General features: G+C 45.0%; 62 protein-coding genes and 1 other annotated feature (2 of these 63 cut by a window edge). Of the genes, 14 read left to right on the top strand and 48 right to left on the bottom strand.

What is annotated here, in order from left to right:
* Window positions 1-823: the 5' portion of an erythromycin esterase family protein gene (locus tag MHZ92_RS05740; protein ID WP_239430625.1), read on the bottom strand. 431 nt of this gene lie to the left of the window's left edge; only the first 823 of its 1,254 coding nucleotides appear in the window; its start codon is at window positions 821-823; the stop codon falls past the left edge of the window.
* A gap of 277 nt (window positions 824-1,100) precedes the next feature.
* Window positions 1,101-2,249, bottom strand: a complete 1,149-nt coding sequence (locus tag MHZ92_RS05745) for a DUF3221 domain-containing protein (protein ID WP_239430626.1) — start codon at window positions 2,247-2,249, stop codon at window positions 1,101-1,103.
* A gap of 96 nt (window positions 2,250-2,345) precedes the next feature.
* Window positions 2,346-2,561: a binding site (T-box leader), on the top strand.
* A 46-nt stretch (window positions 2,562-2,607) separates the two neighbouring features.
* Here MHZ92_RS05745 and argS point away from each other — a divergent pair.
* Window positions 2,608-4,272 carry an arginine--tRNA ligase gene (argS, locus tag MHZ92_RS05750; protein ID WP_239430627.1) on the top strand — a complete coding sequence of 555 codons (1,665 nt, stop codon included), beginning with the start codon at window positions 2,608-2,610 and terminating at the stop codon, window positions 4,270-4,272.
* 178 nt (window positions 4,273-4,450) lie between these two features.
* On the opposite strand, the gene MHZ92_RS05755 is transcribed toward argS, so the two are convergent.
* From MHZ92_RS05755 to MHZ92_RS05790, 8 genes are all read right to left on the bottom strand, one after another.
* Window positions 4,451-6,391 (bottom strand): FtsX-like permease family protein, encoded by a 1,941-nt coding sequence (locus tag MHZ92_RS05755; RefSeq protein WP_239430628.1) that lies wholly within the window; start codon window positions 6,389-6,391, stop codon window positions 4,451-4,453.
* Complete coding sequence (locus MHZ92_RS05760) at window positions 6,369-7,145, bottom strand: ABC transporter ATP-binding protein (RefSeq protein ID WP_239430629.1); 777 nt, start codon at window positions 7,143-7,145, stop codon at window positions 6,369-6,371. The genes MHZ92_RS05755 and MHZ92_RS05760 overlap by 23 nt, the downstream gene beginning before the upstream one ends.
* 101 nt (window positions 7,146-7,246) lie before the next feature.
* A complete protein-coding gene (locus MHZ92_RS05765) occupies window positions 7,247-8,269 on the bottom strand; it encodes a sensor histidine kinase (protein ID WP_239430630.1) in 1,023 nt (340 codons plus the stop codon).
* Window positions 8,270-8,279: 10 nt separating this feature from the next.
* Window positions 8,280-8,963 (bottom strand): response regulator transcription factor, encoded by a 684-nt coding sequence (locus tag MHZ92_RS05770; RefSeq protein ID WP_304649569.1) that lies wholly within the window; start codon window positions 8,961-8,963, stop codon window positions 8,280-8,282.
* Between the two features lie 671 nt (window positions 8,964-9,634).
* Window positions 9,635-10,576: a nuclease-related domain-containing protein gene (locus MHZ92_RS05775; protein WP_239430631.1), complete on the bottom strand. Its 942-nt coding sequence runs from the start codon at window positions 10,574-10,576 to the stop codon at window positions 9,635-9,637.
* 103 nt (window positions 10,577-10,679) lie between these two features.
* Entirely contained in the window at window positions 10,680-11,030 is a 351-nt protein-coding gene (locus MHZ92_RS05780; RefSeq protein WP_239430632.1) for a VOC family protein, read from the bottom strand.
* Window positions 11,027-11,818 (bottom strand): nucleotidyltransferase domain-containing protein, encoded by a 792-nt coding sequence (locus MHZ92_RS05785; RefSeq protein ID WP_239430633.1) that lies wholly within the window; start codon window positions 11,816-11,818, stop codon window positions 11,027-11,029. Before MHZ92_RS05785 ends, MHZ92_RS05780 begins: the two co-directional genes overlap by 4 nt.
* Window positions 11,819-11,829: 11 nt before the next feature.
* Window positions 11,830-12,357, bottom strand: a complete 528-nt coding sequence (locus tag MHZ92_RS05790) for a cysteine hydrolase family protein (RefSeq protein WP_239430634.1) — start codon at window positions 12,355-12,357, stop codon at window positions 11,830-11,832.
* Between the two features lie 152 nt (window positions 12,358-12,509).
* Here MHZ92_RS05790 and MHZ92_RS05795 point away from each other — a divergent pair, with 152 nt between their 5' ends.
* Together MHZ92_RS05795 and MHZ92_RS05800 are read left to right on the top strand one after the other, a co-directional pair.
* Complete coding sequence (locus MHZ92_RS05795) at window positions 12,510-13,226, top strand: hypothetical protein (RefSeq protein WP_239430635.1); 717 nt, start codon at window positions 12,510-12,512, stop codon at window positions 13,224-13,226.
* Window positions 13,227-13,338: 112 nt separating this feature from the next.
* Window positions 13,339-13,911 (top strand): uracil-DNA glycosylase, encoded by a 573-nt coding sequence (locus tag MHZ92_RS05800; RefSeq protein ID WP_239430636.1) that lies wholly within the window; start codon window positions 13,339-13,341, stop codon window positions 13,909-13,911.
* Between the two features lie 133 nt (window positions 13,912-14,044).
* Here the strand turns inward: MHZ92_RS05800 and MHZ92_RS05805 are convergent, their stop codons facing one another.
* The 6 genes from MHZ92_RS05805 to MHZ92_RS05830 form a co-directional block, all read right to left on the bottom strand.
* The gene (locus MHZ92_RS05805; RefSeq protein WP_239430637.1) at window positions 14,045-14,269 is read right to left on the bottom strand and encodes a hypothetical protein; all 225 of its coding nucleotides are present in this window, start codon (window positions 14,267-14,269) and stop codon (window positions 14,045-14,047) included.
* Between the two features lie 17 nt (window positions 14,270-14,286).
* Entirely contained in the window at window positions 14,287-15,744 is a 1,458-nt protein-coding gene (locus MHZ92_RS05810) for an NCS1 family transporter (RefSeq protein ID WP_239430638.1), read from the bottom strand.
* Between the two features lie 73 nt (window positions 15,745-15,817).
* Window positions 15,818-17,080, bottom strand: a complete 1,263-nt coding sequence (gene preA / locus MHZ92_RS05815; RefSeq protein WP_239430639.1) for an NAD-dependent dihydropyrimidine dehydrogenase subunit PreA — start codon at window positions 17,078-17,080, stop codon at window positions 15,818-15,820.
* Window positions 17,081-17,092: 12 nt separating this feature from the next.
* Complete coding sequence (locus MHZ92_RS05820; protein ID WP_239430640.1) at window positions 17,093-18,436, bottom strand: NAD(P)-dependent oxidoreductase; 1,344 nt, start codon at window positions 18,434-18,436, stop codon at window positions 17,093-17,095.
* Between the two features lie 29 nt (window positions 18,437-18,465).
* Entirely contained in the window at window positions 18,466-19,869 is a 1,404-nt protein-coding gene (gene hydA, locus MHZ92_RS05825) for a dihydropyrimidinase (RefSeq protein WP_239430641.1), read from the bottom strand.
* A gap of 82 nt (window positions 19,870-19,951) precedes the next feature.
* Window positions 19,952-21,199, bottom strand: a complete 1,248-nt coding sequence (locus tag MHZ92_RS05830; RefSeq protein WP_239430642.1) for a Zn-dependent hydrolase — start codon at window positions 21,197-21,199, stop codon at window positions 19,952-19,954.
* Between the two features lie 223 nt (window positions 21,200-21,422).
* Between MHZ92_RS05830 and MHZ92_RS05835 the strand changes: the two genes are divergently transcribed.
* From MHZ92_RS05835 to MHZ92_RS05850, 4 genes are all read left to right on the top strand, one after another.
* A complete protein-coding gene (locus MHZ92_RS05835; RefSeq protein ID WP_239430643.1) occupies window positions 21,423-22,793 on the top strand; it encodes an aspartate aminotransferase family protein in 1,371 nt (456 codons plus the stop codon).
* Window positions 22,794-24,314, top strand: a complete 1,521-nt coding sequence (locus MHZ92_RS05840) for a CoA-acylating methylmalonate-semialdehyde dehydrogenase (protein ID WP_239430644.1) — start codon at window positions 22,794-22,796, stop codon at window positions 24,312-24,314. It begins immediately after the preceding gene.
* 191 nt (window positions 24,315-24,505) lie between these two features.
* Window positions 24,506-24,988, top strand: coding sequence for an SRPBCC family protein (locus MHZ92_RS05845; RefSeq protein ID WP_239430645.1), 483 nt, complete (start codon window positions 24,506-24,508; stop codon window positions 24,986-24,988).
* Window positions 24,989-25,005: 17 nt separating this feature from the next.
* The gene (locus tag MHZ92_RS05850) at window positions 25,006-25,182 is read left to right on the top strand and encodes a hypothetical protein (RefSeq protein WP_239430646.1); all 177 of its coding nucleotides are present in this window, start codon (window positions 25,006-25,008) and stop codon (window positions 25,180-25,182) included.
* Between the two features lie 43 nt (window positions 25,183-25,225).
* Here MHZ92_RS05850 and MHZ92_RS05855 read toward each other — a convergent pair whose 3' ends face one another.
* From MHZ92_RS05855 to MHZ92_RS05905, 11 genes are all read right to left on the bottom strand, one after another.
* The gene (locus tag MHZ92_RS05855; RefSeq protein ID WP_239430647.1) at window positions 25,226-25,987 is read right to left on the bottom strand and encodes a class I SAM-dependent methyltransferase; all 762 of its coding nucleotides are present in this window, start codon (window positions 25,985-25,987) and stop codon (window positions 25,226-25,228) included.
* Between the two features lie 96 nt (window positions 25,988-26,083).
* The gene (locus MHZ92_RS05860; RefSeq protein WP_239430648.1) at window positions 26,084-26,968 is read right to left on the bottom strand and encodes a serine/threonine protein kinase; all 885 of its coding nucleotides are present in this window, start codon (window positions 26,966-26,968) and stop codon (window positions 26,084-26,086) included.
* 166 nt (window positions 26,969-27,134) lie between these two features.
* Complete coding sequence (locus MHZ92_RS05865) at window positions 27,135-27,479, bottom strand: DUF6176 family protein (protein ID WP_239430649.1); 345 nt, start codon at window positions 27,477-27,479, stop codon at window positions 27,135-27,137.
* Window positions 27,479-27,994, bottom strand: coding sequence for a hypothetical protein (locus MHZ92_RS05870; RefSeq protein WP_239430650.1), 516 nt, complete (start codon window positions 27,992-27,994; stop codon window positions 27,479-27,481). Before MHZ92_RS05870 ends, MHZ92_RS05865 begins: the two co-directional genes overlap by 1 nt.
* Entirely contained in the window at window positions 27,994-29,274 is a 1,281-nt protein-coding gene (locus MHZ92_RS05875) for an acyl-CoA thioesterase/bile acid-CoA:amino acid N-acyltransferase family protein (protein ID WP_239430651.1), read from the bottom strand. Before MHZ92_RS05875 ends, MHZ92_RS05870 begins: the two co-directional genes overlap by 1 nt.
* Window positions 29,264-29,824, bottom strand: coding sequence for a GrpB family protein (locus MHZ92_RS05880; protein WP_239430652.1), 561 nt, complete (start codon window positions 29,822-29,824; stop codon window positions 29,264-29,266). Before MHZ92_RS05880 ends, MHZ92_RS05875 begins: the two co-directional genes overlap by 11 nt.
* Window positions 29,825-29,896: 72 nt before the next feature.
* Window positions 29,897-30,430 carry a DinB family protein gene (locus MHZ92_RS05885; RefSeq protein WP_239430653.1) on the bottom strand — a complete coding sequence of 178 codons (534 nt, stop codon included), beginning with the start codon at window positions 30,428-30,430 and terminating at the stop codon, window positions 29,897-29,899.
* Window positions 30,430-31,410 (bottom strand): phosphotransferase enzyme family protein, encoded by a 981-nt coding sequence (locus tag MHZ92_RS05890; protein ID WP_239430654.1) that lies wholly within the window; start codon window positions 31,408-31,410, stop codon window positions 30,430-30,432. Before MHZ92_RS05890 ends, MHZ92_RS05885 begins: the two co-directional genes overlap by 1 nt.
* A 290-nt stretch (window positions 31,411-31,700) precedes the next feature.
* A complete protein-coding gene (locus MHZ92_RS05895) occupies window positions 31,701-32,210 on the bottom strand; it encodes a phosphoribosylanthranilate isomerase (RefSeq protein ID WP_239430655.1) in 510 nt (169 codons plus the stop codon).
* Window positions 32,207-33,073, bottom strand: a complete 867-nt coding sequence (locus MHZ92_RS05900; protein WP_239430656.1) for a phosphotransferase — start codon at window positions 33,071-33,073, stop codon at window positions 32,207-32,209. Before MHZ92_RS05900 ends, MHZ92_RS05895 begins: the two co-directional genes overlap by 4 nt.
* Window positions 33,074-33,580 (bottom strand): GNAT family N-acetyltransferase, encoded by a 507-nt coding sequence (locus MHZ92_RS05905; RefSeq protein ID WP_239430657.1) that lies wholly within the window; start codon window positions 33,578-33,580, stop codon window positions 33,074-33,076.
* A gap of 127 nt (window positions 33,581-33,707) precedes the next feature.
* Between MHZ92_RS05905 and MHZ92_RS05910 the strand changes: the two genes are divergently transcribed.
* The 5 genes from MHZ92_RS05910 to MHZ92_RS05930 all read left to right on the top strand — a co-directional run bounded on the left by MHZ92_RS05910 (window position 33,708) and on the right by MHZ92_RS05930 (window position 36,583).
* Complete coding sequence (locus tag MHZ92_RS05910) at window positions 33,708-34,079, top strand: hypothetical protein (protein ID WP_239430658.1); 372 nt, start codon at window positions 33,708-33,710, stop codon at window positions 34,077-34,079.
* A 164-nt stretch (window positions 34,080-34,243) separates the two neighbouring features.
* Complete coding sequence (locus tag MHZ92_RS05915) at window positions 34,244-34,993, top strand: class I SAM-dependent methyltransferase (protein ID WP_239430659.1); 750 nt, start codon at window positions 34,244-34,246, stop codon at window positions 34,991-34,993.
* A gap of 51 nt (window positions 34,994-35,044) precedes the next feature.
* Window positions 35,045-35,698, top strand: a complete 654-nt coding sequence (locus MHZ92_RS05920) for an RNA polymerase sigma factor (protein ID WP_239430660.1) — start codon at window positions 35,045-35,047, stop codon at window positions 35,696-35,698.
* Window positions 35,699-35,754: 56 nt separating this feature from the next.
* A complete protein-coding gene (locus MHZ92_RS05925; protein ID WP_239430661.1) occupies window positions 35,755-36,117 on the top strand; it encodes a VOC family protein in 363 nt (120 codons plus the stop codon).
* Between the two features lie 49 nt (window positions 36,118-36,166).
* Window positions 36,167-36,583 carry a VOC family protein gene (locus MHZ92_RS05930; protein ID WP_239430662.1) on the top strand — a complete coding sequence of 139 codons (417 nt, stop codon included), beginning with the start codon at window positions 36,167-36,169 and terminating at the stop codon, window positions 36,581-36,583.
* 129 nt (window positions 36,584-36,712) lie between these two features.
* On the opposite strand, the gene MHZ92_RS05935 is transcribed toward MHZ92_RS05930, so the two are convergent.
* From MHZ92_RS05935 to MHZ92_RS06000, 14 genes are all read right to left on the bottom strand, one after another.
* Entirely contained in the window at window positions 36,713-37,240 is a 528-nt protein-coding gene (locus MHZ92_RS05935) for an HAD-IIIA family hydrolase (protein ID WP_239430663.1), read from the bottom strand.
* 29 nt (window positions 37,241-37,269) lie between these two features.
* Entirely contained in the window at window positions 37,270-37,968 is a 699-nt protein-coding gene (locus MHZ92_RS05940; protein WP_239430664.1) for an SRPBCC domain-containing protein, read from the bottom strand.
* Entirely contained in the window at window positions 37,952-38,275 is a 324-nt protein-coding gene (locus MHZ92_RS05945; RefSeq protein WP_239430665.1) for an ArsR/SmtB family transcription factor, read from the bottom strand. Before MHZ92_RS05945 ends, MHZ92_RS05940 begins: the two co-directional genes overlap by 17 nt.
* 82 nt (window positions 38,276-38,357) lie before the next feature.
* Window positions 38,358-38,648 carry a YciI family protein gene (locus MHZ92_RS05950; RefSeq protein ID WP_239430666.1) on the bottom strand — a complete coding sequence of 97 codons (291 nt, stop codon included), beginning with the start codon at window positions 38,646-38,648 and terminating at the stop codon, window positions 38,358-38,360.
* 445 nt (window positions 38,649-39,093) lie between these two features.
* Window positions 39,094-39,885, bottom strand: coding sequence for a dioxygenase family protein (locus MHZ92_RS05955; protein WP_239430667.1), 792 nt, complete (start codon window positions 39,883-39,885; stop codon window positions 39,094-39,096).
* A gap of 23 nt (window positions 39,886-39,908) precedes the next feature.
* On the bottom strand, window positions 39,909-41,024 hold the full coding sequence (locus MHZ92_RS05960; RefSeq protein WP_239430668.1) for a muconate cycloisomerase family protein: 1,116 nt from the start codon (window positions 41,022-41,024) through the stop codon (window positions 39,909-39,911).
* A complete protein-coding gene (locus MHZ92_RS05965; protein ID WP_239430669.1) occupies window positions 41,021-41,644 on the bottom strand; it encodes a 3-oxoacid CoA-transferase subunit B in 624 nt (207 codons plus the stop codon). The genes MHZ92_RS05960 and MHZ92_RS05965 overlap by 4 nt, the downstream gene beginning before the upstream one ends.
* A complete protein-coding gene (locus MHZ92_RS05970; protein ID WP_239430670.1) occupies window positions 41,610-42,335 on the bottom strand; it encodes a CoA transferase subunit A in 726 nt (241 codons plus the stop codon). Before MHZ92_RS05970 ends, MHZ92_RS05965 begins: the two co-directional genes overlap by 35 nt.
* A 1-nt stretch (window position 42,336) precedes the next feature.
* A complete protein-coding gene (locus tag MHZ92_RS05975; RefSeq protein WP_239430671.1) occupies window positions 42,337-43,044 on the bottom strand; it encodes a carboxymuconolactone decarboxylase family protein in 708 nt (235 codons plus the stop codon).
* A complete protein-coding gene (locus MHZ92_RS05980; protein ID WP_239430672.1) occupies window positions 43,037-43,888 on the bottom strand; it encodes an alpha/beta fold hydrolase in 852 nt (283 codons plus the stop codon). Before MHZ92_RS05980 ends, MHZ92_RS05975 begins: the two co-directional genes overlap by 8 nt.
* Entirely contained in the window at window positions 43,885-45,432 is a 1,548-nt protein-coding gene (locus MHZ92_RS05985; RefSeq protein ID WP_239430673.1) for a 4-hydroxyphenylacetate 3-hydroxylase family protein, read from the bottom strand. Before MHZ92_RS05985 ends, MHZ92_RS05980 begins: the two co-directional genes overlap by 4 nt.
* Window positions 45,433-45,569: 137 nt before the next feature.
* On the bottom strand, window positions 45,570-46,028 hold the full coding sequence (locus MHZ92_RS05990) for a flavin reductase family protein (RefSeq protein ID WP_370644633.1): 459 nt from the start codon (window positions 46,026-46,028) through the stop codon (window positions 45,570-45,572).
* Between the two features lie 402 nt (window positions 46,029-46,430).
* Complete coding sequence (locus MHZ92_RS05995; RefSeq protein ID WP_239430674.1) at window positions 46,431-47,777, bottom strand: GntP family permease; 1,347 nt, start codon at window positions 47,775-47,777, stop codon at window positions 46,431-46,433.
* Between the two features lie 17 nt (window positions 47,778-47,794).
* On the bottom strand, window positions 47,795-48,919 hold the full coding sequence (locus tag MHZ92_RS06000) for a glycerate kinase (protein ID WP_239430675.1): 1,125 nt from the start codon (window positions 48,917-48,919) through the stop codon (window positions 47,795-47,797).
* Between the two features lie 184 nt (window positions 48,920-49,103).
* On the opposite strand from MHZ92_RS06000, the gene MHZ92_RS06005 reads away from it, so the two are divergent.
* Both MHZ92_RS06005 and MHZ92_RS06010 read left to right on the top strand, forming a co-directional pair.
* A complete protein-coding gene (locus MHZ92_RS06005) occupies window positions 49,104-50,186 on the top strand; it encodes a CdaR family transcriptional regulator (RefSeq protein ID WP_239430676.1) in 1,083 nt (360 codons plus the stop codon).
* 259 nt (window positions 50,187-50,445) lie between these two features.
* A complete protein-coding gene (locus tag MHZ92_RS06010; protein ID WP_239430677.1) occupies window positions 50,446-51,180 on the top strand; it encodes an MBL fold metallo-hydrolase in 735 nt (244 codons plus the stop codon).
* Between the two features lie 62 nt (window positions 51,181-51,242).
* Here MHZ92_RS06010 and MHZ92_RS06015 read toward each other — a convergent pair whose 3' ends face one another.
* The 7 genes from MHZ92_RS06015 to MHZ92_RS06045 form a co-directional block, all read right to left on the bottom strand.
* On the bottom strand, window positions 51,243-52,067 hold the full coding sequence (locus tag MHZ92_RS06015; RefSeq protein WP_239430678.1) for a PepSY domain-containing protein: 825 nt from the start codon (window positions 52,065-52,067) through the stop codon (window positions 51,243-51,245).
* A gap of 108 nt (window positions 52,068-52,175) precedes the next feature.
* Window positions 52,176-52,898 (bottom strand): PepSY domain-containing protein, encoded by a 723-nt coding sequence (locus tag MHZ92_RS06020; RefSeq protein WP_239430679.1) that lies wholly within the window; start codon window positions 52,896-52,898, stop codon window positions 52,176-52,178.
* A gap of 46 nt (window positions 52,899-52,944) precedes the next feature.
* On the bottom strand, window positions 52,945-54,303 hold the full coding sequence (locus MHZ92_RS06025; protein WP_239430680.1) for a HAMP domain-containing sensor histidine kinase: 1,359 nt from the start codon (window positions 54,301-54,303) through the stop codon (window positions 52,945-52,947).
* Window positions 54,293-54,994, bottom strand: coding sequence for a response regulator transcription factor (locus tag MHZ92_RS06030; protein WP_239430681.1), 702 nt, complete (start codon window positions 54,992-54,994; stop codon window positions 54,293-54,295). Before MHZ92_RS06030 ends, MHZ92_RS06025 begins: the two co-directional genes overlap by 11 nt.
* Window positions 54,995-55,079: 85 nt before the next feature.
* On the bottom strand, window positions 55,080-55,907 hold the full coding sequence (locus MHZ92_RS06035; protein ID WP_239430682.1) for an undecaprenyl-diphosphate phosphatase: 828 nt from the start codon (window positions 55,905-55,907) through the stop codon (window positions 55,080-55,082).
* Window positions 55,908-55,910: 3 nt separating this feature from the next.
* On the bottom strand, window positions 55,911-56,522 hold the full coding sequence (locus MHZ92_RS06040; RefSeq protein ID WP_239430683.1) for a DedA family protein: 612 nt from the start codon (window positions 56,520-56,522) through the stop codon (window positions 55,911-55,913).
* A gap of 289 nt (window positions 56,523-56,811) precedes the next feature.
* A protein-coding gene (locus MHZ92_RS06045) for a DUF4139 domain-containing protein (RefSeq protein WP_239430684.1) crosses the window boundary here: on the bottom strand, window positions 56,812-57,671 show its 3' portion. The gene runs 424 nt beyond the window's last position; only the last 860 of its 1,284 coding nucleotides appear in the window; the start codon falls outside the window, past its right edge — the gene reads right to left on this strand; it ends in the stop codon at window positions 56,812-56,814.

The raw sequence follows: 57,671 nt of genomic DNA on the forward strand, positions 1-57,671 counted from the left end.
AAATAATGATCTTAGCGTTCTCCCCGTGATAACTCAGTATCTCATCGACTGCCTCCACCATATGCATATCTCGCATATTCCAGGAGATTGCATCGTCTTGCATCATCGCCCGGTAATACGATTCCGCGTTTTTCGCGACCAATGCATTCATCGTAATATTCAAGTCCTTTTCCTGCTCGTTTGAATAAAGATCTTCATGACTACGAATCGTTGTCAGCAAATTGGTCACTTCACGAATGCACTCATCTGAGAAATGGGCAGCCGACAGCGCATAATGCTCCGGCATTCGGTTATATGGTTCAAAACAGGAGAATGCCTTCTTTGCTAGTTCTAAATCAGCCTTGTATTGTGGATTCTCCTGGAGAAAGTGAAGCACTTCATCAACGGATTCATAAAGGCTATACATGTCGATACCATAAAATCCCGTTTTTTCTCCTGCAGCCTTTCCATCATTATTCGACTTCAACCAATCGACAAGCTCTTCGACCTCTTCATTCGCCCACATCCATGTCGGCCAGCGATTGAACGATTGCGTCAACACTTCCCTAGCAGATCTCCCCTCTCCATCAAACCCTTTCACAAATCGGTTCACCGCCTGAGCAGATGGCCAATCGCCTTCTACTGCAATGATGGTGAATCCTTTTTCTTGGATGAGCCGCCTGGATAACGCCGCGCGAATTTTGTAAAACTCCGATGTTCCGTGCGATGCTTCCCCGAGCATGACGATTCTTGAATCCCCAATTGCGTCCATTACTGTATCAAGCGCTTCATCATTCAACGGGAAAGCGTTCTCCTGAATAGCAGACAATAGTTTTTTCGACAAATCAATCCTCTCCTCTGCTGCTAGCATACCCATGGGGCTTTATTGGAAACCGGGAGAGGGAAAAATTGAGGGGGGAAGTGGTTATCACCGGTCAAACAAGGTTTATCACCACTCAGGCGACTGTTATCACCTCTTAGACAGGGTTTATCACCACTCAGCCAGCCGTTATCACCACTCAGAAGGGGTTTATCACCACTTAAGCGGAATTCATCGCCTTTCAACTTATCTTCCCCATAAAAAAGCAACCGTTCCATCAAAAGAACGGTTGTCTTCCTCATTATTCATCCACAACTTCCAACGCCGGCTCCCCATCATCCGGTACAAGCTTAAATTTCCACTTCTTTTCTTTCTCGTCAAAAATAACTTCATCGATGACGATAAAGCCATTGGACAGCCTCTCACCCGCTATTTCTAATGCCTTCGCGACAGCTTGTGACTCGGAAAGCTTTGCATTCGCCGGCTTATAGTCCGGCAGGATCTCTACAAACTTCGCAGTCCCCTGTCCAGGATACGATTCTAAGATTGGCCCTGACCGCTCCACATTTACACGTTGACCAGCTTTCAGCTTGTCGGCTTCTGGGAATTTATAATATACAACGCTTTCAGTTCCGCCCGCTACGAATATTGTCCCTTCGCCTGCAGACAAAATGAATCCGCCTTCTGTCACAGGAGTATCCGTATATATTTGCTCAGGAGTAATGATTCTTGTTTCCCCCGGCTCCGTAATCATCCTTCCATCTTGCTCGAAATTGAGCGTATGGTCGGCGAACATCTTCCGCAGCTCCTCTTGTTGCTCCGGTTTCAGAAAATCATGTGTGATTTCAATATCGCCAGTGATGACATTGGCGTATAGACCGAATGATCCCCTTTCCGATTGCATCCCCTTTAATGCTTCCGCAACTTCTTCCTGTAAATCGTAAAGCTCCTTTTCCGTATGAGGACTGCGGAAGATATAAATCGCTTCCGCTAGGATTTCGCCTGCATCTACTTGTGGCTGCAATAGATCAAGTAATTGTTGAACACGTTCATCCGGCTCCTTGATTCCGATCCACACGCCGGATTGCTCAGCACCTCCCGTCTGATATTCGATGAAGATAACGCCTTCATAATAAAGCCCACCCTCGCCGTAAACTTTTTCCACCGCCTGGAAGACAGCAGGCCCTTCAATTGCTTTGACATTCAAATCCTCCATCGTTTCTTTCGAAGGCTCCTCAAACTCAGGGGGCGTTTCAAATGTGGCCCTCTCGTCCCGCTTAGGCGTCTCTTCAACGGTTTGCTTCAGTTCGGCAATGATCTCGCGTCCACTCACTTTTTTTAACGTTGGCCATCCGCTATCTTCAACAGAGCTATTTTGCGGGGACGCATCCGTTTCACATCCTCCAAATAACAAAGCAGCACCCAATAGTATTGATACGCTATATTTCATTCCAAAACCTCCCATTACTATGTTAGACGGATTATTAGTTTAAAAGTTACGACAAAAACCCATTGACACCCTTTCCATGATTTGATACATTCAACTACAATATCGATGACGAAGAGAGTAATGATTCATCACTTCTGTAGCGAACCGGGGTTGGTGGGAGCCTGGCGGAGTAGATTCATGAAGCGCACTTCGGAGATGCTTTTCTGAATGAAGTAGGAGAAAGCCGGTGTCTCGCCGTTAGGAGAAAGGGGCCTCTATACATAAAACAGGGGCAATTTGAGTGGTACCGCGGAACAAGCTTTCGTCTCATTTATTGAGATGAAGGCTTTTTATTTTACCTACAAAGGGGTTCGTGTGAATGAAAAAGGATATTTTGCAAGCGTTACAGACAGTCAGCCCAATCCAGTTGGAGGAGCATATGCTGGAACGTCCAGCAAATTCAAAATTGGGCGATTTTGCATTACCTTGTTTTCCGTTTGCGAAAGTGCTACGGAAATCGCCCGCTCTCATAGCGGAAGAAATTGCGGCGTCCATCAACCATCCATTAATTCGTAAAGCTGAAGCAGTAAATGGATACGTTAATCTTTTCATGAACCGGGAAGTCATTGCTAATTCGCTTCTTCAATCAATTTTGCAGCAATCAATGGCATTCGGTTCGTCCAATGAAGGCAACGGCGGTGTGGTGACAATTGATTTATCCTCTCCGAACATTGCAAAGCCATTCTCAATGGGACACCTCCGCTCCACTGTTATCGGAAATTCCATCGCTTTATTGCTCGAAAAGAATGGCTTTAAACCGGTAAAAATCAATTACATCGGAGATTGGGGTACACAATTCGGGAAGCTGCTCACGGCGTACCGAAAATGGGGCAATGAAGAAGATGTCCGTCAGGCACCCATCGAGACATTGCTGAAGCTGTACATCCGTTTCCATGAAGAAGCGGAGGCGGATCCTTCCCTGAATGCTGAAGGTCGGGCGGCATTCAAAGCGTTGGAGGACGGAGATTCCGATGCACTTGCCCTTTGGAATTGGTTCAAAACCGAGTCGTTGAAGGAATTTCAACGGATTTATGAACTGCTTGGAGTAACATTCGATTCCTATAATGGTGAAGCGTATTACAACGATAAAATGGATCCAGTCGTAGAAGAACTTGAAGAGAAAGGCTTATTGGTCGAATCGGACGGCGCTATGGTTGTCGAACTCGGAGAAGGAATGCCCCCAAGTCTAATTAAGAAATCGGACGGAGCAACATTGTATGCGACACGGGATTTGGCAGCCGCCATCGATCGGAAAAAGACGTATGATTTCGTGAAATCCCTTTATGTCGTCGGGAATGAACAAAGCTTGCACTTTACACAACTGAAGCAAGTGCTCGGCAAAATGGGATATGACTGGGCAAACGACATCCAACACGTGCCGTTCGGACTTATCTTGCAAGGCGGCAAGAAGATGTCGACGCGTAAAGGGAAGATTGTCTTACTCGAGAAAGTGTTGCAGGAAGCAATTGAACTCGCTCAGAAAAACATCAAGGAAAAAAATCCAACACTTGCCAATCAAGCCGAAGTCGCTGAAGCGGTTGGTGTCGGTGCGATTCTTTTCAGCGACCTTAAACAGCATCGGAAACATGACATCGAATTCAATTTAGAAGCGATGCTGCAAGTCGAAGGCGAAACCGGTCCGTACGTCCAATACGCCAACGCGCGAGCTCACTCCATTTTGCGTAAAGCTGGCGGTTTGAATTCATTTGACGTAAACGAAGTGAACGACCATGAATGGGAAACGATCAAGCTGCTCGAACAATTCCCGCAAGTTGTCAAACGAGCAAGCGATGACTTGGACCCATCCATTATCGCAAAATACGCGATCGACCTCGCTCAAGCATTCAATTCGTTTTACGGGAACGTGCAAGTTTTGGCCGATCCTGCAAACTTGCCTTATCGTACCGCGCTCATCAAAAGTTTCACGATTGTCTTGACGGAATCATTACGGTTGTTAGGAATGAAAGCGCCCGAGGAAATGTAAAAAAAGCAATCGTTCCACCTAGAAGGCGGGACGATTGCTTCTTCAATCAACTTTTATCACCACTCAGAACGAGGTTATCACCACTTACAACGGTTTTATCACCACTCAAAGCGACTTTATCACCACTTAGAGCCCAGTTATCACCACTCAGCAAATTTCACCATCGAAAACATTTCCATCAAAGCGCAGCCTTCACCGTTTTCCGATAATATCCGACCGTCAAGAACGCAAAGACTAGATAAATGAGAGCGTAAAAGCCCATTGCGATTGATGCAGGCAACGTAATATCGGACATGAATATGAAGGATGCTGCTTTTATCGCAAAAATCGAATGCAACAAGCCAATCAGCAATGGCAAGCCGAAGACGAAAACCTGCTTACGGACAATGCCACGCATAATATCCTGCACAGTGAAGCCCAATTGGCGCAATGTTGCGTAGCTGCTTTTCTCCTGTTCCGCTTCCGTCATTTGCTTGAAGTATAAGATGCTGCCTGTTGAAATAAGGAACACGAGGCCTAAGAAGCCAGATATGAAGATGAGTAGTCCATAGTTTTCCATACCGAAGACGTATTGTGAATAGTAATCATATCCGAACTGGTCATTTTCTTCATTGATGCGATGAAAGATCGCAGATGCATCGGCTAGCTGATCCCGATCTGGTACATTGATCGTATTAGTGATTGTAATATGTGAACCGCTTTTATCATTCAGAAAGAGCTCTTTTAATTCCTGATAAAATGCATCTTTCACAACCAACTGAGTACCCCCTGAAGGATTCAACGCATTTCCTTCGTTTACCTTCGCAACCTCTAACTGCAACTCTTTTTCAGTATTCGATAACTTGACATCGAATGGGACTTCCATTGTTTTTAATAGCCAGTAAATCCCGGCGTCATAAAGGTACGCTGTATCAGAATTAGGAATTTCAATATCAACGCCCGCCTGTTGCAATTGTTCTTCACTTATAATACTTGCCCCAAAGTAATCGGATAACAATGCAGACACACTGCCCTCTTCAAATTGGCCGTCCACTTTCAAGGTCTCAATTGTCGAATACGTGTACTCAATATTTTGCTTATCCAGTTCGCTGACAAATTTCGCGGAAGCATCTTGGCCATCCTCGTACCAGAAATCATCAAATGTAAAGTCAAACGGATAGACGAGGCGTGTTTCTTTTTCAGTCGAATAATAAAGAGAGTAGACTCCTGCCAACATGGTCAGCGTCATTGCAGACAACACGGTTATGATCGTCAATGAGTTTGCATTGCCTTTCATCCGGTGCATGAGCGGCGCAAGAGACAAACTATTGTAAAGTCCAAGATGACCTTGCTTCCGTTTCCTGATTTGGTAAAGCAACCAACTGATCGCGACTCGGAACAATAAATAAGTGCCGAGAATTGTTGTTGTCAAAACGGCGATCATGTTAATGAACAGCAATGCATTCAACATCCGACCGGATAACCAGTATCCAAATGCGATGAGTGCCATTCCTAAAATGGCAAGAAACGCTGACCGGAAGGCTTTTGGTTTTTTCGGATGTTCGCCAGTCTTCTCAGCATTGAATAATCCGAGCAAGGTGTTTCGGTAGACAGCGACGAGCATTTGAATCGATGTGAGAATGATGATTCCCAGGAATACAATCACCGTCTGTACGACGGCAGCCACCGAAAATGTTACTTCGATAAACCCTTCAAACCCAATGAGCTTCATTAACAACAATAAGAATACGCGTGACACAAGAATTCCTGCACCAATTCCTATCGCCAAAGCCCCTGCGCTCAACAACGTATTTTCGATAATCAACAGACGCGAGACAGAACCTTTCGTAAGGCCGATCAATTGATACAACCCGATTTCACGGCTTCTTCTTCTCAAGAAAATCGCATTGGCATAGACGACGAAAATTCCTGCAATGAACAATAATAGAATTCCTGCCACTGTGAATGCCGATCCCATGCTGCCGCCTGATTGTGCAACTACTGCAGGATCATGCTGCAACGTCGCGAAGACGAAATAAAGGACGACACTGAAAATGAGCGCGAAAAAGTATAGATAATAATGCTTAATGTTTTTCCGCATGCTGCGAATAACGAGGTCAAAGAGCGTCAACGCTGTCACCCCCGAGGACACCTTGAACTTTCAGGATTTCCTGGAAGAAGGCTTGTCTCGTTTTATCGCCACGGTACAGCTCTGAGTAAATATTGCCGTCTTTAAGGAAGACAACTCGGCTGCAATAGCTCGATGCGACCGGGTCGTGCGTCACCATCATGATCGTGACCCCACGTTGTTTATTGACATCCTCCAACGTTCCAAGCAGCGATGACGCCGACTTCGAGTCAAGCGCTCCTGTCGGTTCATCCGCAAATACCATGGATGGCTTATTGATGAGGGCACGAGCTGCTGACGTACGTTGTTTTTGCCCGCCAGATATTTCGTGTGGATATTTATCCGCCAACTCTTTAATTCCTAAAATATCGGCAATCGACTTGAAATGATCTTCTGCTACCCGTTTTTTCATTTTGCCAAGTGACACTGGCAGCAGGATATTTTCTTTTACCGTCAGTGTATCGAGCAGATTGTAGTCTTGAAAGATGAATCCTAATTTATCACGACGGAATTCGGATAGTTCACGGTCCTTCATCTTCGAAATATCTGAGTCGCCTATTAATATCGACCCTTCCGTCGTACGATCAATCGTCGCAAGGACATTCAAAAGTGTCGTCTTCCCGGCACCTGATGCTCCCATGATGCCGACAAATTCCCCTTCCAGCACCCGTAGGTCGATTCCTTTCAATACTTGCTGCACATTGCCTCGCGATCCGTATGATTTCCGGATATTTTGAGCGTGTAAAACGGTTTTATGTTGATCCATCATTGATCCCTCCCTGTTTGCTATACCCTTATTTTATAGGGGGAATTTGGCATGGTCGTGCGATTTAGATGACAAACAGGTCAGTCAATGTGACATTGTTGTCACGTTCGTGTAGCATCGAACTCATTTTCAGTGGAAAACGTCATGTTCATCGTCGTTCCTTTATTCATTTCTGATTGCACGGATAGCGAAATCCCGATTTTCGATGCCACTTGTTGGGCAAGATACAATCCGAGTCCGGTCGCCGCATTATGAAGCCTTCCTGTGCCCCCGGTGAACCCTTTGTCGAAAATACGGGGAAGATCGTGAGCCGGGATTCCCGGACCTTCGTCTTTGATTGATAAAACTGCATTTCCCTCCGGCAATCGATCGGTTTTAATGCAGATGACGCCTCCATCCGGGCTGTATTTTACGGCATTCGTCAACAATTGACGGATGATGAATCGGCACCATTTGCTGTCCGTCGTCACTTCCAAATTGTCGCCTTCAATTTCCACGGCGATATTCTTTTCGATGCACCAAGAACGAAGCTCGCGCACTTCAGGGGTAACCAATTGCTGTATGCCGGTTTTCTCCAACACATAGTCCGTTCCGAGTGTTGGTAATCGCGATATGTAAAGCTGGCGGTCAATGAGCAGGTGAACCCGCAGCCATTCCGCCTCGATTTTCCGGATGGCAGGATCTTGCCGATTTGCATCAATCGTCATTTTCATTGCGGTCAGCGGGGCCTTCACTTCATGCACCCATGCCGCGGTATAATCGCTTTCCATTAGGTTTGCAGCCTTCACTTCCGAGAGCTTCTTCAACTGATCATTCGCCACTTGCCGCAACAGTTCATTGATCGTTTCGTCACGTGCGAAAAGCGGTTCCGGAAGCCCTTCCTGCCAATCAAGCGAACGGTCTTCAGCTATATTTAGAAGTCCCCTCGTGTATTGCGTCTCCTTTTTATAACGCCAAATGAAAAATAATATGAAAATAGCAATGAGCAACAGATTGAGGTAAATGAGGGAGCTCACTCTCATTGAAATTCCTTTATCTACCCACACTAAGACGTCTGCTACTGCAAGAGATGCGACGAACAGCAGTATCCAGCTTTTCATATCCTTCAAATATGCAATGAACATCGTATCCCCCTCACAAGCTGACCGCCATATAACCCATTCCTTTTTTGGTGACAATCGCGTCACCAAGTCCGATGTCCCCAAGCTTTTGGCGCAGTCGCGTCACATTGACCGTCAACGTATTGTCGTTCACAAACCGCTCATCATCCCAAAGCTTACGGATCAACTCTTCACGCGACACGATTTCATCCTTTGAACCAACAAGGACCGTTAAGATGAAAAACTCATTTTTCGTCAATTCCACTTCATTTCCGTCGAGCCGGATAACGCCTCGCTTCATATCGATGATCGCGCCATTCCACTCGAACACATCTACAGGCTCTTCCGTATACGCATATGTCCGGCGTAGTGTTGCTTGTACCTTCGCAAGCAGCACATCCGTATGGAAAGGCTTTTGAATATAATCATCCGCCCCCATATTCATCGCCATCACCATATCCATCGGATGATCTCGCGACGACAGAAAGATGATCGGCACCTTCGAAACCGCTCGGATCTCCCGGCACCAATGAAACCCATCATACGCGGGAAGTTGTATGTCAAGTATGACAAGATGCGGTTTTGTTTGAATAAAAGACTTCATCACATCATGAAAATCCTCCGGCCCCGACACATGAAGCGACCACTGCCCAAGCCGCTCTTTCAGGGAATTGTAGATTGCCTGATCATCCTCCACAATGAAAATATTCATATCCATCCGATGCACTCCCTTTCTTCCTTCATTATAATGGTGTGAAGCGGGGTTGGAAAAGATTATCACCACTTGGGGCGGCGTTATCACCACTTAGAACAAGGTTATCACCACTTAGAGTGGCTTTATCACCACTCAGAGGGATGTTATCACCACTCGGAACGCTCTTATCACCACTCAGCAATTTCCAACAGAAAAACCTATCCCAGCGGAGACAACAAAGAGAGTTTCTAGACAACTTTCAACTTATCACCACTTAGATAGAGGTTATCACCACTCAGAAAGGTGTTATCACCACTCGGAACGCTTTTATCACCACTCAGCAATTTCCAACAGAAAAACCTCATCCCAGCGGAGATAACAAAGAGATTTTCTAGACTACTTTCAACTTATCACCACTTAGATTGAGGTTATCACCACTTAAACGGAGGTTATCACCACTTAAACGGAGTTTATCACCACTCAGAAGGGTGTTTTCACCACTCGGAAGGCTTTTATCACCACTCAGCAATTTCCAACAGAAAAACCTCTTCCCAGCGGAGACAACAAAGAGAGTTTCTAGACAACTTTCAACTTATCACCACTTAGATAGAGGTTATCACCACTTAAACGGAGTTTATCACCACTCGGAACGCTTTTATCACCACTCAGCAATTCCCGAACAAAAAAGCGCACGATTATGTGCGCTTTTTGTGGTTTGCTGGTAGCCACATCGTGTAGGTTCGATTACGATTTGCTCCCTCGGTATGTAAATCCATATCTCGAAGTAGTCGATTCGCATTTTGCTGTCTTTCTAGATGGAGAAACTCCCTGCAATCCTTATTCGTCATTTTTCCGCCAAACAATAAAAACCAGTCACGAATCGCTTGTATGTGTGCTTCACTACATCGGAAGCCACAATTCATGCATTCCCATTTCCGTTTATGCCAAGTCATCCCCAATGTCTTGCATTCCGAACAAATCACGCCCGTTCGAATGTCACTACGACGAATGGAATACGTCTCACAAATAGGAGAAGGAATGAATTCGCGATGGCTGCTGCTGAGCTGCGATACAAGGTCGGTGAAAGTGTCGTCATCCAACAATGGGGAGGTTGTTGGGAGTTTGCGGATAAATGTGGGGACCGCGCTTGGGAATAAAACAGGGATGTTCGTGTCGAATACTTCGATGCGTTGCCTCGCATACGCGAGGACGACGGCGCCGTATACCGGCAATGAAATATTTCGGCTGTACAGCCAGTCTTGAAACAGTTCACAGTTGCTTTCCAACTGGGCAATCGGGCTTTTGAACCCGCTCACCTCACCCGAATCCAGCACGCGGATCAGTTGTGGAGGATTTTCCGTCACCGTCAATTCACCCGCGATGTTCTTCACTTCAAATAAAACTGCATACCATGGGGTGATGAACAGCGTGTTAACTTGAAAGTATGTACTGGAGGCAAGTGATAGATCGTGAAAAATACCATGCTTCATTGAAAAAGCATAGCTCTCAAACACCTTGTCCAACTCCTGCTCACCGCCAAATCCGGCTTGCACCGCTACATGCTTTGAACGCAAAACAGGAATTGCTTCATGGTAACTCGGCAGCCGTCTCATCGCTGCCTCCAGCCCTTCTAACAATAGGGGTGCCTTTCGAAATTTATGGATGAATATGAGTCAACTCCTCTTATAGTATTCCGCTATTTGTAAGTTTAGCATATTCATCCATTTAAATTCTAACAATTCAATCAAACTGCAAATACTCCCACACATTCCCGAACGGGTCACGGAAACTGATATATTTCCCCGGTGGGCAAGGGGCCGGCTCCCCTATAATGAACTCAACATCATGTTCCTTTAAAGCTCCAACTGTTTCATAGATGTCGTCTGTTTTCAGCGTTAACACAATCCCCGAAGCCTCTTCATTTGAAACACTCTCCGACTCCTCCACAACAATCGGCAATCCCTCGTGCACAAGTGTTACAATCTTCGGCCCGTACTCCTTGTTCACTTCAAACCCTAAGACCTCCGTATAAAAATCAATGGCCTTCTTCATCTCCGGTACATGAATACTAATCACACAAACTTGTGTCATACCTCTTCCCCCATCCTTTCCCCCACATAGTTATCAATCATTCTTCGTACAAACTTCATCTGTTCACTTTCTTCATTCCAATGCAACCGGATCCATTCATACTCTCGATGCATCAATTGGCCAATCCGCGTAACTGCCTGCGCATGTTTCCCAGGTGTAATGAACTCCATGATTTCCGTTAACTCCGCTACAACCGACTCCGGCAATGACCGCTCCATCGTCTTCAACCCTAACTTCGCGCGTTCGGGCGCGTACCGCTGGATCAACACCCTCCCTAGATGATGCACGACATTCGTCAGCATTCGCACCGACCAAATGTCATTTCCCCTAGCTGCAGATTTCGAGTATTGAAATAAAAACCAACCTACATCCAAGACATCATCTCGAAATTCATCTTCCGTCAGCGCCAGTCCTTGCATCTCCATAAAACCATCCATCAAATCATGCGGATCATACAGCACCTTGAAATGGTCGCCACTAGCAAACGATTCCTTCGTCACCGTGAATAAATCAATATGCAGCAAATCATCAAACACGGCGATAATCTGAGGGGCAACAATGAAAATATCTTCCATTAGAATGATGTCGCGGTACGCCTGCAAATGCTCCACTCGGTTTGCGAGAAATTCTTTCTTATCCTCCTCGCTCACCAAACAATACAAATCGATGTCCGAATGTGCATCATGCTCCCCTCTTCCCATTGAACCTTTCAGAAAGATTGCTTGTACAAGAGGGTCCCCCTTCAAGCTACCGCAAATTTTCTCAACAGCTAATTCCTGTGGTAACATGGTTGCCCCCCTTACTTGTACACTTCCACATACTCCTCATAATCCAATACTTCAATCACATCCGACCAATGCAACACTGTACCTACAAAATCTCGAATATCCAGTCCCGGCATATCGTACGATTCGGCTGTGCTTGCAGTCCCGGTCGCGTCCTCAATAAATGTCACCTTGTATCCGCGATCGAATGCCGAAATTGCCGTAAACATACAGCAGAATTCAGTATTGAAGCCGGTTATGAATACATGTTGGACCCCGAATTTCTCCAACAAACCTGCCAGCTCCGTTTCAAAAAATGCACTCGGCGTCCATTTTTCAACAACATGCTCCGCATAATCCTTTAAAAATGGATGCAGTTCAGAACCTGCTGAATCCTTGAAAAGTGGACTTTCCTCCTCTTTATCGAAATGCCTCACAAAAATGACCGGTTTTCCCTTACTCTTAAAATCCTCAATGACATGCTTCATCAAATTCAACTCATTCGTGAAATCACCGAATTCAACGATTCCATTCTGCACGTCAATAACTAATAAAGCCTCCACACACTCACCTCCCCTTTCTAAATGAATAATTCGCTATCGAAGGCATGTTCTCCTTTTTAAAAACTAAGCTATTTTCGCTCATTTCTAATTAATGAAACTTATCGTTTCTTAACAACGTATCAATATTTAGGATTTTAGAGAGGATGAAGTAGATGGATAAAATTAAAAATAATATTGTAATAGAGTACAATGACGAAGGTTATTTAATGTACTCTGAAAGCTTTCCTGGAGCGTATACAAGAGGGAAAGACCAGAATGAAGCGCTTTCTAAATTCCCCAATGAGATTAAAAGATATTGCAAATGGGCTGGCATTGATTATTCGGAAACGGATATAGTTGAATCTGTCATTGTTCAATATAATAAAAGTAGCTTACGTATTCATGAAGCTGATTCAGACGTAATTTTCTTGTCTGAGCAAGCTCCTCTTTCAGAGCAAGAATATGAATTAATTAAAAATCGTGTATTAAAATCTGCCAATGATTTTCAGATGCTCTACGACTCGATTCCAAATAAAAATTTCACTCCTCTAAAGGAAAGAATGTCATTCTACGGGGCTGTTCCGCGGACTTCCAAGGAGATGTACGTGCACACAAACAATGTAACCAATTACTATGTAGGAGAAATTGGGGTGAAGCTTAGTAATTTGGCTAACATCCATGAAAATAGAGTCCAAGCTATTAAAGCAATAGAAAATATAGATCGTTTTTTGGAGAATAAAACGTTTAATGGAAGCTACGGGGAACAGTGGTCGCTTCTAAAAGTATTAAGAAGATTTATTTGGCATGACCATATTCACGCAAAAGCAATGTATCGTATTGCATTAAAAGAATGGGAAGAAGATCGTATTCAAAATCCATTTTACTTTTAAATACAAGTTAAAACTTAAGGTTTTTGGCCAATAATGATTTGTATTTCGGGGATAGCAAACCGCATGAAACAGCTAAGTACGGGTACGCTAACATGTTAGGAGGGTGATAAAAATGAAGCCTTTTTGTCCTGAAATTTGGCCAGAAGATCCGACGCCCGAATGTCAGATCAATTGCCAGGAATGCGGACTCTTTGAACAAGGTACGCGAATGGTATGGGGAGAGGGAAATCCACAAGCTCCGATTATGGTGATTCTCGATAATCCGGGCGCTCGGGAGGACCGTGAAGGAAAAACGATGGTGTGCGGCACGCGGCAAACATTGCAGCAAGCCGTTCATGAAGCTGGTTTGAATAAAGAACTTATCTATATAACCTACATATTAAAAAGAAGGCCTATCCGAAAATACGATAAAGAACGGACCCGGGAAATCTGCATGCATCGCCATCTGGATGAACAGGTCAAACTGCAGAAACCTGAACTTATTATTTGCATGGGCAATGTGGCCGTGCAATCCTTTTTCGAAAATGCGGAAGTCGATGTAAAAGGGTTGCGGGGCAGCTGGCATGATGTGAAGGGCTATCGGGCAACTGTCGCCTACCACCCGCTTGCCGTTAGGCGCCGACCTAATTTGTATGGGTTATTAGTGGATGATTTAGCGCTCGTAAAGGCTGCAATTCAATACTAATTATCCGGGGATCCGCTTATTGCGGTGTTGCCAAGAGAGAAGGAGAAAACGTGTATATGGCCGCTCAAGCTTCATATTCATAGCTAAGACTCTATTCTAGTACGTACGAGAATAGAGTCTTCACCACTTCCTATTAAATTGGCGTATCTTCTTGCTTCAACGTTTGTTCCAGAAGCTTTGCCGCAAAATATTTTCGTGCTTCGGCAGTCGTAATCTGTAAACAAACTTCTTCTTCCTGCTGTTTAAACTCCACGAACGTGCCACTTAAGTTTTCACGTACGGAATGGATCTTAAAGCCACTGGCTATATAGTCATCAACTTGTTTCATTTCATCCAAACTTAACAAATGATCAGACATACAAACACCCCGCTTTTCTAGTTAGAACCTTTACCATCAATCTCCTGCATGACGATATCGTCCCAGTCGTGACCAACTGTAAGCCCTAAGTACTCCGCATCACTCGGATTATCCAGTTCAGCTTGCGGGTACTTCTTAAACCACCAATATTTTGCCAACACATAGTAGACAATCGCCCCAACGAAAAAGCCAACCAATGAAGAATACGTCGGGTACATATTCGCTATCGCTCCACCAATCACCCAAGCAAATAGCCCCGCTAAGTTAAAGCCGCGCATATACTTGTATTGGCCGTCTAATTCGTACAGATCTTTTACATTCACACGACGTTTACGGATTAAATAATAATCGGCGAACAAAATCCCCACAATTGCTGTTAATATACCGCCAATGATTAATAGCACGTTGACCAACACGTCAAACAGATTCCAGGGCTGTGCTACAACCCCAATTATCCCCGCGATGATGACAGCAGCCCAGAATGGCACTTTCGGTCCACCGATGTTCGAGAAAATCGTTGCTGCAGGGATAACGTTTGCAGAAGTGTTTGTTGACCATTGCGCCAACACAATCATCAGCAATAAAACCCCCAGCACAATTCCACTTGCACTATTCATCAAGGCATTTATCGGATCAGCTGAGGCCGTTGCCATGTAAGCCACTGCCCCTATCGTTACGATAAATGTATTGGTGAGCGGCATCACGATCAATGAGCCGACTAACTGTGTTTTATTGCGCTTAAACCAATTGCGTTCATTTTTTGGTGCTTTAAAGAAACGTGACAGTGTCGGCATATCAGCTGCCAATGTCGCCCAGAACCCCATGTTCGCCATCATCACAACCATGAAAGCTGTAAAAGCCGCTATCCCTGTTGTCGGAGATTCCACCCAAGCCCATACATCTTTCCCTTGAACCGTCGCTTGATCGGCAAGCGTAATGTACATCCAGCACGATATTAAAATAATAACCGGCGCTGCAAAATCGGCAAAACGCTCAATGGATTTAATGCCAAGCGCTGTGTTGAACAACTGTAATGCCGCAAATACAAGGAAACATAGATACCAATTATTGAAGTCGAATAATAAATTCAATATCCCGTTGATGGCCATCGCGCCAAAATAGGTGTTAAGGCCGAACCAACAAGCTGCTGTCACTCCGCGGACAAGCGAAGGTACATGCGTGCCGATTGTACCAAACGGGGCTCGCATATACACCGGGAAGGACAAGCCGTGCTCAACGCCAATATCACCGATTAATGTCATGAATACGCCGATTAATACGGAACCTGCTAAAGTCGCTAAAATCACCATCGGCAATGACAGACTCATAATAGCCGAGCCTCCAATTGCAAAGGCGGCTAAAACAATTGCCATTCCTACCCAGATAACAGCAAAACCAAATGTGCCAACGATTCTTTTTTGATGTGTCACTGGAAGCAAGTCTGGGGATTTTAAATAATCTCCACCATTCGCCATTCTCGTCTCTCCTAAAATTGAATTTCCAGTTAATGCACAACCAATTATTTAGGGCCAAAATTCAAGCTGTTGATCATCGGGTAAAATTGCTGATAAGTGCTTGTCGTTCGTTCCAGGTCATCGGGGGAATCGTAGACTTTCTTTCAATCATCGAAATTGCACCGTCTACCGGACATACAATTGCGCATAAGTTACAGCCAACACAATCCTCTTCGCGTACCTTCAACATTGGACGACCACTCTCTGTGTACAGGTCAATACATTGATGTGACGTATCTTCACATGCAATATGGCACTTATTGCAGTTGATGCAGACATCATTATTGATTTGAGCAACAATATTGTAATTCAGATCCAAGTCGCCCCAGTCAGAATAGCGCTTCACGGACTGACCGAGCAAGTCCATCACCCTGGCAATGCCCTTCCCGTCCAAATAATTGTTTAGCCCATCTATCATATCTTCGACAATACTGAATCCGTGGTGCATCGCCGCTGTACAAACTTGTACGCCCGTTGCACCCATCAGCAAGTATTCTGCAGCATCCTGCCAGTTTGAAATTCCGCCGATTCCTGATATGGGAACATTGACGAGTGGATTCCGCGCGCATTCGGCGACCATGTTTAGCGCAATCGGCTTGACTGCAGGTCCGCAGTATCCGCCATGCGCCCCTTTCCCGCCAACATGCGGCACCGTATTCCATGTATCCAGATCGACACCTGCTAAGCTGTTGATCGTATTTATCATACTGACAGCATCTGCCCCGCCGCGCACTGCTGCTTCTGCAGTCACCGTAATATCGGTTATATTCGGCGTCAGCTTGACGATTACAGGTGTGCGTGCAACTTCCTTCACCCAATAGGTCTGCTTTTCAACCAATTCAGGGACTTGACCAGAGGCAGATCCCATTCCCCGTTCCGCCATTCCATGCGGACAACCGAAATTCAGCTCTAGCCCATCAACTCCGACAGCTTCTACTTTCTTGACAATTTCATGCCACTTTTCCTGCTGTGGCTCGACCATTAAGGATGCGATAATGGCGTGATTGGGAAACCTTTTTTTCGTCTCAAGAATTTCTTTCAGATTAACCTCTAATGGACGGTCTGTAATCAGTTCAATATTATTGAAGCCGGCTACTCTTTGTCCATTGAAGCTGACAGCAGCAAAGCGCGATGAAACATTCAATATTGGTTCGCCTAGCGTCTTCCATACTGCTCCGCCCCAGCCCGCTTCAAATGCCCGTTGCACTTGATAGCCCGAATTAGTCGGTGGTGCTGATGCTAGCCAAAATGGATTCGGTGATTTAATCCCCGCTAAGTCAATTCGTAAGTCTGCCATATAGTATCCCCCCTATGCGATCTCGCGCGGTTTTCTTAAACGCTCATGAATGATCGTCGCAGCATCTTTTCCTTGCTGTGCAGCTGTTACAACCATCGCTTCACCTTGGCCGTTGCCGAAGACAACATCTCCACAGGCAAACACTTTCTCATTAGACGTTTGCATAGTCTTTTCATCAATGTCTACGACTCCGTTCGTATGCTGCAATCCGAACGCTTCAATAAGCGGGACTAAACGCGTTTGTCCAATGGCTTTGATGACTGCGTCCACCTGTATGATAAACTCAGATCCCTTGATTTCTTCTGGTCGTTGCCTGCCATCTGCTCCTGCTTCTCCAAGCTTCATCTTCACGCACTCAAGGCCCACTACTTTCCCTGCCTCATCACCAATAATTCGCTTCGGCGCTGTCAGCCACTTGAATCCAACGCCATCCTGCTTAGCAAATTCATATTCATATTGGTAGGCAGTCATCTCTTTTTCCGTTCTTCTATAAAGAATGTCAACTTGCTCAGCACCTAGCCGCACAGCACAAGTCGCCCCGTCTATCGCTGTATTTCCAGCACCGATGACCGCAACACGTTTTCCGATTAAGTCCTCTGTCAGCACACCCATTTTCGTACGCTTTACAAACTCAATAGCATCATGGACGCCTTCCAGTTCCTCACCTTCAATGCCAAGGTTAGGTACGGACCCCATCCCAACCGCTAAAATAACGCTGTCAAATTGCGTTAAAATTTCCTCGGCAGAAATATCCACGCCTACTCTTGTGTTTGTTTTAATGTCCACACCAAGCTTTGCAACTTGGGCCACTTCCCAATCCGCTACTTCATTCGGCAATCTGAAAGACACGATGCCATACGTGTTCAAGCCACCTGCCTTTGCCTCCGCTTCGAAAATCGTGACACTATAACCGAATCGACTAAGCTCTCGCGCCGCTGACAAGCCCGCCGGACCAGAGCCCACAATCGCTACCTTATATCCATTTGGTTCACCTTTTTTAAATAGTTCTACGCCTGTTTCCATTGCCCAGTCTGTTGCATAACGTTGCAGTTGTCCTATTTTGATAGGCTTGGTTGAAGAATTCAGCACACAAGCCCCTTCACATAATATCTCGGTTGGGCATACCCGCGCACAGCTTGCACCAATTGGATTGGCGTCCATTATCGTCTTAGCCGAACCTTTCATATTTCCGGAAGCAATTTTTTTGATGAAATTCGGAACTTGAATACTTGTTGGGCAAGCTGTTATACAAGGTGCGTCGTAACAGTACAGACAGCGATTAGCTTCTTCCATCGCTTCATTTTTCGTCATCCTGCCCGTCATTTCCACAAAATTACGTTCGAGTTGAGAACTCATTAAACCATTCCCCCCTAATGGATTGAGATTTAGACGTTGATCCGTTCAGCAGCCGCCTTCTGTAAGGCACGCTTAATATAACGGCCACTGCCTAATGCGCCTACGAATTGTCTGTTTTTAATAACGTATTCACCACGTACAAGAACACTGATTGGCTCCCCTGTAACTTCCCATCCTTCATATGGATTGTAATCGACATTCATATGGTGGGTTTCTGCAGAGATTTTGCGTTTTTTGTCAGGATCAAAAATTACGATATCTGCGTCAGATCCTATAGCAATCGTTCCTTTTTGCGGGTATAAACCGAAGATCTTTGCAGCACTTGTCGAAATCATATCAACGAAGTCGTGTATGGAAATCCGTCCTTTCGCCACGCCTTCAGAATATAAAATGCTGAAACGGTCTTCGATAAACGGCCCACCATTTGGAATTTTGGAGAAGTCATTCAGCCCTAATCTCTTTTTACCGTTAAAGCTAAAAGAACATTGGTCAGAGCCGATTGTTTGCAATTGCTTGGCTTTTAACGCATTCCATAAATGCTCTTGATGGTATTTCGGACGAAGTGGCGGTGACCAAACATATTTAGCTCCTTCGAAGCCTGGCTGTGCTAACGCTGACTGATCGAGCGTTAAATAGGGTGGACATGTTTCCCCATACACGTCATAGCCCTTTTCACGCGCTGAAATAATTTCATCCAATGCCTCTTTACACGTCACATGGACAACGTATAGTTTTGCACCTGCAATATGCGCCAGTTCAATGGCCCGTTTCGTCGCCTCACCTTCTACTTCTGCGGGACGTGTCAGTGCGTGATAGATTGGCGCTGTCTGTCCGGCTTGCCTCGCCTCCTCTACTAATTCGTCAATGACTGAGCCATTTTCACAGTGCACCATCACTACAGCACCTACGTCTTTTGCAATTTTAAAGGCTTTGAACAGCGTACGATCAGACGCCTGGAATTCTTTCGCATACGCCATGAACACTTTGACAGAAGTAATCCCTTCACGCTCTAACAACAAAGGCAACTCAGCCTCTGTTTCCGGCGTTAAATCACTAATCATTAAATGGAAGCCGTAGTCAACGGCAGAATTTCCCTTTGCTTTTTCATGCCACTTCTCCACAGCCGTTGCAAGTTTCTTTTCACCCGCAGATAAGCAGAAATCTAAGATGGTAGTCGTCCCACCAAAGGCAGCTGCAATTGTACCCGACTTCCAATCATCATCTGTTACCGTGTTGTTGAACGGCATATCCAAATGCGTATGTGGATCAATTCCGCCTGGCATCACATATTTGCCTGTTGCATCTACAACTTCCGCTCCGTCAGCTGATAGGTTTTTTCCGATTTGTACAATCTTGCCGTTTTCAACTAAGATATCTGCCTCATACAAATCTGAAGCTGTCGCGATGATTCCGCCTGTAATGATTTTTTTCATACTATCCTCACCTTTCGATTAATGACTGTAAGTTTTTAGATTTGCCAGTACTCGAGTTCATTCCAACGAAGCACCCCATACATCATTGGCTTAGTGTATATCTATCGCCCATGCTGAGCTTCGTTTGTAGTGCCAACACGGTTTCCAATAACACGTCTGCTCCCTTTGCACAGTCTTCAAATGTTGTTTCTTCTTCCTCGCAATGACTTTTCCCGCCGATGCTTGGCACAAAAATCATTGCAGAAGGGATGAAACTCGCAATATATTGCGCATCATGTCCCGCCCCGCTAAACATCCTGTGAAAGGAATAACCATAGTCAGCGCACGATTTTTCCACTTCATTGCAAATAGCTTCATCAAAGAATACTGTCTCTCGCCCCCATAGCTTAACCGGTCGAATGAGGCAACCGTCTTCCTCTGAGGCTACTCCTGTTAATACTTTCTCAACTTGACTCATCACCTCTGGAGATTGATGACGCGAATCAATGGTAAAAACTACTTTGTTCGGAATGACTGTATGGATATTTGGCATAACATGCATACGCCCAAAAGTGAACACAAGCTCTTCGTCGATTTTGCTCAACTGCTCGTGCAAGGACGAAATTAAACGGGATGCCACAATCATCGGGTCCTTGCGCATCGACATAGGCGTAGTGCCAGCATGATTTGATTCACCTGTAACGGTAACTTCATAGCACACCATGCCTAAAACGCCTTCTACCACCCCAATATCACATTGCTTAGCAGCTAACACCGGACCTTGTTCAATATGCAACTCAATATAAGCAAGGGCTTCTGTCAAACGATTTTCCTGCTCCCCCTCATACCCACTCGCCTGTAAGGCTTCTTGAAAAGTAATGCCGTTTTTGTCGGTAGAGCTCAGCATCTTTTCTCTACTGAACTTAGACGCAATGACCCCGGAACTCATCATCGCCGGATCGAAGCGAGCCCCTTCTTCATTTGTAAAATTTACAAGCATTAATGGAATGTCGAGCTCAATGTCGTTATCCTTTAATGTCCGTATGGCCTCTATTCCTGTTAAAATGCCTAACACACCATCAAACCTGCCGCCTTTTTCAACGGAATCCAGATGCGATCCGATTACAATTGGCGGACAATCTTTCTTCCCCGGCAGTGTCGCATAGATATTGGCCATATCATCTGTTTGAATATCCATTCCAAGCTCTTTACATATTTCAATAAAGCAGTCTCTGGCCAAAATATCCTCTTTTGACAAGGACAGACGAGTTACGCCTCCGTTTGCCGTGGCGCCAAACTGACTGAACCGTTCAACTAATGACTGCAATCGACTTCTATTGCATGGATACATATGCACGTCCTCTCTTTCATAGATATTGAATTAACCGCTACTTATAAGAACTATTAACTAAGTGTATTCGGAGTAAGTGAATATAAGACTTAAAAAAATATGGCTAAGCGCATATTCACGAAATGTTGTTTATATAATAAGTGGCTGTGTAGATAACGCTGTTTTCTAAGGAAGTTGAGTTGTGGATTGATAGCAAAAGAAAAATGAAGGAGTGATGATTTCCATGACGAACTTAACAAGTCAAAATTGGCAAGTAAAAGATGAGCAGTATGTATGGCATGCCATGAAGCCCTACAACCCGAAAGCTACGTCAATCATTCAGAAATCGGAAGGCGCTTGGGTAACGGATATTGACGGGAAACGTTACTTGGATGCCATGTCCGGTTTATGGTGTGTGAACGTCGGCTACGGTCGTGAGGAACTCGCTAAAGCCGCTTACGAGCAATTACTGGAAAATGCCTATACCCCCCTATCCGTCGGGCACGTCCCTGCCATCCAACTAAGCGAAAAGATCAGCGAATTATTAGGTGATGATTATGTTGTCTTTTACTCCAATAGTGGTTCAGAGGCGAATGAGACCGCCTTCAAGATCGCACGTCAGTACCATCAACAGAAAGGTCACACCAATCGAACGAAATTCATCTCCCGCTATAGGGCCTACCACGGCAGTACAATGGGGGCGTTAGCGGCAACAGGGCAAGCCCAGCGCAAATATAAATACGAACCGTTAGCAACCGGCTTCATTCATGTTGCACCGCCAGATGCCTACCGTGCAAACGAAGAACATATTACTGAGCCGGCTTCCCTGCCATCTGTTCAGGCGATTGATAATGTCATGACGTGGGAAATGTCCGATACGATTGCAGGCATTATTCTCGAGCCCATTATTACGGGCGGCGGCGTGATTATGCCGCATAAGGATTATTTACGCGGGGTAAAAGCCGTCTGTGAAAAGCATGGGGCATTGCTCATTCTCGATGAAGTAATATGCGGCTTCGGTCGTACAGGAAAAGCATTCGGCTTCCAGAACTATGGCATTCAGCCGGATATTGTCACAATGGCAAAAGGCTTAACAAGCGCATATATGCCGCTATCTGCTACAGCAGTGCGCCGTGAAATCTATGAGGCCTTTGTAGGGAGCGAGGAGTATGACTTTTTCCGACACGTCAACACATTCGGTGGTTCTCCAGCGGCCTGTGCAGTTGCCCTCAAAAATATTGAAATCCTGGAAAGGGAAAATTTATTCGCCCGCTCAGAAGAAATGGGCGCTATTCTTCATGCAGAACTGCAAGAACGCTTAAAGGATCATCCAAATGTTGGCGACATTCGCGGGAAAGGCTTACTGATCGGCATTGAGCTTGTAAGTGACAAGAGCAGCAAAGCGCCACTTGACGTGACGGCTGTCAACAAGGTCATTTCTCTATGTAAAGAACAAGGGGTAATCATCGGGAAAAATGGTGTCACGGTTGCAGGTTTCAACAATGTTTTAACAATTGCTCCACCACTAATTATTTCGTTGGCAGAAAAAGATTTGATTGTCGAAAAGCTCACACACGCGTTACATGAGCTGCTGCCACAAGGGGGAAATGAATAAATGGTGACGAATACAGAGGTAAAAGAACTAGGGCACTTTATTAATGGTGAAATCGTGGCCGGCACAAGTGGTCACTTCTCAAATGTTTTCAATCCAAGTACAGGTGAAGTGATCGCACATGTCCCTCTTGCAACAAAAGAGGAAGTGCAGGGCGCCATTGCAACTGCTCAAGCAGCCTTTCCAGCTTGGCGTGCTCTGTCAGTCAGCAAACGTGTTGAGATTGTCATGAAGTTTCGTCAATTGATGACCGAACGCATGGATGAACTCATCGATATCATTTGTACCGAAAGCGGGAAAACAGTCGAGGACGCGAAGGGTGAAATTACACGTGGCCTGGAATCTGTAGATTTAGCCATCAATGCCCCTCATTTATTAAAAGGTGAGTACTCCGTCAATGTCGGCGGAAATATTAATGCTTATTCGGCAAAAGTGCCACTCGGCGTCGTTGCAGCGATATCCCCATTCAACTTTCCGGTGATGGTACCGCTTGCCATGACAAGTATGGCGGTCGCAGTCGGCAATTCCGTCATTTTAAAGCCTTCCGAGCGTGTACCTTGCTCCGCATTGTATTTTTCGGAACTGTGGAAAGAAGCCGGTTTGCCGAATGGTGTATGGACAGTCATCAATGGCGACAAGGATGCGGTGAACGAACTATTGGAAAACCCCGCTATTGAAGCCATTTCGTTTGTCGGTTCCACGCCAGTCGCCGAGTATATTTACACAACCGCCTCAAAATACGGCAAGCGTGTTACGGCACTAGGTGGCGGTAAAAACAATATGATTGTCATGCCCGATGCCGATCTGGAACAGGCCGCAAGCGCATTTTTAGGCGCTGCTTATGGAGCTGCTTCCCAACGCTGTATGGCCATTTCGACAATCATTCCCGTTGGTGAAGAAACCGCAAACAAGCTTGTAGACATACTGGCTGAAAAAATTGCAAAGTTAAAAGTGGGGCCTTACACAGATGCAGATGTTGACTTCGGACCTGTTATTACAAAGCAGTCAAAGGACGCAATCATCGGCTTTATCGACCGCAGCCTAGAGGAAGGCGCTACGCTAGTATGCGATGGCCGCAACCCAGACATCAATAAAAACTCTAACGGCTTCTATCTGGGTCCTACTCTACTGGACAACGTTAAACCCGGAATGGAAATTTATGAGCAAGAAGTATTTGGTCCTGCCCGAAATGTCGTCCGGGTAAATTCTTTAGAGGAAGCAATCGACCTAATTAATGCGCATGAGCTTGGCAATGGTGTGACCATTTATACGAATAACGGGGCGGCCGCACGCAAATTCATAATGGAAATTGACGTCGGCATGGTCGGGATAAATGTACCCATTCCCATTCCTGTGGGTTACCATAACTTTGCCGGCTGGAAACGGTCCAGATTCGGCGAGGGGCATATGTTCGGGCCTGAACATGTCCGCTTCTTCACCAAAACCAAAACCATTTCAGAAAAGTGGTTTGAAGAAAATAGCGAATCTGCGTCAACCTTTGCTTTTCCGAGTAATGACAGCTAAGAAGACTGTATAAACAGACCTATTAGGCCGGATGCCTAAGGTCTGTTTTTTCACTCTTACATCTCATCTTCAACTTACATATTTACTGTCATTACATTGGTTGGAGTTGCAAAGAAGATGAATGGACTTTTAATCAACAGAACAGTAAATTGGAAGTGCATTCAAATTCCGATTTTTGAAAGGGTAAGATTATGCCAATCATCGAACACGAAATTCACATTAATGCACCTATCCATATCTGTTTTGACCTTGCCAGAGATGTAGATGTCCATACGGAAACAACGGCAAAAACCAATGAAAGAGCCATCGCCGGCGTGACGACTGGACTCATGGAAAACGGTGATACTGTTACTTGGGAAGCGGTCCATCTTGGAGTAAGACAAAGATTGACCGCGAAGATAATGAAGATGGATCGACCTCACAAATTCACTGATGTCATGGTAAAAGGAGCCTTCCACTCTTTTACGCACACACATGAATTCGTTGAAAGCGGCACGGGAACAATAATGAAAGATACCTTTTCGTATAAATCTCCCTTCGGCGTCATAGGAAAAATAGCTGACCGATTGTTTTTAGAAAAGTATATGACGAATTTCATTGTAGATCGAGCGAATGAATTAAAAAGGATAGCTGAAAGTAATCCAGACCATATTAAGATTGCAAATACAAATTAATATGGGAGGTTTTCATAATGAAACAAGGTGCACATAGCAATTTATATTCAAATCCAAAAACGCCGGGAAACCGCAGGGAAGTAAAAGAAGAAATCTCGATGGAATTAGCTGAGCTTGGCAATCTTCAAACGAATCATGAGCCGATGACACCGAATCATCGGGAGACTGCTGAGAGAGATAAATACAAAGGCTAATAAAAAAGCCATGTCTGTGTTTACATTCAGACATGGCTGCTCCTTATACAGGGCTCACTCTACACACATATACCATAGAAACACTATCTGCCTGCAACTCATTCTCATCCCAATCACCGTAGACTTGCACAATTTCAAACCCATTTGCGGCTAATAATCGTTCCATTTCCTGCGGGAAAGAATAGCGGAGGGAAATGCCATCTTGCTCCTCTGCGATTAACACGCCATCCCGATAAATTTGACGCTGTGTTTGGGAATCCAAGATCTGTGTCAAATGGTCGTACACATCGCGATGGCTTTCTATCACCTGATCCCCGTTTTTATCAAGGTATTTCTCCTCATACTCATCAACAACCGCAAGCTCATTCAAAACCGGATTTCGAGTATCGAAAATGAAAATGCCCCCGGCTTCCAAATGCTTTCGGATAGATTGCATTAAAGCGTCCTGCGCTTCATTCGTTAAAAAATGTTGAAAGGAGTTGCCTGTCATAAAAGCTACCGAACTTTTCACAGGGATGTTCAATTGCGTGCAATCTTGTTGAATAAATTCAATCGTCACCCCTTGCTCCTCAGCTTTTTGCCTCGCACGTGCCAACATGCCTTCATGTAGGTCTACACCGATTATTTCGAATCCCCGCTGTGCCATCGGGATTGTTAGTCTGCCTGTTCCGCAAGCTAACTCGAGAATCGTTTGATGCGGCTTTGCCCACTTTAATATAATGCTTAGATCCTTCTGATAACCTTCATACAAATGATCGTACATTTCAGGGTCTACGTATTTCTCGAGATTTTGCTCGTTTTTCATACATTCATCTCTTTTCTTTACTGTTGGTTACTAGTATATATTTGTCTAAACCGATAATAAGTCGATTCCTCCTGAAGAATCGCCCATCTAGGTCTATTATTGTAAAGCAGCCTTCCATTCTTCATAAAATTTATTAATTGTCGGGTATCGTTTATCACGATTTTTTTTGACAGCTTTAATTGCCACCTCATATAGGGTTTTATTAGCTTCCCACTTAGAAAATGAATGATCCCTTTCACCGCCTAATAGCCCAAATGCTATGGCTCCCATGTTAAACACGTTCGTTCTAGAATCTATAGGGGCTCCAAGTTCGTATTCTTCAGGGGACTTTGATTGATCTGCACCCCAGAAATTTTCGCCCAAATCATTCACTGAAGGTGATTTGCGATAAAAATCTATATCACATATTCTTGTTTCATCTTTCAAGAAGTCATACAGTATGCTTCCATCATAAAAATCAACAGCAACAAATCCTTGTGATTCTACAAAAACATGAAATGAAAAGATTTTGTCTAAAGCTTCCAATCTTTTTTCAACATCGAGATTCCTAAACCGGTAATAAGGAGATTTGGGATTTGTGTACTTTGCCTTCCCGCCAAAAGACCAATGAGAATGCAGACATTCACCTTCAAACCACTCAAATACTGCCGCATTACCATTCTCGATGGCAAAATGATCTATCAGCCTAATTAAATACGGATGCTCCAACTGCTTATAAACGGGAATGGCTTTTATCAATCGGTTAATTGCATCTGCTGGATCGCCAGAAAAGTCTTCAGGTTTAGCTCCAGCAAATTTCACAAAAAACTTTTCCCCGTTATTCTCGATGCCAAAGCTAATATTGCCAGAGTCTTGTTGATCAAACACACAAAAAACATTGCCCAATTTTTTTAGCCATAAAAAGTTATGGTGCTCTTGTAAATGAAAACTGACTTCATCAATTGTAATCGTAACTAAATTCTTTTCCGTTATATTCTCCAATTATGATTCTCCTATAATAGGGATCACGTAGGTTTTGGGGGCAATAATACGCTCTCCCTTTAGATGAATAAAACCCCACTAAGCTCTTTTGTCATTTTCATAACACAACGCCTCCTTTAAAATCTCAATAATAATAATCATACTATGTAATACATCTAAACAGGCGTTAGCTCATCACACTTTTCACCTTTTCAGGTATCATCACAACTTCTGTTTTTAAATCAACTGGCGTAAACGTTTCATCGATACATTCATCCCAGAACTCTAAATGTTTCTTGTCGATCCAATGCTCGGATTGCTCTACTTCTTGTCCACCTTCACCTTGTACTGAATACCAATACAAAAACTCCTCACCGTTAAGATGCTCCCTGAAGATCGTTTCGACATACATTTTTTCACCCTCTAAGGTTACGAGAACGTCCTTTATATTATCTTTCAAAAACGTTAGCCACTCATCAACGCGCTCCGACTTGCCTTTCTTTACTCGGAATCTTGTTAATTCTATATTCATCATTCGTTTCCTCCTAAAACTCTACTAATAAGCATTTGATTCTTAGCTGGTTCATTCTTCACGACTATTAATTTATTCAAATAAGGTTGAAGAAGCCCGTCCAGCTCTTCCCGTTCCCCTTCAAACCGCTTCGTCCAGTTATACATATTGCGAAGCATCTGCAGATCCGGTACATACGCACATTCTTCCACACCGATCACTTGCTTCACATGTCTGCTCAAGATCCGGAATTTCCGTTTCCACAAAGGTGGATCGAGCCAAATGATGATGTCTGCCAAGTCCAAAAGGAGGTGATAAGACGGACGGTACACTCCTTCCGCAATCCAGCTTCCCTTTGCATCCATTTGGCGAATGATCTGCACTTGTTCATCAGGCGTCCGCTTAATACGAACGCCATCAACGTTATGATAGACAACCCCATCCAATTCAACAAAAGGCAGATCCATTTGCTTCGACAATTGCTTCGCGTATGTCGTTTTCCCACTTGCGACGATGCCCATGATGAAGATTTTCATTAGCCTTCAATCCTTATTCTGTCGTGGTTTGAAACACTCCTCCAAAAGAAATCAATCGTCTTTTGCCAGGAATCTTTACTCGCTTGGGCAGTATCATATTTAGTTCCGCCGGTAAATTGATTGGCAGCTACAGGAATGAATGGGATTCCCACTTCATGCCCTGCCCCTTCGTATATTAAATGCTTGAATTCATGCTCAAATTTAGACTGCCGAAGCCTCTCCATTGCCATTTCATTCAACTGAACCGAATCAAAACAGGCGTCATCCGTTCCGGAAATCAATAATACCGGTCCATTTATCTTTTCAACCGGAATGGTCGCCTGTTCTGTTATTTGAGGATCGCAAGTTAGATAGTCATACCAAATACGAAGCGGATTCTCCCCCGCTTTCCGCATTGCAAGGCATCTATTCGAAATTTCAACGGAATTGTCCGGGCGTGCATAAGGGATTGCTTTCCCTTTGTAAGTCCAGGAAGGAGGCAATTCTTTTTGGTCTGTCCACGGAACAATGCCGCAACAGACGACGGGTGAACCGCTTAACGAAACGACTGCTGTAATGTCTTTAAAGTGAGTAGCTACTACTAAAGCAAGTTCCCCGCCTTTGGACGTTCCATGCATTCCGAGCCACCCCTTGGCGACATCTGGTCGGGCCTTCAGCCAATGAATTGCCCCTTCTATATACTCAAGAGGTATTTCAACGAGTTGTTTCGGGAGAGGGTCTTGTCCCCAATAACCTAAAGCGAGTACGTTAAACCCGTGGGAGACTAATAAAGAAGCCGGAAACTCATAGATTCCTCCTTCAGAACCCCCGACAACAATGATTGTAGGTCGTGGAGATGAATTGGCTGCATGAAAAAATGTTCCCACCACGCCTTGCTCATTCACCGGCGTCCTCGTTATCTCATCGGCGACCCACTTGCGTGTAATGACTTTTGTGTCAATCACCTCTCCATCACGTTCGAGCAAGATTGTTAAGGATTGAGGATGTAGTTTAGTAGTTACCACCTCTGAGTATTCTTCCGTACGCGTAACCTGCATCGACCAAAACAGGCCCATCCTATCGACACCTTCATATGTACCTTCAACAGGAGCAACTTCCTGAAGGTCGACGATTCCTTTCGAATCCGATATGAATGTCCCGTGAGATTCCATAAAGTAAATCGTTTTCCCCCCATACGATTTCCGTTGAAATCTAACCGTCACCTTCTGTCCGCTACTTAGTCCTGTCACCCGGATACCAACCGCCCGGTCAATCAATGACGATTCCATTTCAATCTGCAATTGAGGCGTCCCCTTCATCATCCCATCCCCTTTTCATCACTTTCCGATACCAATTGACCGCTTCCTGTTCAATCTGCGATGCAAGCTGTTCCTTACCTTTTATGTACGAATCAATATCATAAGGAAACTGCAGCGCTAGCTTCTCTTTCAAATCCCCATACACTTTCGCCTTCTTAGGATGCGCTCGAAGGAAGTCACGAAATGCAAGATGACGCTCGATTTCCGATGAACCCTTTTCGTAAATATGTACATGATGCGTCCGCTCGTCCCCACCTTTTTGGAAGTACCGGCGTCCTGCAATGCCATTCTCGCCTTTTGCCTCATACCCAATCTCAGCCATTTCACCGTTGTACAGATCGATTTGTGAAATATCTTTCACGATAGGCATGATGTCAATAATGAGTTTTGCAGATAATCCTCTTACCGATGTGCTGCCGATATGGTGGATTTCGATTAATTCCAATCCAAGAACTTCGCGCAATCCCTTTGCTTCCGCTTCAAATTCAAGACCCCATCTTTCCGAATAAGGCGTCACTACTACTTTCCGCATAACGTACCTCCATCCTCACGCAAAAAGGGCTAACCGATTGCATAATTGTTAGCCCCTCCATTGTTCTCGTACTTATTTTTCCGAAACACCCATCAATTTCTTAATCACCCGAATTTGCCCGCGGTGATTCAATTCATCTTCCATCACATGAAACCATTTGAAGTATTTATTCATAGGCTGCCCTCCCCAGTATGGGGCTTGTTCGAATAACCATGAATCAGGCAATGTCTGGAATGTGTCAAGTGTCTTCTTCCTCGTTTGTTCTAGCTCTTCGAGGTAGTATTCAATTGGATTCCCTTTAATTTGTTCGCGTGCTGCCTCGCCAAGTTCCAGTGCTGGGTTCAGCATGCGAATATCCTCTTCCGTGAAATCACGATCTTCAAATGTCTCGATTTGATATGCTTTTTCAATCGACACCATATGGGCGAGCAACATACCAATCGAGTTGGCCTCGTCGTTAATGAGGAAATCCAATTCATCCACGGTTAAATCTCTTACTTCGGCCAATGTTGTCAACCTTGTATATTTCATCATGGATGCCAACTTGCTAAACTCCAAGCTTAAGCCCTCTTTTTGATCGATTAAAAATAATCCCTGATTCCCCATTATGAGTTCCCCCTTTGTTTGAATCCGTCTCTATAATCATCAATTTTCAACTCCAGCTTCTTACGTAATCCTTCAATCCACTGTGGATGATTCACGTCTTTTTCAACATCCACTGTACGAAGCAGGCCGGTAAAGGTAATCAAGTTATGGAGCCTTAAAAACATAGGAATGGCATTGAGTTCTTTATCTGTTACGTTCACTTTACTTCGATAACCTTTAAGAAAGGTTTGAAAAGAGTTGCTTGAGAAATCAACATTGTCATTGAATAAATCTCGTAATGCAAATGCAATATCTGCTGTGTACCAATGTCCCATACTGCTTTCAAAATCGATCATTTGGACATTGTCGCCGTCCCAAATCAGATTATCCAATTCAAAGTCATAATGAATGACTCCATAATTGTCTTTATTGATTTCTAGTGTTTTTAACCAAGTCTTTATTGATTCAAGCTCCTCGCGCGCCAAGCTTTCACATTGAGGCAAATAGCCATCCAACTCGGCAAGTTGTTGAACAAGATCATTCTGCACACTGTTCTTTTTTACAAACTGCTTTGAGCAATTGTGGAGATTCCCTAAAGCTTCTCCCCATAAGAAAAAATGCCTTTCCGATAGTTCTTCAATTTCATATTGCGCCCCCGATAGAAAGCGGAAAACAACAGCCTGGAAAATACCTAATTCGCTATTCGTTTCCTCAACCATATTGCCATTCTTCGACAGGATAGGTACGTTCAGGCTGACGTTGTTCCTTGCGAGGAAAGTCAAGAACGAAACTTCCTCCAACAACTGATTACGGTCACCGTTTGGCGTCAACCTTAATATGTGTTTTTCACCGTTTCTTTCAAATACAAAAACGAAATTACTGCTAGCCCTCAAAAACTGGACGGAATCCTGTTCAAATCCCCAGTTTTCTAACAGACTATGAACGAGGACCTCACTTGCATCCGACTCAAGAAAGTCTCTCATAATGGACAACTTCATCATCTTTCTTTTCCTCCTATTGCAAGAACAAAGACGTTAGGATAACGAGTCCATTAACCAGCCCTCCGCGGATGAAAAAAAGACTATCGATTTACGATAGTCTTGGATGAATGACAGTCATATCTCATCATCAAAGGAAGGTACATAATTGGACATCGTGAATCTTATTGTTCTCGTATGAATTTTTTAACCGATTCATGATATCACCTTCCTTTTAATAAAAAATTTCCCAACTACTCACATTCTACTATTCATTCAGATAATAGTAAATGGATTTTTCGAAATTTAACACCTTATTGCAATGCACCACATATCCCCTTCAAATATTTGATTTTCTCAAGATCCTTGAAATTATTATTTTCTGCCCTGTAACTATCTTTAGAGGAAGCTTCATAAACCGCCAAGTATTGTTCAGCTGATAGTAAATAATACTCTATACCCTCAGTCGAATGCACTTCCAGCTCGTTCAATTGAATACCTGCAAAATCCGGGAGTGTATCAACAATACCGAACTCAACGGAAATGTCGTTCTTTCTAAATTCATGTTCATGTAAATCGATTAATTCGTATCCAAGTTGCTCCATGATTGACATGATATCTTGCCAATTATGTAATGCTGTCTCTGCAGGTGCTTCCCACCCCCTGCTATCTCCAGGGACATGGATATCCAAATCACTTGCATCCCAATTTCTTTTCGTGACAATTTCCAACCCAACCGATCCCATTAGTAAAGGAATAATATTGATTGCATTTAATTCCTTTGCAATTTGCAGAAATACACTGAACTTTTCATTCGAACTCATACTTGTACTCCTTCACTCAATTGTCGTTTCCAGTATTCCCATGCATCCAAATACTCCTCTAAATCATGCGGGTGCGCTTTCTTACATATTCCAATTCGCGTATACAACTGAAATACGACCTCTTCGATTAAGCGATCGTGATCCATTTCCACATTCTTCAATAAGGCAAATGAATTAAGCAATGTCTCCATATTCAAATCATCCGGAGACGAACAGAACGCATATGTAAAATCATAGATTACAGGTCCGACCAAAGGATCCGGGTCAATCACCCCCGTTAGTTGATTCTGATGGAACACAAAGTTATGGACGCCTGTATCACCATGGAGCAAATGCTTTTCCTCTTGTCGCTCATACTCCGCGAGTCGTTCGACGATTTTTTTCATTCGTACATAATCCTCATGCGGCAACAGATCCCCGACATTTTCATAAGCATATTCCAAGCTTATTCTGTTGAACTCAACCCACGTTTGCCGCGGGGTTCCCCCTAATCGACCCCATGGTGCTTGCGGATCGTATTTTTGATAAAGATTGAACAGCCTTTCCACGAGAACCTTCATCCAATCTGCTTTCATTCCACGATTGACGTGAGTTGTTCCTTCAAAATATTCATAAAGGAAAAATCTCTTTTCCGAATCTACATAATAAATATCAGGCAACAGCCCAATGTCTTTATAAGTACTTAAAAATCGTTCGGCCATCCCAATAGCAATCGGGTAATCGTACTTTAAAATGCTAGAAGGACTGCCACTTTCTAAAACTTCATACACGCGGCCATCGGTTGTTCCGCTCGTCAGCTGCTTGATTTCCGCTTGGTTCCCGATCATTCCTTTGTTTTGCAAATCAATAATTGTTTCATTCATTTAGTTACCGTTTCCTTCCCTATGGATCTTCTGGAATTTACAATGTCCATCCGCTGTCGTCCCAATCAATGAGAATCCATTCTTTTCGTAGTACGCACATAACTTCGAATTATGCGCAACGCAATCAAGCCTGATTGTTTTAGATACGTTTTCATCTATCCAACTCAAGGTGTCCTTTCCTATCCCATTTTTCATATATTCAGGGCGCACAGCCACCCGATGAAGATAGAGAACGTCCGAAATATCTTCCTGTCCCCAAATATGCTGATCCCATTCACTTTGCTGTGAGTAGAGCGTAAAAGTAGCAAGGATTTCATCATTCTGACAAGCTACATATGTGGCGTTATCTATGATCGCTTGCCGTATTTCCTCATCTTCCCCACCCTTTAATAAAAATCCCCATTGGTCGATGTCATTGCTTTGTAGCCAAATAGCAACATCTTTTAATAAAGCAATGACAGTAGAAGTTTCCTGCTCAGTTGCCTTTCGTATCTCATATGTATTCACCCTATCCCCTCCTTTACATTTATCAATTCTCCTTTCAAAGTGCAAATTCCTTTATTTCAAATGAAGGGGAAACTGTCTTCATTGTTGAATGGATAGATAAAAGAAAATGTACCAAGGAGGTTTATCAGTGAAAAAGGTTGCCTTGGCTCTACTATTGTTTACTTTGTCATTCTTACTCTATAAAGACTTTTTTCCTGAGGGAGAAACAGCTGTTTTAGGAATTGCTATTATTGTTTTTTTAACATATTGTTTAAGCCATTATAAGCTGGGTAAATCTACGAAACACTCAAAGGAAAAGAAACAGGTTATATCTCAATTATTCCTAACTATTTACCTCGTTTTGTTAATATTTGTTTTTACTATATTTAAGGGGAAATCATCCGTTGGAATTTCTTTTGATAATATTTTCTTTTGGTTAGTGTTAATGATTACAATAATTGAATTGATAACACGATGGAGAAAGGTAAGTACAAGTGTACATGCGCGAAAAACAGCGTAATGGAAGTGTTCTAACAACCTACAGCCATTTGTCGGTAATGTACCGGCGAGCGGCTGTATTTTTTATTTTTACGCAGCAGAACACAAATCCTTTATTTCAAATAAAGGAAAACCTGTCTTCATTGTCGAATGTATATTCCCATATCGTTTTTTGGAGGGATGAACATGGGAAATGAATCACTATTGTTGAACAAAAAAAGTTGGGATGAGGTGGCGCCACGGTTTTTTGGGCGGAATCCGTTGCCGGAATATGGGCCGCTTGCGCCTCGGGAAGAGGATTTGAATTTACTTGGCGATGTAGATGGCATGAAGGTATTGGATATTGGTTGCGGAAGCGGACATTCCTTGCAATATATGGATTCTCGGAGTGCCGCGGAACTATGGGGTGTGGACCTTTCAAAGACACAGATTGAAACGGCGAAAGAGTTGCTGATAGACAGCAAAGCCCCAGTTCATTTATTTGAATCGCCAATGGAGGAAAATCCCGGACTGCCTCTTTCATACTTCGATATTGTCTATTCCATTTTCGCGTTAGGTTGGACGACCGATTTGCGTCAAACGCTAACAAACGTCCACGACTATTTGAAACCGGGTGGCATTTTCGTTTTTAGCTGGGAGCACCCGTTGCACAGTCGGGCTAGCTTGGTAGGTGAAGAGCTTCATTTCAATAAAACCTACCACGAAGAAGGTGCCTATGATCACGTAGCTTGGCATGCGCCTGCGATCATGCAGCAGTACAGAGTAGGTACATATATCAATACATTGATTGAATGTGGATTCCAAATCGAAAAAGTTATTGAGGATGTTTCATTGACGGATGAGGATCGGGAAAGACATGCGAATCGATGGTATTCGTATGAGAAGGCGAAGATGATGCCGACGACGTTGATTATTAAGTGTAGAAGGAAAGAATAATCGAATTAACGTGTGTCATAAAAAGACACTATCTAATTAGGAGTGTAAGTAATGCAAGTAAATCATCTATTCGATTGCCACTTACCAGATTTAAAAAGATATTGTTACATGATAACCGGGAATCCTTGGGATGGCGATGATTTGTATCAGGATACTCTCATGAACATTATGAAACGTTCTTCAAACCTAACCAATCACCCCAATCCGAAGGGTTACCTCTTAAAAACAGCAACTAACCAATGGCGAGATACTCTGCGGAAAAAAAGAAGAGAGGTTGTAGGTGAGGATACTAAACAGATTTTGTCGACTGTAGATAACAGTTTAATTGAGTCAATGGAGATACTGTTAGCTCTTCTACCATTCAAACAGACTGCCGTCATCGTTCTAACAGAATACTTCTGCTACAGTTCGAAGGATATTGCCAGAATGTTACATATGACCACTGGTGGTGTAAAAGCTGCTTTAAATCGAGGTAGAACAACTTTAGCGAAAATGAAAAATGCTCAAATGAATAATGATGAACCTATACATTCTCTCCTTAACCGTTTATTGACTGGATTAAGAAGTAATGATTTTAGAAGTGTTGTTACCACCTATCATCTTCTTGTATCAAGGGGAGTGAAAATCAGTAATGATGACCAGTATTTCACTTTCGAACTACATGACCCAGAAGGGAACATTTTTTCAATAAGGGAAAAAATTTAAACTCATTCGTATCCTTTTAACCCTTATTTTCGTTATTTAGGCAAGGAGGTGATTTTATGAAATCTGTTAAAAGAATTGATAGTGTCTTCGTCCCAGTAACGGATATTGAAAAATCTGAGAAATGGTATATGAACACTTTCCCATTTAAAGTAGTGTACCGAAGCAGTGATGGAGACTATGTTGGCTTTCGCTTTGATGAAAAAGGGGAATTGAAAACTGCATTAACTTTATATAAGGTTGATAAAATGCCAGAACGTAATCATATTGCGTTCAACTTTTACTGCGATGATGTAGATGGTTTTCATTCATACTTAACCAAACAGGGAAATAGGGTAAGTGATATCCATGGTGGGGATGGGATGAGATTTTTTGATTTGTTTGATCCCGACGGGAATGGATTAGGAATTGTTACATTTTAAGAAATTCAAACGAATGATATTGCATACAAATTTAAAGGGGAAATAAAAAATGAATACACTACTACAAAGAGTAGGAACTACGTACGTTCCTGTTGCAGATCCTAAAATAGCTTCAGATTGGTATCAGGAGATGTTAGGGGCGGTAGAGAACTTTCGAAATAATGATAAGGCTATACTTGACCTTGCCAATCAAAGCTTCTTTTGTGTGAAAGCTAAAGAAGGAGAGCGTTCTGGATTTCTTGACCATTACGGCAATGAACATTTTTTAATGACTTTTGAAGTAAATGGACTTGATCAGTTACAGGAGCTTCATTCATCTCTAAAATCAAAAGGAGTCTCCGTAGGGGACATTGAGGATCGGGGACATGCTGGCAACAATTTTGTGTTCTTTGATATAGATGGAAATAAGTTTGATGTATGGAGCGAGTTAAGCCCTGTTTTCAAAGAAAAGTATGGAATTGAGTAAACCTATCTAACTGAGGACTACTTCAAAGACTCACTTGTTGAAATAAACAACTTTACTTTAGTCACTTTAGGGTTGTTAATTGGAACGAAAATATACAAAACTAAAAGCACCCGGAGGTTAGGGTGCTTTTCACTGTTGAAGCAGCAATTTTACCGCCTTCAACAAATTTTCCGCAATATAATCAGGCTCTACGTCTGCCCATGTATGCCTAAACTGAGTTAAAGAACTTTCGCCCCACCCAGTCAAAACTAAAACTTTCTTCGCGCCAACTGCGTGAGCCGCCAACATATCTGTCGACCCAACATCGCCGATAAATGCCGTTTTCGAAAGATCTAATCCATGTTTTTCCGCAGCTTCTCGAAGTAGACCCGAGCTTGGTTTACGGCATTCGCATCCTTCCGAGGAGCCGTGTGAGCATATGAAGGCATCATCAAAACCAAACGCCATGAATTCATCGTAAAAGTCCTCGATGCTCGCCTCACCTTTGCTAATCCGGTGCTGATTTGTACAAGCGAATGTCTTAATTCCGTTTTCTTTCAAAAGATCAAGAGCTTCTTTGCTAAAAGGATAGGGAGTGAATTCTTTCGGATGAATAAAATGTCCAGTTCCGCCTATTGTTCCGTCTCGGTCTATAAAAACTGCCTGCAACTTATCCATTAGGCACACCCTTTCAGAACTTCCATTACTCACTGCGTCGTTTGCCCATAAGGAACAGTCCTCAACTCCACCTCAAGCTGTTGGCCATCCCTTATTACATTCAACGTAATCTTTTGGTTAGGCTCTGTTTCTGAAACGATGATTTCCAATTCATCATAGGAGGCAGTTTTGGTTCCATTAACATTCGTTACGATGTCACCGACTGCAATTAACCCATCAGCAGGCGTATTTGGTTGGATTTTAACAACTTTTGCCCCAGAAATATCGCCCGGATTCGTCCGATGTAGAACGCCAATCCAGCTTCTCCAAAAACGTGAGCGCAAATCTTCTTTCCCTTCATAAACATTTTTCAAGTTCCTCATGAATTGATACGTGCCGAACGCCATATTGTCCGCTTGCATCATTTCAAAATCGCCCAACCACATGCCCGTATATTCAATTGCCACAACAGATCCGCCATCTTGCGGTGTAATCGTCCAAGTGGTTAGTCCCTCGTCTTTGCCTTTAAGGACAAGCTTCTGATTTTCCTCTAGCTCAATAATCGTGCCGACATAGCTGACGCCCCAACCATAATCAAGGCTAACTTTTCCGCCAACACGAATATCAAGCTCGCAATTCCGCGTTTCCCAACGATTTCGTTCTTCCGGTACCGTCAGCGCTTTCCACACCTTTTCAGGTGACACATTCACAAAAATCTCCCGTTTCACTGAATCAATGACTTTCTCCATCGCTTTCTCCCTCCAAATACTTTTTCAAATTCATCAACTTATTGTCCAATACGCTTCCGATTTCCTGCTGGAGCTTTTCGTACTGATGCTTGAAATTGTCCCTTTTTAAACTGTAAACACGATACCTCCCCTCTTTCCTCTCCGCTACCAAGTCCTCTTCCACTAAAATCTCAAGATGTTTTTTCACTGCAGGCTGTGAAATGGTAAATCGATCAACCAATTCGGACTGCGTATATTCATTCCGAGACAATAAAGTTAGTATTTTTCTTCGAGTGGGGTCTGCAATTGCCCGATAAATATCCGTCATGTCAAAGCCTCCATATCATATAACCATTTGGTTATAAGTAAAACATAGCAAATCGCACATCTGAATGTCAACAAAAATCAGACTATTGATTAAAAATTCCTTCCAATGGCTCCCACGGATAGATGGTTGCTTCGAATTTCTCCTCAATTACCGCTGGATCATTGTCAGCAAAGTGCTGGGCCTCTTCCAAGCTATCGACTTCTAGAATGATCAATCCCCCTGTATGATCCATGAACGGCCCACCCGCAATCAAAATCCCTTTTGCCAACGCTTCTTCCCTCACATACTCCCGATGCGGGACAAGCCCTTGCTCCCAATGTGGCTTTCCTTCTTTCCATGCTTTCCCTGTCGTGAAATGAATGACAACTTTCATACAAGTACCCCCTCTTCATTCGTTATCATTCTACTTCGACATCACCTTGGACAATACCTCGCGTGCGAAATGATAAAAAGAGGAAACAGGACGGGTGTGGAAATCGGTTATCACCGCTCCGCCCCGGTTTATTACCACTTAGCAAGAGTTTATCACCGCTCAGCAGCACTTTATCACCACTTAGACAGTGTTTATCACCACTCAGAGGCAATTTATCACCACTTAGACTTGTTTATCACCGTTCGTCCATTTAGACTTCCCAACACACGGCAATTCTTAGTTTGTCAAAGGCATTTGGCCCAACATCAACATCTATTTAGCAAAATATAGCCCGCGCAACGATGATCGTGGCTACACACTGTATGCCAACTCGTGCCAAATGCCCTTCACCAATCAAAAACAATGCACACAGCCACCCCCGCTGTGTGCATCGCCTTTCAATCTATTAACTATAAACAGGCTTATCCTGTAGGCGCAGCTTGAAATCTAAATGGGCTGTGTAGAAGTCGGTCTCCAACCCTTTCTCCGCTCCATCGTGCTTCTCCAACTTCGTAATAAGAGTGCCGCGGACGCCATTGGCAACATCGTTGTCCAAGTATTGGTTGCCCTCGAAAAATACTTGGGAGATCAACGGATCGCCATTTTGCGGCCTAAATAGGAAATGGAGATGGGCCGGCCGGAATGGATGGGAGTCGATCCATGTCAGGAATTTGCCTGTCGGGCCGTCTGTCGGGATTGAGTAGTCGCCCGGGACGATCGTTTGCACTTCGAACTTTCCATTTTCGTCCGTGAACAGTACCGCACGCAAGTTTTCGGCTGGAATGCCTTCCGCAAATCCGGAGTACTGGCCATTCGCATCTGCCTGCCAAATGTCCACTTTCGTATTCGCCAGCGGGTTGCCATCTACATCTGTGACCGTGCCGCTAAAGAAAAACACGTCGCCCGGCTCGTCATCGCGCATCGGCATGACACCTGGATTTTCGATTTCAGCCGCGTTTGGAAGATAGAACGGCCCGAGGATTGTCGGCTCTGTCCCCTCTACATTTTTATACATTTCTTGAAGCGCATGCGTTTCGAAGAATACATCCATGAACAGCGGAATTTCGCCCGCCTTACCGAGTTCGTCCGCCCAATTGACGAGCGCCTGGTAGTCATTATGATCGAGCTCATGCTCCCGAATTAATTCCTTGAATTTGATGACCAACCCATTGTAAACATCCACCACTTTTTGATTCATCACTTCATCCTTTCAATTTTTTATTATAAATCTCTTCCATAATGGAAGATCTTCTCCACATCGATCTCCATCCCATAGCCTGGGCCATTCGGGACTTTCAACTGAAACTCTTCATATACAATCGCATTTGTCGTAATCGTATCGGTGAATAAAAGCGGGCCGAACAGCTCCGTGCCGTACTTCATTTCTGGGATTGTCGAATAGAGATGCGCGCAAATTGCCGTGCCGAGAGCCGATTCGATCATCGTTCCTCCATATAAGGAAATCCCCGCCGCTTCCGCAATCGCCGCCACTTTTTTCGTCGCAGTCAGACCGCTAACGTTTGCGGGCTTGAGAGAGAATACATTTCCCGACCTATGCTTCGCCACTTGATAGACTTCTTCCAACGAACCGAGCGACTCATCAGCCATAATCGGCACCTTGAACCTCGAAGCAAGACGCGACATCCCTTCCTTATTCCAAGCGGGCAACGGCTGTTCAATCAAGTCAATGCCACCGTCCTCCAGCGCTTCGATACAATACATTGCCGTCGTCTCGTCCCATGCTTGATTGACATCAACCCGGATGCTCGCCGTGTCCCCTACGGCTTCCTTGATTTTCAGCACGTGGTCGACATTCCGTTTTGGGTCTCCCATGCCAATTTTCAACTTAAAAATGTTATGCCGTTTCGCATGTAAACTTTCCTTCGCCTCTTCAATATCCCTTCGCGTCTCCCCGCTTGCGAGCGTCCAAGCGACTGGTAACGAGTCGTGGATCTGTCCGCCGAATAGTTCATGGACGGAGACTCCTCTCGTCTTCGCCGCAAGCTCGATGACCGCCGCTTCCACTGCCGCCTTCGCAAACGTGTTGCCGACGACATGGTTATTGACGGTATACGAAATCGCATCGAAATGGGCTGCATTCCGTCCGATGACGAGAGGCTTTATATACTTTTCGATATTCATTTTGATTGCTTCCGGTGTTTCTGCACAATACGATGCGCCGCCAATTGTCGCGACTTCTCCCCAACCTTCGAGCCCGTCTTCCCCAGTCACCCGGACGAGGATGATCGTCTGCATGACAATCGTATGCATCGCAAGTTTATGAGGCCGGATCGTCGGAAGATCCACAATAACGACATCGAGCGAGCGGATGTTCATAGCTCGAACCCTCCTTCGTCGAAATGGGCCTCTGTACTTTCCCGCACTTGCTCGAGCGTGACTCCCGGCATGAGCTCCGTCAGGATCAGCTGTTCATTCACGACAGTAAATACGGCCAATTCTGTAATGATCAGATCGACGCTGCGGGTTGACGTGAGCGGAAATGTGCATGCTTTCATGAGCTTGCTTTTGCCGTCCTTCGTCAAATGGGAAGTCGTCACGATCACTTTCTTGGCGCCTACAAGCAAGTCCATCGCGCCGCCAACGCCGATAATGTTCTTGCCAGGTATGGCCCAATTGGCGATGCGTCCGGTTTCATCGACTTGAAGGGCGCCGAGAATCGCAACATCGATATGCCCGCCGCGGATCATCTCGAATGATTCCGCACTGCTGAAAAACGAAGCACCGACACGTTCGCCGACCGGCAGTTTCCCTGCGTTCACCAAGTTCGGGTCCTCTTCCTCTACTTCCGTGACGCCTAACAGACCGTTTTCCGTATGAAAGTGGACGAGCTCGTTTTCAACGTACTTCGCCACGAGTGTCGGAATGCCGATGCCCAAGTTCACGACAGCAGGGCCTTTCAGTTCACGAGCAGCACGTCTCGCAATCAACTCTTGCACACTGTTTTCGATGGACGACACCTTCCTTCGTCAGGATTTTCTTCGCAATGAGGAGCCGATCGACGAATAGATGTGGCGTGACGATTTCTTCCGGAGACAACTCACCGGCTGCAACAATCTCATCAACTTCAGCAATGACGAGATCCGCTGCGGTTGCCATGACGGGGTTGAAATTCCGGGCCGTTTTATAATAGATGAGATTGCCAAGCGTATCTGCTTTATGCGCACGGATTAGTGCCACATCAGCACGCAATGCCCTTTCAAACAGATACGGTTCCCCATCAATTTCCCGCACCTCTTTCCCGCGTGCGAGCTCCGTTCCGACGCCTGTCTTCGTATAGAAACCGCCGATTCCCGCTCCCCCTGCTCGCATTGCTTCCGCCAACGTCCCTTGGGGAAGAAGCTGCAAGTCGATTTCCCCTCGCTGAAATGCTTCGCCGACTTCCCGGTTGCTCGTAAAATAGGAGCCAATCGCTTTTCGGATTTTCTGTTGTCGGAGCAGCACGCCGAGCCCCTCGCCCGCTTCGCCAAGATTATTGCTGATGATCGTAAGCCCTTCGACGTCTTTCCCCGTTAGACCTTCAATCAAGGTAAGTGGCGCACCGATGAGTCCGAAGCCCCCTACCATGATCGTCATCCCGCTTTTTATTGCAGAAAGGGCATTTTCAACCCGTTCATAGATGATGGCCATGTTAGTCGTCCCCTTCGAACAAGGAATCACTCGCCTCGAACCATGCCGGAATGCCTGCGGTCAACAGGCAGATGAGACCGACTTCCGCCAATTCCCCTTCAGTCGCCCCATGAGAACGCGCTTGCTCCATCCATCTTCCTGCTTCCCGCCCCTTGAGTTCGGCACTATGGATGCCGACCATGAGGAGTGATTTCATCTTCGCGCTGACGACCCCTCTTACTAACAGCAAGTCATCCCGCAGTTCCTCCGGTGCCTTCAATATGTTCGAGACAAACGGTGCATCCACTTCCTCCAGGATGGAAATGAAATAACGGAGCACGTACTCCAGCTCATATACATAAAGAACATGTCCCTTCGGCAATCCCTTCAAAGACAGGGCATATTTCACTGATTGAATGCCAGTTTGCAACGCGTTTTGTCCACCATATAGATACGCTACGAGCAAGTACTCCATCAGCTCCGGAATGGTGGCGCCACTATCGATAGCACCTTTCGTATGATAGAGCATGCTCCGCTCGTAGCATCTTGCCGCATTGATTCCAACGAGAAGAAGGTCTTTTTCCTTGCTGGATAAAAGCCCGTCCTCCATGATCGCGCTGCGTAAGTTCGTGTAATGATCAAGTGCATCCGGCCGGTAGGTGTGCATTTTTCCAACCCATTCGGGAACCGCGCCATACACTTCCTTGAAGTAAGCCAATCCATCACTCATTCTTCATCACCCCATCCAAGAAATCCCGGATTGCCGCCAAGATGTCATCCCGTTTTTCAAAGACCATTGTGTAATGATTGCAATCCGAATGGAACGTCGTCAGTTTCGATGTGTATTTTTTCGTCTCTTCGTAATTAGCATCCGTGAAGAACGGAGGGAATGACCCGATTTCCCCGTTCGCCTGAATGAGCAACGTCTCGCAAGTGATTTTCCTCATCACTTCAATCGGGTTGAAAAGATCAAAGCTGGCAATGTCCTCTTCGATGTTTTCATTCGCAGACTTGTGCATCCAGCCGTTGCTCGTCCCATGGATTTCGTACTCCACAATTTCCTGGACAGCATCAGTCCACTTGATGCCGAGCCGTTTATAAAGTTGCTTCAGCTCCTCGACATACGCCCGCTTCGATTCATATGACTTCCGGAGCCTTCCGAGCGACGGCCTCACAATATCGTGTTGGCGTCCCGACATCTGCGCGGCACCGTCCAGTAAGATGAGCCCTTTCACGGACGGAATTTCGCTTGCGACAATTGCGGAAATATAGGCCCCCATTGAATGACCGAGCAAAATCGGTTCATTTATTCCCAATACGGCAATTAAGTCTTTCACGTCCTGAGCATGCGAGAAGATGGAGGGGGCGCTATCCATCCCCGAACTGTCGCCCCTTCCCCTTAGATCGATAGCGATGAACCGGTAATCACCCTGCAAGTTTTGCGCATAATGCAGCATATTCTTATGCGTCCCGGTGAGTCCGTGAAGTGCGATGATCGTCCCTTTTTCACCGGGGTAATCGATAAGTTGCAAATGGTGTTCACCGAGCTCTACTTTATATAGTCGCTTCGTCATCCTTTAAAATAGCTCACATCATCCGGGTTGACCCACGTATCGTTCGTCCAGCCGTTCAGATCATAGTCGCTCATACATTCCTCAGCGAACTTTTCGAATTGGTCCGCCTGCCCGCTCATATTGGCGACGACTAAGTTTTCGAGCCGGATGTTTTCGTGGTTGCCGGAGTAGTTGCGCTCATACAGCTCGTGCCTGCCGCCATATTCCGTTCCGAGAGCATCCCACAGTAATTTGATGAGCTTGATTTTCTCTTCCGCCTTGATTCCATAAGAACCGCGGTACAGTTTTTCGAGAAGCGGACGGAGTTCCGGATTTTGGAAGTCCCTTGCACTGGATGGTTGTGCAATCAGGCTGCCTGCGACGACGTTTTCGATGATTTCCTTTACTCGCGGCCATCCTTCAGACATGAACATCCGGTAGGCAAGACCATAATTCAAATTCGGCAGCTTCGTTCCGTTCCGCCCTTCATCTGGATTGAGTGCCATTGCATCACTCAGTGCCCAGAACATGTTCTTCCAAGCAATAACCTCGCCGACATTCACTTGGACACCGCGGAATTGGTCGGAACCGTTCATCTTAACGGCTTTCAGCAATAAACCGGAAATGAAGTCAAGCTTCACCGCGAGTCTCGTCACGCCATGGAAGGTGAATCTGTGCAAGAATCCACTATCCGCGAAGAAGCTGTTCACTTTTTCTATATCTTTGTAAATGATGATGTTCTCCCAAGGGATGAGCGCATTATCAAAAATGAGGACCGAGTCGTTTTCATCGAACCGACTGCTTAACGGATAGTCAAACGGACTTCCCATGACAGCTGCATTCATTTCATACGACGCACGGCTGACAAGCTTCACTCCCGGCGTATCCATTGCCGCCACGAAGACAAGTGCGAACTCCTCCTTCGTGATCGGCGCCGCGCCATAGTGGGCGACGAAATTGTAATTCGTCAATGCAGAGCCGGTTGCGACCATCTTCGCCCCACTGACGATAACCCCCTGCTCCGTTTCACCGACTGCTCTGACAAAAATATCAGATACTGCCTCGAGCGGCTTATGCCTGTCCACTGGTGGATTGATGATCGCGTGGTTGAAATACCAATTCCGCTCCTGCGCTTCTTTATACCACCGCCGAGCATTATCCGCATACTTTCCGTAGTAATCTGGGTCAGCGCCGAGCGTTGCAAGAAATGCCGCCTTGTAATCCGGCGACCGCCCCATCTGCCCGTACGTCAGGCGTGCCCATTGTGCAATTGCATTTCTGGATTCCAATAAATCTTGCGCACTCTTGTCCACACGGAAATACTTTTGCGTGAAGCCGCCATTCCCCGTATCCGTTTCGACTGTTAAAATTTCTTTCGTTTTCTCGTCATGAAGGGCGTCGTATAGCCGAGCGATCGATCTCGCAGCATTCCGGAAAGCGGGATGCGTTGTGACATCCTTCACCTTCTCGCCATGTAGCCAAATTTCCCGTCCATCCTTCAAGCTTTCCAAATACTCCTTGCCTGTCAGTGGCAAGACGGTCTTCTTTTCCTGTTCAACTGGCATGAATTCACTCCTTCTTCTCCCATTACACCTATACGTATGCTTGTCTCATGGAAAAAATGCCGAAGTGAACGAGATCGTCGAATAAAAAATGGCGAGTTCCCCGGTTACTACTTCTACCGAAAAACTAGCCATATGTTTTATTCCGGAGAGGCCACTTTTGAGAACTTGCCGCCGTAAAAGGCGAGTGGTGCCCCATCCTCATATTCGAACCGGGTAACTTTCCCGACAATTAAAACATGGTCGCCGCCGTCATACTCCGCCCACGGATCACAGTCGATATAAGCGAGCGATCCAGCAATCCGTGTGCCGTCCCATTCAAACGGAGCCGGATGTTGAGACTTGCCCGCAAAATGCATCGCCGTCTGCTGCTGATCGTCCCGTAAAATATTGACCGTAAATCGATTCCCCTTCAAGTAAGGCAGCGCCCTCGTTTTACGATCCACCGACACAAGCACAAGCGGCGGATCGAGCGAAACCGAAGTGAAGGAGTTGGCCGTAAACCCATGCGACCCTTGTTCATGCAAGCACGTCACCACCGTCACGCCCGTCGCAAACCGACCGAAACAATTGCGCAGCTCTCGACGATCCATCGCCATTTCACCCATCCATTCATCTCCTTTCCAGTAACTGTTCTATTCGTATTTACGCGCATATGGACAACTTAGACTAGTTTACTGTATGCATGGAAAGGGTTGGCTTATGCTGGTTGGAGGGTTATCACCGACTTGGAAGGTTTATCACCGACTTGTGCGGTTTTATCACCGACTCTCGGCACTTTACCACGACTCGACACTTTATTACCGATTCTCAACACTTACCACCGACGATAACGAGGTTTATCACCACTCAGCTGACTGTTATCACCACTTAAACGGAGTTTATCACCACTCAGCCGACCGTTATCACCACTTAAATGGAGTTTATCACCACTCTCCTACATTCCAGCAAGTTTCATTCAAAAAAACGCCAATCCCCCGAAAGGAATTAGCGCCTACTCATCAAACTAATATCATCCAAAGAATCATTGTAACAATAATTGTCGTTATACCTTGCAGCAATGTCGCCATCGTCTGAGCCTTATACGCATCCGTCACTTTCATGCCGCTGAATTCCGTGACAACCCAGAAGAAGCTGTCGTTCACGTGGCTCACCATCATTCCACCGGCACCGACTGCCATGACAACTAGAGCTAACGGAATTGCGCCTTCGATTCCCATTGCCGGAAGAAGCGGTGCGACTAATGTTGATGTAATGACCAACGCAGCAGTCGTCGAACCTTGAGCCGTTTTCAACGCTGCCGCAATAACGAACGGAACGAGAAGGAATAAAGAGCCGCCAGCTAACGCATCGAAGTTCATTTCACCAATCATTTCGGCAACACCTGAATTCGAAATGACTCGCCCGAACGCGCCACCCGCCCCTGTAATGAGCAAAATTGGTGCCGCTTCTTTCAATGCTTCCCCAATCCATGACGTCAACGTCTCTTCATTCAATTTCGGCAACAATAAGAACGCCGCGAGGACACCAAATAACAAAGCAACAGTCGGAGCACCTAAAAATTGAAGGAAGTTGTTGAATCCGCTCTCCGGCATTGTCAATTTCGCAACAGAGCCGATACCAATCAAGACAATTGGCAAGACAATCGGTAAAAAAGCTTTGAACGTCGACGGCATTTGACCGAACGATTTAACGATTTCATCATAATCAAGACCGTTATCCTCGACATCCTCCGGCACAGAAATCTTCGTTCCGACCTTCACTGCCCACAAATATCCGACAATGGTTGCCGGGATGGCCACGAGAAGGCCAATTAAAATAATCGTACCTAAATAACTTTCCGCTCCAATATTTCCAGCTACCGCAATCGGGCCTGGAGTTGGCGGCACTAATGTATGCGTTGCATATAACCCAGTGGCAAGTGCAACAGCCATCGACGCAATCGCAACTTTCGCACGTTTCGCCAATGCTTTCTTCAAACTCGATAAAATAATGTAACCTGAATCACAGAAAACTGGAATGGATACGATATACCCAATGATGGACATCGCCAGCTGTGGCCTCTTTTCTCCGATGAGGCGCAACACGACTTCCGCCATCCGGTATGCGGCACCCGATTTCTCCAAAATAATCCCGATAATTGTACCTGCCACGATGACGAGTCCGATTCCCTGCATCAATCCTCCGAAGCCCTCATTCACATGTTTAACGACCGTCAACAGCGGCATGCCCGTCGTAATTCCGACGAAAAACGCCCCCGCTAGCAAAGATAAAAACGGATGGATCTTGAATACCGCCGTTAGCACGACGATGAGAATAACACTCAACAAAATCATTGCAATCAACATTCCCTACACCCCTTTTTTTATTTAAACGATTCCATCACCTTTTTTGTTTTCACACGCAAATGATCGAAAGCGTTACTGATTGCTTCTTCCACGGATAAGTCTTCATCCATAATCGCGTGGACTTCCGTAAATAACGGAGACAGTACGGCACGGCTTTCTTCGTCTACAGCCCCCGAAATAAGAATGACAGGCTTCCCTTCCCGATGTGCCACCTTCGCAATTCCGAACGGCGTTTTGCCGGAAAGCGTCTGCAAATCCGTCTTCCCTTCACCGGTTATAATCAAATCCGCGTCCTTCACTGCATCCTCAAATCCGATCGCATCGAGCACAACGTCAATCCCTTGTCTCATTTCACAATTGAAAAACGCCAGGAACGCACCTCCCGCTCCTCCGGCAGCCCCCGCACCTTCCCTCGAATGAAGGGCAATTCCTTTTTCCTTTTCAATCGCGTCGGCAAATTTGCGCAAATTCCCGTCAAGGACGCCCACGTCATCCGGAGTCGCCCCTTTTTGAGGACCAAAAACAGCGGATGCTCCTTCTTCACCAACAAATGGATTTTTTACATCACTGGCAATAATAAACTTGCTTTCATCAATGCGGACATCCCATTTTGAACGGTCAATGGAGCTAATTTGCCCGAGTCCTCCTCCCCCTTTCGGCACATCCATTCCTTCTACATCCAACAAACGCAAACCGAGCGCTTGAAGAATCCCTGCCCCTCCGTCATTCGTCGCACTTCCACCCAGACCGATGATGAACTTCCGATACCCGCTTGTAAGCGCATGGACGATCAATTCTCCTGTACCAAAGGAAGATGCTTCTAACGGATTTCTTTCATTTTCGTGCAACCTCATGAGTCCTGAGGCTTCGGCGATTTCTATCACACATGTTTCACTATCTCCAAGAATTCCGTATGTGGCGTCTATCGGTCTGCCAAGTGGGTCTTCCACAGTGACAGTCACGTATTTTCCATTAGTTGCATCGACCAAGCTCCGCATCGTTCCTTCACCGCCATCCGCAGCCGGGAGCAATACCGTCTTAATGTCTGGATCGATGTCACGGATCCCTTTCGCCATTGCTTCTGCGGCTTCGATAGCCGTCAAACTTCCTTTGAACGAATCAGGCGCCAAAATTACTTTCATAGGAGCCACCTCCACTTATTAATTCAATTACATCTTGGCGTATTCATGTCCGGATTATTATCGAGCTTGAGGTAAGTTAAAACGCTTACAATTAATTATATGTTTCGAAAACAGAAATACATTATACTTGAAGTATAAGTTTCGAATAAAAAATGAGTTTATTTTTATACAAGGGGTTGATTTTTTGATTACGAAGAAGCTGGCAGAGGAAATCGTGGAACAAACGATGGTCCGGCTGAACCGAAATTTGAACGTCATGGATACGAATGGGATGATTTTGGCATCCGGAGACAGGGAGCGTATCGACCGGATTCACGAAGGCGCTGCTCATGTCGCGAAAACGAAGGAAACGCTTTGGATTACGGATGAAAACATAGCTGACTGGCATGGAACAAAACCAGGTGTGAACATGCCTATCCATTATAAGGACCGATTGATCGGCGTCATTGGCATCACGGGCAACCCGGAAGATTTGAACGATATCGCCACGCTCGTCCAATTGACGACCGAAATGATGGTGCATCAGGCACTGATTACGTCAGAGTCGGAATGGAAACGGAAGATTAAGGAGCTCGTTTTCGAAGAGTTGACCGACGGCGGACCACTATCTCCAATTGTTGCCGATAGGCTTGCGCTACTGGAATTCAAGTTGAAGGAACCATATGTTACACTGCTTGTAAAAACGACAAACTTGCCGGCTTCCCCGTATCGACTGATTGAAACAATGGAAGACCAATTCGAGAGGCAATCCGTTTTGATTGGCCACTCTCAATTAAACGAATTGTTTATTGTCTTGTCCGATGTTAGACAACCCATTCTTGAAAGGAAGTTGGATACGATGCTTTCTTTGTTCCACAAGGATTCGTCCGTGCAAATCGGCGTCGGTCTTCCCGTTAATAACCTTGAAGGCATTGCCCATTCCTATGAAACAGCAAAGTACGCACTCCAGTACGGGCACTCGAAGCTGCGGATTAACTTCTATGATGATGTTGAACTGATTGCATTGTTGAAAAGCGGGGCATCCCCTTTGAGTGAGCGATTTTCCAACCGGATTCTTGCCAGTCTGAACACGCAGCTTATCGAAACGCTGGAAGTATTTTTCGAACACGATCAAGTGATAGGAGTAGCTGCGGACGCGCTTGAGATTCACCGCCATACGCTGACATACCGATTGAAGAAGGTGAAAGAGCTGACGTCCTTAGACCCGACACGCTTCCGCGACGCGGTCACTCTGCAAATTGCGCTTCTTTTGAGAAATGCCCAGTAAAAATGTCCAATATTGAAATCGGAAAATGGTTATCACCGACTTAGGCGAGTTTATCACCGACTCTCGGCCTGTTATCACCGACTTAAAGCACTTTATCACCGACTTTCAATGCGTTATCACCGACTCTCGACACTTTATCACCGTTTGACTACAATTCACCCTCAATTCACGGGAGGGAAGTTTCAGTATTGCACTATGTTTTCGTGTACACTAGCTGTATTATTGAAAATAATTTGTATCCATGGAGGTGCTGTTGAGTATGAAAGTAATTCCAATCGGTATTTGGGGTGGTTATCCGAAAGCGAATGGGGCCACTTCATCTTTTTTGATTGAACATGATGGGTTTCATTGCCTCGTCGATTGCGGCAGTGGGGTGCTCGCCTCCTTGCAAAATTATGTCCAGTTGGAAGATTTGGATGCCGTCGTGATCAGCCATTATCACGCAGATCATATTGCGGACATCGGAAGTTTGCAATATAGCCGGCTCATTAATTATTATCTCGGGAAACCGGCTCCGGCATTACCGATCTATGCGCATGACAAGGATGAAACTAACTTTGCGAACTTATCATATAAGGAGCAGACGATCGGTGTCGCTGTGAAGGAAACGGATATCGTTCAGATCGGGCCATTTGAAGTAACATTCTGTGAAACGATCCACCCCGTCTATTGTCTTGCCATGAAATTCACAGTGGACGGCCGTTCCGTTACTTTGACTGCAGATACAGAGTGGAATGACAGACTTGTGGAATTTGCGAGCGGAACAGGTCTGTTGATTAGCGAAGCAAATTTGTATGAAGAGCACCTTGGAAAATCGCCAGGACATATGGCGGGCAGCGAAGCGGGAAGACTCGCAAAACTGTCAGGCGCGAACCGCCTTTTATTGACGCATCTACCTTTACACGGTGACCAAAAGGAAATTTTGGACGCGGCTAAAGGAGTTTACGAAGGTGATGCAGAATTGGCAGTTGTCGGGAAGGTTTATGAGGTTTGAATGGAAAGACCACAAAAAAGCGGGTAGCATCTCAGCTACCCGCTCTATTTATCTTCAATACCTCAATCATCATCCCGTTCAAATGAAAGGATTTTGCCAGTGTATGCATGGATTTCGAACTCGTATTCGATGTCGCCGTCTTCCATCTCGATTTCATAGACATTATCATCATCCAGCTCGAAGTCAGTTACGACGCCGCTCGCATGCTGTTTAGCAATCGCAATCGCTTGCTCCTTCGTCAGCATTTTGTTAGATTTCTTGTTTTCAACCGGTTTCACAGACTGTTTTTCCTTTGCTGGTTCAACGACGTTCATTGTGGAAGCTGCAACTTTTTCCGTCTGTGCTTTCACTTCTTTTTTCGCGCTGTGGTAACGGGCTTTCTCAAATTCTAAAACCTTGCCTGTTACAGCATCAATCTCAAATTCGTATTTGAATTCATTGTCTTTGATTTCAATTTCATATACTTTACGACCATCATCTTCATCTAGCTCAATCTCTTTGACTGTACCTGCTGCCTTTTTCTTCGCAATAGCGATCGCTTCTTCTTGCGTCAACAGATTACCCGATTTCACTTGCTTACGGTCCTTCTCGACTTCTTTCTCAAACTTGATAATTTCAGCCGTGAATGCGTCCACTTCTAGATCGTACTCGTATTTCTCATCTTTCAAGTCGATGTCGTAATGGTACCGGCCATCGTCTTTATCCAATTCGATTTCCGTCACGATTCCGCCTTTCACTTTCTGTGTCGCCACCTGTTTCGCTTCCTGCAATGAAATCAGTTTTTCTGCCTGCTTTTTAGCGCTTGGAGCAGAATCCTCCGCCATTGCAACACTACCGATCGCTACCACTCCTGCCATTGCAGGAATCAACATCCATCTTTTTTTCATGTTTTGTTCTCCTCCTTTTGTTTCTATCTTCATACTACCCCGTGAAGATGAGAGGAGATTGAGAGGATTATTAGAGTTTGATGAGAGATTCTGTGAAACCTCTCATATTCATTCATCATCCCAAGAAACAGTCAAAACCTTGCCTGATATCGCATGGATCTGATACGTGACTTCGTCCATGTCATCTTCAGTATCTATGTCGATCTCCACTAAATAATAGCCGCCATCCGCCGAATTCACAAAATCCACATCATCGACTTCGCCAACTGTGCCGGCCGGCAATTGGGCTAAACCGATTTTCATTGCCTCTTGCTCAGAGATGAGAACCCTCTTCTTTTCTTGTTTAGCAGGTTGGTTTGACGGTTTTGGCTTAGTCGTCGTCTTGTTCACGTCCGACTTTGGCTTTTCCGGCACATTGCTTGGAGTCTTATCCGCAGCTTTTTCATCCGCCTTTTCGGTCATACTGTTCTCCGATTTTTGGCCTGCTGATTTTTCGGCAGACGGCATTGTTTCCTCTGTGCTTTCGCCAGAATCCATCACAATATCAGATGTTTCTTTTGTCTGGAAGAGGGAGAGAACATTGCCCGTTGCCGCGTCGACTTCCACTTCATATTCCGCCCCTATTTTCGTAACAATTGCTTTATATACAGATCCATCCAAAACGAGATCTTTCACTTCTCCATCGTAAATCGTCTCTAGCTGGGTACGGATTTCCTCTTTTGGCATAGCTTCTGCCTTCGTCAGCTTCCCTGATGTATATAGCTGTCCGGCGATAACAATGATGACAGTCAAGACAATCGCGATGAACCAAGGTATTTTCAATATGTCCATACAAGAAATCCTCCTTTTCATCATTTTACCGCCTCAACATTAAAATTTACTGAGAACGTTGCTGTTTTTTCGGAATCAAAACACGGATGACAGTACCTATGTCGACCACACTTTCAATGCTCAATGTCGCGCCAAGTCCATCAGCAATCTCCTTCGCAATGGAAAGTCCTAAACCGGTTCCTCCAGTTTTTCTGCTCCTGTCTGATTCGACGCGATAAAAACGATCAAAAATATGCGGCAAGTCCGATTGCGGAATCCCCTTCCCATAATCCCTTACGGTGATTTCCACTTCGGTCTCTCGGTCTTCAATGGCAGTGAAGATTTCGCGGTCACTATATTTCCGTGCATTATCGAGGAGAATGAACAACAATTGCTTCACAAACTTCCCATCCGTTTCAACGATGGTCGGCCCATCTGCCTCGATAATGATTTCCCTGCCATATGCTTGCCTCAATGGTTTGACCGCGGCTTCCAGTAAATATGTCAAATCAACTTGTTCAAATTCGAATGCTTGAAACCCGCTGCTCTTCGCCAAGTCGAGCATTTGCTCAATCATTTCTTTCATCCTGCCCGTTTCGGAGGTGATGGCATTCAGCGCCTCATCGACGACTTCCCGATTTTCAAGACCTCGTCTAGCTAGTAAACGGGAGTAGCTCTCAATGACAGTCAATGGCGTTTTTAATTCATGGGAAGCGTTCGAGACGAATTGCTCTTGCTTCCTATAGTTTTGTTCCAATTGTACCATCATCTCATTGAACGTCCGCTCCATTTGCGCGAGCTCGTCATTTCCATTCACGACGCCGGTCATTTTTTCATACGTCCCGGATTGCCGACTTTTATTCATCGCCGTTATAAGTTTCTCGATTGGTTGAGTGACAATCCTACCGAGCGTCATACTAGAGAGGGTGATCGGAATCATCGCAAACACCGTAACACCGATCAAAACATACCTCAGTACCCGCATATTCTCTTCAACGTCTGTCAGCAACTGCGTCAAATTCATCGTAACGACTTCGCCTGTCGGCCAGATAATCGGCATCGAGATGGAGAATGCATCTGTACCATCGAAACGGTCAATTGTATATGAATCGCCCGATTTCACTTGATTGTTGACGTTCCCAAGTCCAGCGACGGATTGGATTTTTTTAAGCGGTTTGTCGTTGCTGTCAACAATGGAGATGGCACCATTTGCCGGAACAAACGCACGCAACACGAGGTCGGCGTCCGCTTCCGTCTCCAATTTGCTTATCGCTACAGTCAGTTCTTTCGCACGGCCAAGCAATTGTTCATATTCCGTGTTATGAGACATCTTCCCGAAAAGAAAGTAGATGAGGACATTCAAAAGAACAAGAAGAATAAACATTAACAGGGTCGAAAAGAGATGAATCTTCTTTTTAAGCTTCATGGACTGGTTCCTTCAACGCATACCCGACGCCTCGGACCGTTTGTATAAGGGATGGTTGATCCTTGTGATCGATTTTCTTCCGAACATACCGGATATAGACGTCGACGACATTCGTATCCCCGTAATAGTCATAACCCCACACCGCGTCAAGCAACTGTTCACGCGTCAGCACTTGATTCGGATGCCGTATCAAATGCAGCAATAAATCATATTCCCTCGGCGTCAAATCAATAGAAATTCCATCGCGCTTCACTTCCCGTGACTGCTCATGAATCGATAATCCGGCAAACTCATGTAAGTGTTCATCTTTAACGACAACTTTCTTTCGGGAAGTACGTATGGCAGACCTTACGCGGGCAAGCAATTCTTCTATTTCGAACGGCTTCGTGACATAATCATTCGCCCCTAAGTCAAGCCCCTTCACTTTATCTTCCACATCGCTTTTCGCAGTCAATAAAATAACAGGCGTGCCGTCTTCCGCCGCCCGGATTCTCCGTAACACATCCAAACCGTTCATTCCCGGCAACATTAAATCCAATAGCACGAGATCCCACTCCTGCTCTCTGAACTTAATAAGGCCATCCGTCCCCGAATGTGCGACGCCGACTGAATAACCCTCGAACTCAAGCTCCAATTGAAGGACGCGCGCGATTGCTTCTTCATCCTCAACAATCAATATTTGCTCACTCAAATTCCTCACCGCCGTTTTTTCTTTAGTGTAGCAGAAAACCTTTGGAAGAATAAAAAACGACCCATAGAAGAGTCGTTTAATATCATTATAAAAATACGATTGCTGCTAAGATGATTGCTAGAAAGATTCTGTATAACGCAAACGGCATAAGCTTAACCTTTGAAATCAGTTTCAAGAAGAAACGGATCGAAATAAGAGAAAAAACGAAAGCGCTTATAAACCCAACGATGTAAAATGAAAGATCATCCATCGAGATATATTCCCAGTTTTTCATGACCGACACTAGACTCGCACCTGCCATAATCGGCACTGCCATGATGAATGTGAAGTCCGCTGCCGTTCTATGGCTCATTCCAAATAGGACGCCGCCTGAAATCGTTGCACCCGAACGTGAAAAGCCAGGCCACAATGATAAACATTGGACGAGCCCTACGGTGAATGCTTGTCGATATGTAATCTGGTCCAATGATTGGATTTTCGGTCTCTTCGGTCCGAATTTGTCCGCCGCTATCATGAGGAGTGCCCCCGCGATAAGCGCAAAAATAACAGTTTCGACACCAAATAAATAATCATCTATCAAATCTTTGAATGCAAATCCGAGAATAACTGCAGGAAGCATGCCGACGATGACGTGCATTAGATTAAAACGTGATGTTATCTTCTTACCGTCGATTTTATACAAGCCTACCAAGCTGAACAACCTCTTCCAAAATACGACGACAACCGCCAAAATCGAACCTAACTGGATGACAATCTTAAATGTAATTGCCGGGTACTTGCCGAGAAATTCCTCCGTCTTCAACCACATATCATCCACAATAATAAGATGGCCTGTCGAGGAGACCGGAGCAAATTCCGTCATCCCTTCTACAAAACCTAAGATCAGCGCTTTTAGTAATTCCAATAAATCCATCGACTATGCCCTCTTTCTACGGAAGCGGAGGTAGCCAATGATAACCCCAATACCGCCGATTGCTAGTATCACATAAACTACATTTGAATAGATGTCGGTGTAATGGACAATGGACTCCCAATTTTCACCGACTGAATACCCTACCGTAACAAGAATTGCGTTCCAAATGAGGCTTCCTATAGTTGTTAGAATGATAAATAGAGGGAAATTCATATTGGACATTCCGGCCGGAACCGAAATTAAGCTTCGGACAAGCGGAACGAGACGGCAAAAAAATACGGTCCATGGCCCATATTTATCGAACCAGCTATCCGCTCTCCTCAAATCTTTTTTCGTTATACGCAGCCAGCGTCCTCGTGTCTCCACAATTTTCTCCAGTCTTTCCACATCGATCAGCAAACCAATACTATATAAAATCATTGCACCAACGACCGAACCGATCGTGGCCGCGATGATGACGCCCATTTTCGTCATTGATGTAAAACCCGTCGCGAAACCACTGAAAGTCAAAATGATTTCCGATGGGATGGGAGGAAATAGATTTTCAATTAATAGAAGAAGACAAACTCCAATATAACCATGCTCACTAATTATTTCCGTTATCCAATTATCCATTGCACTCTCCCTGGTCGTAATAAAATTCATTCACTTATCCTCTTTATCGGACGTCGACATCTCTTTATAAGTTCCAATTTAGTCCTGATGAAATTGTACGCACACAACGCGAAGAGTATGAATGAGGATGCCGTGGATAAGTCCGTCCCAGTAGACTTATGCACCGAAAACTGTGGGTAAGATTGTTTATATGTTTATAATTTCTGAAAAATGAGGTGATATCAATGCATTTTATCCACATGTGGACAAAACACATCCGAATGCCGGAGATATCCCCGGCAATGGATGTTTAAAATCCAATCGTCCTTCTTGCGGAACGATCGTGGCGGATTGTAAATTTCACCTTTTCCTCGACATCTACAGGAACTTGGACAGGCAACACTATTTTATCCCGTTTTTTCTGCCATTCATGTGTCGATTCATCGACTGTCCACAAATGACCAGGAACTTGTTGACGGATGACCGCTTCGACTGGAGTACTTTTCGTATTGCAAATGCTGTATTCGTATTCGGTATACTCGTATCCGCCTTCCTTATATTTTCCTGATTTTTTAGCTTTCACTTCAATGTCGCATGCTTCTCCTGATTTCAAGCGAACTTTTTCATTCACATCGGTATGCTTTATGGCGTATTCGCCGATGAATTCCGCGCTGCCGTCATCGGGATTCGTTCGATACATTTTGAAAACTCCTGCCGGCAACGGAATGCCGAGACCGTTTTCCTTCGTGTTCTCGAATTCGATGTAAATGTCCGGATTGGATGTCTGTGCATTGATTTCATAAATGACGCGCGCTTTTGAATTCGCTGCCGAAAGAAGTCGCAGCTGCTTCTGTTGACGGTCCTCCAGATCGATGGTCCGCGGGAAGGTGTACGTATGGAAATCGGAGAATGCTTCGGTCTTCTGCATTTCATTCCGCGACAAATCTGCGCTTTTTTGTTCCTTTTCATTGCCCGCTTTGTTCAGCTTCCCTGAAATGAGGCGAAGTTGTGCATCATTGAAAGCGACACCTGAATAGTTTTTCATCGATACCCAGCCCGACATGTCAAAATGGTCGCCGTGCATGGAAATGACATAATCGGCCTCCCATGTAACGCCTCCTGTCAAATAAGACACACATACTTCTTCACTTCGTTGCTCGGCAACTTTCC

Origin of the sequence: Sporosarcina sp. ACRSL (assembly GCF_022346605.1) — a bacterium.
In the GTDB taxonomy this organism is placed as follows: domain Bacteria; phylum Bacillota; class Bacilli; order Bacillales_A; family Planococcaceae; genus Sporosarcina.

Bases quoted from the DNA above. Each gene is read 5' to 3' on its own strand.
- MHZ92_RS05745 (WP_239430626.1), bottom strand. From the start codon at position 2,249: ATGAAATATAGCGTATCAATACTATTGGGTGCTGCTTTGTTATTTGGA.
- argS (WP_239430627.1), top strand. From the start codon at position 2,608: ATGAAAAAGGATATTTTGCAAGCGTTACAGACAGTCAGCCCAATCCAG.
- MHZ92_RS05760 (WP_239430629.1), bottom strand. From the start codon at position 7,145: ATGGATCAACATAAAACCGTTTTACACGCTCAAAATATCCGGAAATCA.
- MHZ92_RS05765 (WP_239430630.1), bottom strand. From the start codon at position 8,269: ATGTTCATTGCATATTTGAAGGATATGAAAAGCTGGATACTGCTGTTC.
- MHZ92_RS05770 (WP_304649569.1), bottom strand. From the start codon at position 8,963: ATGGATATGAATATTTTCATTGTGGAGGATGATCAGGCAATCTACAAT.
- MHZ92_RS05780 (WP_239430632.1), bottom strand. From the start codon at position 11,030: ATGACACAAGTTTGTGTGATTAGTATTCATGTACCGGAGATGAAGAAG.
- MHZ92_RS05785 (WP_239430633.1), bottom strand. From the start codon at position 11,818: ATGTTACCACAGGAATTAGCTGTTGAGAAAATTTGCGGTAGCTTGAAG.
- MHZ92_RS05795 (WP_239430635.1), top strand. From the start codon at position 12,510: ATGGATAAAATTAAAAATAATATTGTAATAGAGTACAATGACGAAGGT.
- MHZ92_RS05800 (WP_239430636.1), top strand. From the start codon at position 13,339: ATGAAGCCTTTTTGTCCTGAAATTTGGCCAGAAGATCCGACGCCCGAA.
- MHZ92_RS05805 (WP_239430637.1), bottom strand. From the start codon at position 14,269: ATGTCTGATCATTTGTTAAGTTTGGATGAAATGAAACAAGTTGATGAC.
- MHZ92_RS05810 (WP_239430638.1), bottom strand. From the start codon at position 15,744: ATGGCGAATGGTGGAGATTATTTAAAATCCCCAGACTTGCTTCCAGTG.
- preA (WP_239430639.1), bottom strand. From the start codon at position 17,080: ATGGCAGACTTACGAATTGACTTAGCGGGGATTAAATCACCGAATCCA.
- MHZ92_RS05820 (WP_239430640.1), bottom strand. From the start codon at position 18,436: ATGAGTTCTCAACTCGAACGTAATTTTGTGGAAATGACGGGCAGGATG.
- hydA (WP_239430641.1), bottom strand. From the start codon at position 19,869: ATGAAAAAAATCATTACAGGCGGAATCATCGCGACAGCTTCAGATTTG.
- MHZ92_RS05830 (WP_239430642.1), bottom strand. From the start codon at position 21,199: ATGTATCCATGCAATAGAAGTCGATTGCAGTCATTAGTTGAACGGTTC.
- MHZ92_RS05835 (WP_239430643.1), top strand. From the start codon at position 21,423: ATGACGAACTTAACAAGTCAAAATTGGCAAGTAAAAGATGAGCAGTAT.
- MHZ92_RS05840 (WP_239430644.1), top strand. From the start codon at position 22,794: ATGGTGACGAATACAGAGGTAAAAGAACTAGGGCACTTTATTAATGGT.
- MHZ92_RS05845 (WP_239430645.1), top strand. From the start codon at position 24,506: ATGCCAATCATCGAACACGAAATTCACATTAATGCACCTATCCATATC.
- MHZ92_RS05850 (WP_239430646.1), top strand. From the start codon at position 25,006: ATGAAACAAGGTGCACATAGCAATTTATATTCAAATCCAAAAACGCCG.
- MHZ92_RS05855 (WP_239430647.1), bottom strand. From the start codon at position 25,987: ATGAAAAACGAGCAAAATCTCGAGAAATACGTAGACCCTGAAATGTAC.
- MHZ92_RS05865 (WP_239430649.1), bottom strand. From the start codon at position 27,479: ATGAATATAGAATTAACAAGATTCCGAGTAAAGAAAGGCAAGTCGGAG.
- MHZ92_RS05870 (WP_239430650.1), bottom strand. From the start codon at position 27,994: ATGAAAATCTTCATCATGGGCATCGTCGCAAGTGGGAAAACGACATAC.
- MHZ92_RS05880 (WP_239430652.1), bottom strand. From the start codon at position 29,824: ATGCGGAAAGTAGTAGTGACGCCTTATTCGGAAAGATGGGGTCTTGAA.
- MHZ92_RS05885 (WP_239430653.1), bottom strand. From the start codon at position 30,430: ATGGGGAATCAGGGATTATTTTTAATCGATCAAAAAGAGGGCTTAAGC.
- MHZ92_RS05890 (WP_239430654.1), bottom strand. From the start codon at position 31,410: ATGATGAAGTTGTCCATTATGAGAGACTTTCTTGAGTCGGATGCAAGT.
- MHZ92_RS05895 (WP_239430655.1), bottom strand. From the start codon at position 32,210: ATGAGTTCGAATGAAAAGTTCAGTGTATTTCTGCAAATTGCAAAGGAA.
- MHZ92_RS05900 (WP_239430656.1), bottom strand. From the start codon at position 33,073: ATGAATGAAACAATTATTGATTTGCAAAACAAAGGAATGATCGGGAAC.
- MHZ92_RS05915 (WP_239430659.1), top strand. From the start codon at position 34,244: ATGGGAAATGAATCACTATTGTTGAACAAAAAAAGTTGGGATGAGGTG.
- MHZ92_RS05920 (WP_239430660.1), top strand. From the start codon at position 35,045: ATGCAAGTAAATCATCTATTCGATTGCCACTTACCAGATTTAAAAAGA.
- MHZ92_RS05925 (WP_239430661.1), top strand. From the start codon at position 35,755: ATGAAATCTGTTAAAAGAATTGATAGTGTCTTCGTCCCAGTAACGGAT.
- MHZ92_RS05930 (WP_239430662.1), top strand. From the start codon at position 36,167: ATGAATACACTACTACAAAGAGTAGGAACTACGTACGTTCCTGTTGCA.
- MHZ92_RS05935 (WP_239430663.1), bottom strand. From the start codon at position 37,240: ATGGATAAGTTGCAGGCAGTTTTTATAGACCGAGACGGAACAATAGGC.
- MHZ92_RS05940 (WP_239430664.1), bottom strand. From the start codon at position 37,968: ATGGAGAAAGTCATTGATTCAGTGAAACGGGAGATTTTTGTGAATGTG.
- MHZ92_RS05945 (WP_239430665.1), bottom strand. From the start codon at position 38,275: ATGACGGATATTTATCGGGCAATTGCAGACCCCACTCGAAGAAAAATA.
- MHZ92_RS05950 (WP_239430666.1), bottom strand. From the start codon at position 38,648: ATGAAAGTTGTCATTCATTTCACGACAGGGAAAGCATGGAAAGAAGGA.
- MHZ92_RS05955 (WP_239430667.1), bottom strand. From the start codon at position 39,885: ATGAATCAAAAAGTGGTGGATGTTTACAATGGGTTGGTCATCAAATTC.
- MHZ92_RS05960 (WP_239430668.1), bottom strand. From the start codon at position 41,024: ATGAACATCCGCTCGCTCGATGTCGTTATTGTGGATCTTCCGACGATC.
- MHZ92_RS05970 (WP_239430670.1), bottom strand. From the start codon at position 42,335: ATGGCCATCATCTATGAACGGGTTGAAAATGCCCTTTCTGCAATAAAA.
- MHZ92_RS05975 (WP_239430671.1), bottom strand. From the start codon at position 43,044: ATGAGTGATGGATTGGCTTACTTCAAGGAAGTGTATGGCGCGGTTCCC.
- MHZ92_RS05980 (WP_239430672.1), bottom strand. From the start codon at position 43,888: ATGACGAAGCGACTATATAAAGTAGAGCTCGGTGAACACCATTTGCAA.
- MHZ92_RS05985 (WP_239430673.1), bottom strand. From the start codon at position 45,432: ATGCCAGTTGAACAGGAAAAGAAGACCGTCTTGCCACTGACAGGCAAG.
- MHZ92_RS05990 (WP_370644633.1), bottom strand. From the start codon at position 46,028: ATGGCGATGGATCGTCGAGAGCTGCGCAATTGTTTCGGTCGGTTTGCG.
- MHZ92_RS05995 (WP_239430674.1), bottom strand. From the start codon at position 47,777: ATGTTGATTGCAATGATTTTGTTGAGTGTTATTCTCATCGTCGTGCTA.
- MHZ92_RS06000 (WP_239430675.1), bottom strand. From the start codon at position 48,919: ATGAAAGTAATTTTGGCGCCTGATTCGTTCAAAGGAAGTTTGACGGCT.
- MHZ92_RS06010 (WP_239430677.1), top strand. From the start codon at position 50,446: ATGAAAGTAATTCCAATCGGTATTTGGGGTGGTTATCCGAAAGCGAAT.
- MHZ92_RS06015 (WP_239430678.1), bottom strand. From the start codon at position 52,067: ATGAAAAAAAGATGGATGTTGATTCCTGCAATGGCAGGAGTGGTAGCG.
- MHZ92_RS06020 (WP_239430679.1), bottom strand. From the start codon at position 52,898: ATGGACATATTGAAAATACCTTGGTTCATCGCGATTGTCTTGACTGTC.
- MHZ92_RS06025 (WP_239430680.1), bottom strand. From the start codon at position 54,303: ATGAAGCTTAAAAAGAAGATTCATCTCTTTTCGACCCTGTTAATGTTT.
- MHZ92_RS06035 (WP_239430682.1), bottom strand. From the start codon at position 55,907: ATGGATTTATTGGAATTACTAAAAGCGCTGATCTTAGGTTTTGTAGAA.
- MHZ92_RS06040 (WP_239430683.1), bottom strand. From the start codon at position 56,522: ATGGATAATTGGATAACGGAAATAATTAGTGAGCATGGTTATATTGGA.